Source organism: Bordetella genomosp. 5, from assembly GCF_002261475.1.
Lineage (GTDB): Bacteria > Pseudomonadota > Gammaproteobacteria > Burkholderiales > Burkholderiaceae_B > Bordetella.
In genome coordinates, this window is sequence record NZ_NEVN01000002.1 from 391,424 (window position 1) to 446,968 (window position 55,545).

The 55,545-nt window shown below is 62.6% G+C and carries 54 protein-coding genes and 3 tRNA genes (2 of these 57 only partly in view); 31 read left to right on the forward strand and 26 right to left on the reverse strand.

The genetic code is table 11. From position 1 onward, the window contains the following. Positions 1–1,267, reverse strand: partial view of an FUSC family protein gene (locus CEK29_RS05415; RefSeq protein ID WP_094799663.1) — the 5' portion only. Its footprint begins 944 nt before the window's first position; 1,267 of the gene's 2,211 nt are visible here — the first part of the coding sequence; it begins with the start codon at positions 1,265–1,267; the stop codon falls past the left edge of the window. Positions 1,268–1,719: 452 nt separating this feature from the next. On the opposite strand from CEK29_RS05415, the gene CEK29_RS05420 reads away from it, so the two are divergent. The 4 genes from CEK29_RS05420 to pssA all read left to right on the forward strand — a co-directional run bounded on the left by CEK29_RS05420 (position 1,720) and on the right by pssA (position 6,056). Next, on the forward strand, positions 1,720–3,489 hold the full coding sequence (locus tag CEK29_RS05420; RefSeq protein ID WP_255176080.1) for an acetolactate synthase 3 catalytic subunit: 1,770 nt from the start codon (positions 1,720–1,722) through the stop codon (positions 3,487–3,489). Positions 3,490–3,499: 10 nt separating this feature from the next. After that, positions 3,500–3,991 carry an acetolactate synthase small subunit gene (gene ilvN / locus CEK29_RS05425; protein ID WP_094799661.1) on the forward strand — a complete coding sequence of 164 codons (492 nt, stop codon included), beginning with the start codon at positions 3,500–3,502 and terminating at the stop codon, positions 3,989–3,991. 76 nt (positions 3,992–4,067) lie between these two features. Next, positions 4,068–5,084: a ketol-acid reductoisomerase gene (gene ilvC, locus CEK29_RS05430; protein ID WP_094799660.1), complete on the forward strand. Its 1,017-nt coding sequence runs from the start codon at positions 4,068–4,070 to the stop codon at positions 5,082–5,084. 192 nt (positions 5,085–5,276) lie between these two features. Beyond that, the gene (gene pssA / locus CEK29_RS05435) at positions 5,277–6,056 is read left to right on the forward strand and encodes a CDP-diacylglycerol--serine O-phosphatidyltransferase (RefSeq protein WP_094799659.1); all 780 of its coding nucleotides are present in this window, start codon (positions 5,277–5,279) and stop codon (positions 6,054–6,056) included. A 177-nt stretch (positions 6,057–6,233) separates the two neighbouring features. On the opposite strand, the gene CEK29_RS05440 is transcribed toward pssA, so the two are convergent. Further along, positions 6,234–6,767, reverse strand: coding sequence for a hypothetical protein (locus CEK29_RS05440; RefSeq protein WP_094799658.1), 534 nt, complete (start codon positions 6,765–6,767; stop codon positions 6,234–6,236). A gap of 335 nt (positions 6,768–7,102) precedes the next feature. On the opposite strand from CEK29_RS05440, the gene rpsO reads away from it, so the two are divergent. The 4 genes from rpsO to CEK29_RS05460 all read left to right on the forward strand — a co-directional run bounded on the left by rpsO (position 7,103) and on the right by CEK29_RS05460 (position 11,854). After that, a complete protein-coding gene (rpsO, locus tag CEK29_RS05445; protein ID WP_094799657.1) occupies positions 7,103–7,372 on the forward strand; it encodes a 30S ribosomal protein S15 in 270 nt (89 codons plus the stop codon). Positions 7,373–7,463: 91 nt separating this feature from the next. Continuing rightward, positions 7,464–9,617, forward strand: coding sequence for a polyribonucleotide nucleotidyltransferase (pnp, locus tag CEK29_RS05450; protein ID WP_094799656.1), 2,154 nt, complete (start codon positions 7,464–7,466; stop codon positions 9,615–9,617). Positions 9,618–9,885: 268 nt separating this feature from the next. Then, positions 9,886–10,623 (forward strand): hypothetical protein, encoded by a 738-nt coding sequence (locus CEK29_RS05455; protein ID WP_094799655.1) that lies wholly within the window; start codon positions 9,886–9,888, stop codon positions 10,621–10,623. Positions 10,624–10,636: 13 nt separating this feature from the next. Beyond that, positions 10,637–11,854 carry a threonine ammonia-lyase gene (locus CEK29_RS05460; protein ID WP_094857524.1) on the forward strand — a complete coding sequence of 406 codons (1,218 nt, stop codon included), beginning with the start codon at positions 10,637–10,639 and terminating at the stop codon, positions 11,852–11,854. Positions 11,855–11,969: 115 nt separating this feature from the next. Here the strand turns inward: CEK29_RS05460 and CEK29_RS05465 are convergent, their stop codons facing one another. The 3 genes from CEK29_RS05465 to CEK29_RS05475 all read right to left on the reverse strand — a co-directional run bounded on the left by CEK29_RS05465 (position 11,970) and on the right by CEK29_RS05475 (position 12,908). Beyond that, positions 11,970–12,548 carry a PIN domain-containing protein gene (locus tag CEK29_RS05465; RefSeq protein WP_440588306.1) on the reverse strand — a complete coding sequence of 193 codons (579 nt, stop codon included), beginning with the start codon at positions 12,546–12,548 and terminating at the stop codon, positions 11,970–11,972. 183 nt (positions 12,549–12,731) lie between these two features. After that, positions 12,732–12,816, reverse strand: a tRNA-Leu gene (locus CEK29_RS05470). A 2-nt stretch (positions 12,817–12,818) separates the two neighbouring features. After that, a tRNA-Ser gene (locus tag CEK29_RS05475) sits at positions 12,819–12,908 on the reverse strand. A gap of 118 nt (positions 12,909–13,026) precedes the next feature. Here CEK29_RS05475 and CEK29_RS05480 point away from each other — a divergent pair. The 10 genes from CEK29_RS05480 to CEK29_RS05525 all read left to right on the forward strand — a co-directional run bounded on the left by CEK29_RS05480 (position 13,027) and on the right by CEK29_RS05525 (position 22,312). Beyond that, complete coding sequence (locus CEK29_RS05480; RefSeq protein WP_094799653.1) at positions 13,027–14,001, forward strand: NAD(P)H-quinone oxidoreductase; 975 nt, start codon at positions 13,027–13,029, stop codon at positions 13,999–14,001. Between the two features lie 187 nt (positions 14,002–14,188). Then, positions 14,189–14,935 carry a triose-phosphate isomerase gene (tpiA, locus tag CEK29_RS05485; protein ID WP_094799652.1) on the forward strand — a complete coding sequence of 249 codons (747 nt, stop codon included), beginning with the start codon at positions 14,189–14,191 and terminating at the stop codon, positions 14,933–14,935. 20 nt (positions 14,936–14,955) lie between these two features. After that, positions 14,956–15,414, forward strand: a complete 459-nt coding sequence (secG, locus tag CEK29_RS05490; protein WP_094857525.1) for a preprotein translocase subunit SecG — start codon at positions 14,956–14,958, stop codon at positions 15,412–15,414. 306 nt (positions 15,415–15,720) lie between these two features. After that, positions 15,721–15,805 (forward strand) — tRNA-Leu (locus CEK29_RS05495). A 129-nt stretch (positions 15,806–15,934) separates the two neighbouring features. Further along, positions 15,935–17,230: a tyrosine-type recombinase/integrase gene (locus CEK29_RS05500; RefSeq protein WP_255176081.1), complete on the forward strand. Its 1,296-nt coding sequence runs from the start codon at positions 15,935–15,937 to the stop codon at positions 17,228–17,230. A 326-nt stretch (positions 17,231–17,556) separates the two neighbouring features. Further along, entirely contained in the window at positions 17,557–17,751 is a 195-nt protein-coding gene (locus CEK29_RS24180) for a helix-turn-helix transcriptional regulator (protein ID WP_094857526.1), read from the forward strand. Positions 17,752–17,918: 167 nt separating this feature from the next. Continuing rightward, positions 17,919–20,225, forward strand: coding sequence for a phage/plasmid primase, P4 family (locus CEK29_RS05510; RefSeq protein WP_094857527.1), 2,307 nt, complete (start codon positions 17,919–17,921; stop codon positions 20,223–20,225). Between the two features lie 46 nt (positions 20,226–20,271). Then, entirely contained in the window at positions 20,272–20,511 is a 240-nt protein-coding gene (locus tag CEK29_RS05515; RefSeq protein WP_094857528.1) for a hypothetical protein, read from the forward strand. Between the two features lie 301 nt (positions 20,512–20,812). Beyond that, positions 20,813–21,397, forward strand: coding sequence for a hypothetical protein (locus tag CEK29_RS05520; protein ID WP_094857529.1), 585 nt, complete (start codon positions 20,813–20,815; stop codon positions 21,395–21,397). After that, positions 21,398–22,312 (forward strand): Kiwa anti-phage protein KwaB-like domain-containing protein, encoded by a 915-nt coding sequence (locus CEK29_RS05525; protein WP_094857530.1) that lies wholly within the window; start codon positions 21,398–21,400, stop codon positions 22,310–22,312. Positions 22,313–22,349: 37 nt separating this feature from the next. Here CEK29_RS05525 and CEK29_RS05530 read toward each other — a convergent pair whose 3' ends face one another. The 4 genes from CEK29_RS05530 to CEK29_RS05545 form a co-directional block, all read right to left on the reverse strand. Further along, positions 22,350–22,634, reverse strand: a complete 285-nt coding sequence (locus CEK29_RS05530; protein WP_094857531.1) for a hypothetical protein — start codon at positions 22,632–22,634, stop codon at positions 22,350–22,352. A 316-nt stretch (positions 22,635–22,950) separates the two neighbouring features. Next, positions 22,951–24,918 (reverse strand): DUF3732 domain-containing protein, encoded by a 1,968-nt coding sequence (locus CEK29_RS05535; RefSeq protein ID WP_094857532.1) that lies wholly within the window; start codon positions 24,916–24,918, stop codon positions 22,951–22,953. Continuing rightward, positions 24,918–25,427 carry a three component ABC system middle component gene (locus tag CEK29_RS05540; RefSeq protein ID WP_255176078.1) on the reverse strand — a complete coding sequence of 170 codons (510 nt, stop codon included), beginning with the start codon at positions 25,425–25,427 and terminating at the stop codon, positions 24,918–24,920. Before CEK29_RS05540 ends, CEK29_RS05535 begins: the two co-directional genes overlap by 1 nt. Continuing rightward, the gene (locus tag CEK29_RS05545) at positions 25,424–26,482 is read right to left on the reverse strand and encodes an ABC-three component system protein (RefSeq protein WP_141218305.1); all 1,059 of its coding nucleotides are present in this window, start codon (positions 26,480–26,482) and stop codon (positions 25,424–25,426) included. The genes CEK29_RS05540 and CEK29_RS05545 overlap by 4 nt, the downstream gene beginning before the upstream one ends. Positions 26,483–27,147: 665 nt before the next feature. Between CEK29_RS05545 and CEK29_RS05550 the strand changes: the two genes are divergently transcribed. Together CEK29_RS05550 and CEK29_RS05555 are read left to right on the forward strand one after the other, a co-directional pair. After that, on the forward strand, positions 27,148–27,723 hold the full coding sequence (locus CEK29_RS05550; protein WP_094857535.1) for a ComF family protein: 576 nt from the start codon (positions 27,148–27,150) through the stop codon (positions 27,721–27,723). 4 nt (positions 27,724–27,727) lie between these two features. Continuing rightward, positions 27,728–28,294, forward strand: a complete 567-nt coding sequence (locus tag CEK29_RS05555) for a hypothetical protein (RefSeq protein WP_094857592.1) — start codon at positions 27,728–27,730, stop codon at positions 28,292–28,294. Positions 28,295–28,377: 83 nt separating this feature from the next. Here CEK29_RS05555 and CEK29_RS05560 read toward each other — a convergent pair whose 3' ends face one another. The 4 genes from CEK29_RS05560 to CEK29_RS05575 all read right to left on the reverse strand — a co-directional run bounded on the left by CEK29_RS05560 (position 28,378) and on the right by CEK29_RS05575 (position 31,086). After that, a complete protein-coding gene (locus CEK29_RS05560) occupies positions 28,378–29,343 on the reverse strand; it encodes a site-specific integrase (RefSeq protein WP_094857536.1) in 966 nt (321 codons plus the stop codon). Further along, positions 29,300–29,776: a hypothetical protein gene (locus CEK29_RS23810; protein ID WP_176456839.1), complete on the reverse strand. Its 477-nt coding sequence runs from the start codon at positions 29,774–29,776 to the stop codon at positions 29,300–29,302. The genes CEK29_RS05560 and CEK29_RS23810 overlap by 44 nt, the downstream gene beginning before the upstream one ends. Positions 29,777–30,197: 421 nt before the next feature. Next, positions 30,198–30,563, reverse strand: coding sequence for a hypothetical protein (locus CEK29_RS05570; RefSeq protein WP_094857538.1), 366 nt, complete (start codon positions 30,561–30,563; stop codon positions 30,198–30,200). Between the two features lie 43 nt (positions 30,564–30,606). Beyond that, on the reverse strand, positions 30,607–31,086 hold the full coding sequence (locus CEK29_RS05575; protein ID WP_141218306.1) for a hypothetical protein: 480 nt from the start codon (positions 31,084–31,086) through the stop codon (positions 30,607–30,609). A 114-nt stretch (positions 31,087–31,200) separates the two neighbouring features. On the opposite strand from CEK29_RS05575, the gene CEK29_RS05580 reads away from it, so the two are divergent. Further along, positions 31,201–31,428 (forward strand): helix-turn-helix domain-containing protein, encoded by a 228-nt coding sequence (locus tag CEK29_RS05580; protein WP_054506184.1) that lies wholly within the window; start codon positions 31,201–31,203, stop codon positions 31,426–31,428. A gap of 2 nt (positions 31,429–31,430) precedes the next feature. On the opposite strand, the gene CEK29_RS05585 is transcribed toward CEK29_RS05580, so the two are convergent. The 7 genes from CEK29_RS05585 to CEK29_RS05615 all read right to left on the reverse strand — a co-directional run bounded on the left by CEK29_RS05585 (position 31,431) and on the right by CEK29_RS05615 (position 38,743). After that, positions 31,431–31,940, reverse strand: coding sequence for a hypothetical protein (locus CEK29_RS05585; protein WP_094857539.1), 510 nt, complete (start codon positions 31,938–31,940; stop codon positions 31,431–31,433). A 500-nt stretch (positions 31,941–32,440) separates the two neighbouring features. Next, entirely contained in the window at positions 32,441–33,565 is a 1,125-nt protein-coding gene (locus CEK29_RS05590; RefSeq protein WP_094857540.1) for an iron-containing alcohol dehydrogenase, read from the reverse strand. Between the two features lie 20 nt (positions 33,566–33,585). Next, positions 33,586–34,539 (reverse strand): fatty acid desaturase, encoded by a 954-nt coding sequence (locus CEK29_RS05595; protein WP_094799649.1) that lies wholly within the window; start codon positions 34,537–34,539, stop codon positions 33,586–33,588. Positions 34,540–34,572: 33 nt separating this feature from the next. After that, positions 34,573–35,607, reverse strand: coding sequence for an alpha/beta fold hydrolase (locus CEK29_RS05600; protein ID WP_094857541.1), 1,035 nt, complete (start codon positions 35,605–35,607; stop codon positions 34,573–34,575). 15 nt (positions 35,608–35,622) lie between these two features. Continuing rightward, positions 35,623–36,798, reverse strand: a complete 1,176-nt coding sequence (locus CEK29_RS05605) for an NAD(P)/FAD-dependent oxidoreductase (protein ID WP_176456840.1) — start codon at positions 36,796–36,798, stop codon at positions 35,623–35,625. Positions 36,799–36,842: 44 nt separating this feature from the next. After that, entirely contained in the window at positions 36,843–37,007 is a 165-nt protein-coding gene (locus CEK29_RS05610) for a rubredoxin (RefSeq protein WP_094857543.1), read from the reverse strand. A gap of 194 nt (positions 37,008–37,201) precedes the next feature. Further along, positions 37,202–38,743, reverse strand: a complete 1,542-nt coding sequence (locus CEK29_RS05615; RefSeq protein WP_255176079.1) for an ABC transporter substrate-binding protein — start codon at positions 38,741–38,743, stop codon at positions 37,202–37,204. 205 nt (positions 38,744–38,948) lie between these two features. Here CEK29_RS05615 and CEK29_RS05620 point away from each other — a divergent pair, with 205 nt between their 5' ends. Continuing rightward, on the forward strand, positions 38,949–39,551 hold the full coding sequence (locus tag CEK29_RS05620) for a TetR/AcrR family transcriptional regulator (protein WP_094857545.1): 603 nt from the start codon (positions 38,949–38,951) through the stop codon (positions 39,549–39,551). A gap of 109 nt (positions 39,552–39,660) precedes the next feature. Here CEK29_RS05620 and CEK29_RS05625 read toward each other — a convergent pair whose 3' ends face one another. Both CEK29_RS05625 and CEK29_RS05630 read right to left on the reverse strand, forming a co-directional pair. Next, positions 39,661–41,061: a hypothetical protein gene (locus CEK29_RS05625; protein ID WP_141218307.1), complete on the reverse strand. Its 1,401-nt coding sequence runs from the start codon at positions 41,059–41,061 to the stop codon at positions 39,661–39,663. Between the two features lie 85 nt (positions 41,062–41,146). Next, on the reverse strand, positions 41,147–42,736 hold the full coding sequence (locus CEK29_RS05630) for a sensor domain-containing diguanylate cyclase (RefSeq protein ID WP_094857547.1): 1,590 nt from the start codon (positions 42,734–42,736) through the stop codon (positions 41,147–41,149). A 414-nt stretch (positions 42,737–43,150) separates the two neighbouring features. On the opposite strand from CEK29_RS05630, the gene CEK29_RS05635 reads away from it, so the two are divergent. From CEK29_RS05635 to CEK29_RS05660, 6 genes are all read left to right on the forward strand, one after another. Continuing rightward, positions 43,151–44,305: an ABC transporter substrate-binding protein gene (locus tag CEK29_RS05635; protein WP_094857548.1), complete on the forward strand. Its 1,155-nt coding sequence runs from the start codon at positions 43,151–43,153 to the stop codon at positions 44,303–44,305. 142 nt (positions 44,306–44,447) lie between these two features. Continuing rightward, positions 44,448–45,329 carry a branched-chain amino acid ABC transporter permease gene (locus CEK29_RS05640; RefSeq protein ID WP_094857549.1) on the forward strand — a complete coding sequence of 294 codons (882 nt, stop codon included), beginning with the start codon at positions 44,448–44,450 and terminating at the stop codon, positions 45,327–45,329. 2 nt (positions 45,330–45,331) lie between these two features. Continuing rightward, complete coding sequence (locus CEK29_RS05645; protein WP_094857550.1) at positions 45,332–46,192, forward strand: branched-chain amino acid ABC transporter permease; 861 nt, start codon at positions 45,332–45,334, stop codon at positions 46,190–46,192. Next, entirely contained in the window at positions 46,185–46,973 is a 789-nt protein-coding gene (locus CEK29_RS05650) for an ABC transporter ATP-binding protein (protein ID WP_094799638.1), read from the forward strand. The genes CEK29_RS05645 and CEK29_RS05650 overlap by 8 nt, the downstream gene beginning before the upstream one ends. Further along, entirely contained in the window at positions 46,970–47,677 is a 708-nt protein-coding gene (locus CEK29_RS05655; protein WP_432759234.1) for an ABC transporter ATP-binding protein, read from the forward strand. The genes CEK29_RS05650 and CEK29_RS05655 overlap by 4 nt, the downstream gene beginning before the upstream one ends. 131 nt (positions 47,678–47,808) lie before the next feature. Continuing rightward, the gene (locus tag CEK29_RS05660) at positions 47,809–48,099 is read left to right on the forward strand and encodes a SelT/SelW/SelH family protein (protein ID WP_094799636.1); all 291 of its coding nucleotides are present in this window, start codon (positions 47,809–47,811) and stop codon (positions 48,097–48,099) included. A 47-nt stretch (positions 48,100–48,146) separates the two neighbouring features. On the opposite strand, the gene CEK29_RS05665 is transcribed toward CEK29_RS05660, so the two are convergent. Genes CEK29_RS05665 through CEK29_RS05680 form a run of 4 tightly spaced genes read right to left on the reverse strand, consistent with a single transcriptional unit; the run spans position 48,147 to position 51,662 of the window. Beyond that, complete coding sequence (locus CEK29_RS05665) at positions 48,147–48,944, reverse strand: GntR family transcriptional regulator (RefSeq protein WP_094799635.1); 798 nt, start codon at positions 48,942–48,944, stop codon at positions 48,147–48,149. Between the two features lie 53 nt (positions 48,945–48,997). Next, positions 48,998–50,290 carry an amidase gene (locus CEK29_RS05670; RefSeq protein WP_094857551.1) on the reverse strand — a complete coding sequence of 431 codons (1,293 nt, stop codon included), beginning with the start codon at positions 50,288–50,290 and terminating at the stop codon, positions 48,998–49,000. Continuing rightward, positions 50,287–51,243 carry a polysaccharide deacetylase family protein gene (locus tag CEK29_RS05675; RefSeq protein WP_094857552.1) on the reverse strand — a complete coding sequence of 319 codons (957 nt, stop codon included), beginning with the start codon at positions 51,241–51,243 and terminating at the stop codon, positions 50,287–50,289. The genes CEK29_RS05670 and CEK29_RS05675 overlap by 4 nt, the downstream gene beginning before the upstream one ends. After that, on the reverse strand, positions 51,240–51,662 hold the full coding sequence (locus tag CEK29_RS05680; RefSeq protein ID WP_094857553.1) for a nuclear transport factor 2 family protein: 423 nt from the start codon (positions 51,660–51,662) through the stop codon (positions 51,240–51,242). The genes CEK29_RS05675 and CEK29_RS05680 overlap by 4 nt, the downstream gene beginning before the upstream one ends. A gap of 277 nt (positions 51,663–51,939) precedes the next feature. On the opposite strand from CEK29_RS05680, the gene CEK29_RS05685 reads away from it, so the two are divergent. The 3 genes in view from CEK29_RS05685 to CEK29_RS05695 are tightly spaced (at most 21 nt apart) and all read left to right on the forward strand, a layout consistent with a single transcriptional unit that may run on beyond the window. Continuing rightward, positions 51,940–53,124 (forward strand): ABC transporter substrate-binding protein, encoded by a 1,185-nt coding sequence (locus CEK29_RS05685; RefSeq protein WP_094857554.1) that lies wholly within the window; start codon positions 51,940–51,942, stop codon positions 53,122–53,124. 21 nt (positions 53,125–53,145) lie between these two features. Then, complete coding sequence (locus CEK29_RS05690) at positions 53,146–54,024, forward strand: branched-chain amino acid ABC transporter permease (RefSeq protein WP_094799631.1); 879 nt, start codon at positions 53,146–53,148, stop codon at positions 54,022–54,024. Continuing rightward, a protein-coding gene (locus CEK29_RS05695) for a branched-chain amino acid ABC transporter ATP-binding protein/permease (RefSeq protein WP_094857555.1) crosses the window boundary here: on the forward strand, positions 54,021–55,545 show its 5' portion. It continues 977 nt past the right edge of the window; the window shows 1,525 of its 2,502 coding nt (coding positions 1–1,525); it begins with the start codon at positions 54,021–54,023; its stop codon lies off the right edge, out of view. Before CEK29_RS05690 ends, CEK29_RS05695 begins: the two co-directional genes overlap by 4 nt.

A 55,545-nucleotide genomic window follows, 5' to 3' on the forward strand; every position in this document is an offset into this window, starting at 1 on the left:
GCCAGGTGCCGATGAGCCCCATCGCCGCGGCCGCCGCGAGGCTGACGCGTAACGCGTAGCGGAAGTGGGGCGAGTCGAAGCGCAGATTGCTCGTGATCATGCCCAGGCGCACCTCCTGGCGCGACATGAACCGGGTCAGCGATTTGTTGATGCGCAGCTCGCTGGTGGGCACCGCGTTGGCTTCCTGGGCCGTGTGGCCGGCCAGCTTGTCGACGATGCGGGCCGCGTTGCGCAGGCGGCGCAGCACCTGCACGATCAGCGCCAGCGTTTCGGGTTCGCGCTCGCCCAGGCCTTGTTGCTTGAGCTGTTCGATCTCGTACTCGATGGCGCGCAACTCGGCCTTGGCGCTGCTGCGATACTGCGTCTGGCGGCCGCGCGACACGTCGAGCGCGATCCGGCTCATCTCGAGCGACATCTTCACCAGCGCGTCGCGCATGAAGATCAAGGCGTCGCTGCCGGCCAGTGCGCGGCGCAGCGCCACGTAATCGGTGTGCGTGGCGACCAGCGTATCCAGCATCTGCAGCATGTCGACGAACATGTTCCAGAGCATGATGCGCTCGCCCTCGCGAAAGCCCTGGCCCCGCGGCAGCGCCCGCAACACCAGATCGCGCGCGGCCTGGTGGTTCTCGGTCATGAGCGATTGGCGCTGGATCAGCGTGCGATACGAGTCGTCGAGATCGGCGTTTTCGTCGTAGAAGCTGGCGCGGGCCGCCATGTAGTCGGCGGTCGCGAAGAGCGCCACCGACATGGCCTGACGCTCTTCGCGCAACCAGAACACCCGGCGGAACGTGAGCGAAAACAGCAGATAGAACAACGCGCCGCCGGCGGTCGCGAGCGAGTGGTAGAGCACCTCTTCGGGCGGCAGCGGCGAATGCATGGTCAGCGTCATGAGCAACAGTCCGGCAAAGCCGATCAGGCCGCCGCGCTTGCCGAACACCGAGAACATCGAAAACAGAAAGCACTGCGCGATCACCACCAGCCACAAAATGAGCGGGTAGGTCGAGGCCAGGCCGGTGATCGTGACGGTGGCGGTGCCCAGGAAGGCGCCGCCCAGCATTTCGTTGGTGCGATGGCGCTGCGGGCCGCCGGGCTGGTCGATGATCGCCAGGCACTGCGCGCCGAAGGTGGCGACCAGCCCCATGCTGTACTGCCCGAAGAGCCCGCCCAGCACCAGCACGGGCAGCAGCATGCCGATGCCCTGCCGCACGCCGCCGAAAAAGTAGTGGCTGTAAAGAAAGCGCCGGATGCTGGCGATGCGCAGGTCCATGGGGAAACGCGATAGAGGCCGTGAATAGCGCCAGTATAGAGAGGGTCGGGGCTTACGGGGTCAGATCGATGCATCAGAGCTTGGTATGCCCTGGCCACCCCGCCGAATCAGGCGGTGTGGCGCCGTACCGACAGACCTGATTTGCTCGGTTTGCCGCAACGCGGTAAATTCGCTCCTCTTGCGCCGGTCTGCCTATCCGAAACCGGCGCGCGGGCGAGCAAGACCCGGGCCACCTTCCGCGGTCTGCTGCGCCAGTAACACCTGCCGTTGGCCGCGCCACAAGCGTGTGATGCCGAGGCTTCCATTTCGACCTCCAGCGCTCCCTTGGGCGTTTGCACTGCGTTTCTGATGAGCGCGTGCCGGGTCGGCAAGGTGTCCGGGTGGCGTGGCTCCGTGAGCCGCTAAGCGCCGGACATGTTGTCGTAACCGGTTCGGGTTCTGATTGCTGCCGTATCCGGGCAAGTAATGATCAGTGGGGCAGGGCCGGTACTGAAAGGAATGACAACATGGAAATGAATGGCGCCGACATCGTCGTGCGCTGCCTGGCCGATGAGGGCGTGGAACACGTCTTTGGCTATCCTGGCGGCGCGGTGCTCTACATCTACGACGCGATTTTCAAGCAAGACAAATTCCAGCACATCCTGGTTCGTCACGAGCAAGCTGCCGTGCACGCTGCCGATGCGTATTCGCGCGCCTCGCAAAAGGTGGGCGTCTGCATCGTGACCAGCGGCCCGGGCGTGACCAATGCCGTCACCGGCATCGCCACCGCCTACATGGACTCCATCCCGATGGTGATCATCAGCGGGCAGGTGCCGACCGCGGCCATTGGCGAAGACGCCTTCCAGGAGTGCGATACCGTCGGCATCACGCGTCCCTGCGTCAAGCACAACTTCCTCGTGCGCGACGTCAAGGATCTGGCCGAGACCATGCGCCGCGCGTTCTACATTGCGCGCACGGGCCGTCCCGGTCCGGTGCTGGTGGATATCCCCAAAGACATCACCGTTGCCCAGTACAAGTACACCCCGCCCAAGGGTGAGATTGCACTGCGCTCCTACGCGCCCGTCACCAAGGGGCATCAAGGCCAGATCAAGAAGGCCGTGCAGATGCTGATGTCTGCCGAGCGCCCGATGATTTATTCGGGTGGCGGCGTGATCCTGTCCGATGCCTCCGACGAGCTGCGCGCTTTCGCCGAGGTGCTGGGTGCCCCTGTCACGAACACGCTGATGGGCCTGGGTGCCATGCCCGCCAGCAACGGCCAGTTCGTCGGCATGCCCGGCATGCACGGCACGTACGAGGCGAACATGGCCATGCAGCACTGTGACGTGCTGCTGGCGATCGGCGCCCGTTTCGATGACCGCGTGATCGGCAATCCCAAGCACTTCGCCCAGAATGCGCGCAAGATCATCCACATCGATATCGACCCCTCGTCGATCTCGAAGCGGGTGCGCGTCGACGTGCCGATCGTGGGCAACGTCAAAGACGTGCTGGTCGAACTGACGGCGCAATATGCCGCGGCCCGTGCCGAGAACAAGCCCGCCTCCACCGAGAAGTGGTGGCAGCAGATCGAAACGTGGCGTGGCCGCGAGTGCCTGAAGTACATCGGCTCCGACGAAGTGATCAAGCCGCAGTACGTGGTCGAGAAGCTCTGGGAAGTCACGGGCGGCGACGCCTTCGTGACCTCCGACGTGGGCCAGCACCAGATGTGGGCTGCGCAGTACTACAAGTTCGACAAGCCGCGCCGCTGGATCAACTCCGGTGGCCTGGGCACGATGGGTGTGGGCCTGCCGTACGCCATGGGCGTGCAGATGGCCAATCCGGGCACCGACATCGCCGTCATCACCGGCGAAGCGTCGATCCAGATGAACATCCAGGAACTGTCGACCTGCCAGCAATACCACCTCACGCCCAAGATCGTGTGCCTGAACAACCGCTTCCTGGGCATGGTGCGGCAGTGGCAGCAGATCGATTACGGCTCGCGCTATTCCGAGTCGTACATGGATTCGCTGCCCGACTTCGTCAAGGTCGCCGAGGCCTATGGCCACGTGGGCCTGCGCATCGAGCGTCCGGCCGACGTCGAGCCCGCGCTGCGCGAGGCATTCAAGAAGCACAAGGATCGTCTGGTCTTCCTGGACTTCATCACCGACCGCACCGAAAACGTGTGGCCGATGGTCAAGGCCGGCCGCGGCCTGACCGAGATGCTGCTCGGTTCCGAGGATCTGTAAGGAGGCCACCATGAAGCATGTGATTTCGGTTCTCATGGAGAACGAACCCGGCGCGCTGTCGCGCGTGGTGGGCCTGTTCTCCGCTCGCGGCTACAACATCGAGACGCTGACCGTGGCGCCCACCGAAGACGCGACGCTGTCGCGCCTGACCGTGGTCACGGTGGGGTCGGACGATGTGATCGAGCAGATCACCAAGCACCTCAACCGTCTGGTCGACGTGGTCAAGGTGGTGGATCTCACCGAAGGCGCGCACATCGAGCGTGAGCTGATGCTCATCAAGGTGCGCGCGGTCGGCAAAGAGCGCGAAGAAATGAAGCGGATGGCGGATATCTTCCGCGGCCGCATCATCGACGTGACGGACAAGTCGTACACGATCGAACTGACCGGCGACCAGGATAAAGTCCAGGCATTCATCGACGCCCTGGACCGCAGCGCCATCCTCGAAACCGTCCGTACCGGGGTTTCCGGCATCGGCCGCGGCGAACGGATCCTGAAGCTCTGACCGGCGTACCCGCCGGGGCATCACCCAATTTGTTTGAATTCAACGTATCTAGAAATTCCAAGATTTGGAGCACACCATGAAAGTTTTCTACGACAAAGACTGCGATCTCTCCCTGGTCAAGGGCAAAACCGTTGCCATCATCGGCTATGGCTCGCAAGGCCACGCCCACGCCCTGAACCTGCATGAGTCGGGCGTCAAGGTCGTCGTCGGCCTGCGCAAGAACGGCGCGTCGTGGAACAAGGCCGCCAACGCCGGCCTGAAAGTGGCTGAAGTGGCCGAAGCCGTGAAGTCGGCCGACGTCGTCATGATGCTGCTGCCCGACGAAAACATCGCTCAGGTGTACAACAACGAAGTGCACGCGAACATCAAGGCCGGCGCCGCGCTGGCGTTCGCCCACGGCTTCAACGTGCACTACGGCCAGGTCGTGCCGCGCGAAGACATCGACGTGATCATGATCGCCCCGAAGGCGCCCGGCCACACCGTGCGTTCGACCTACTCGCAAGGCGGCGGCGTGCCCCACCTCGTGGCCGTCTACCAGGACAAGTCCGGCTCGGCCCGTGACATCGCCCTGTCGTACGCCAGCGCCAACGGCGGTGGCCGTGCCGGCATCATCGAAACCAACTTCCGCGAAGAAACCGAAACCGATCTGTTCGGCGAACAGGCCGTGCTGTGCGGCGGCGCCGTCGAGCTGATCAAGGCCGGTTTCGACACGCTGGTCGACGCGGGCTACGCGCCCGAGATGGCCTACTTCGAGTGCCTGCACGAGCTCAAGCTGATCGTCGACCTGATCTACGAAGGCGGCATCGCCAACATGAACTACTCGATCTCGAACAACGCCGAATTTGGCGAATACGAGACCGGCCCGAAGATCGTGACCGACGAGACCCGCAAGGCGATGCGTCAGGCCCTGATCGACATCCAGACCGGCGAGTACGCCAAGAAGTTCATCCTCGAAAACGCCGCTGGTGCGCCCACGCTCACCTCGCGCCGCCGCATCAACGCCGACTCGCAGATCGAAGTCGTCGGTGCCAAGCTGCGCGCGATGATGCCCTGGATCGCCGCCAACAAGCTGGTCGACAAGTCGAAGAACTGATGTCGCTCGTGCCACGCCGGCGCAGCCGGCGTGCGCACCTGCCGGGCCCCGAGCCCGGGATAACGGCATCTCCGCGCAGCGGGGATGCCGTTTTTCATTGGGGTGGGCAGGAATACCGCTTGCTGGCTGCGCAAGCGGGGCCATATGAGTTACCCTTTCGACATACGCCGCTCGCGAACCATACCTATACCTATGCCGAATTTCTCCATGCGCGATTCCGAGAATCGCCATCGCAGCATTTACCTGCTGCCGAACGCCTTCACCACCGCGGCCCTGTTCGCCGGCTTTTACGCCGTCGTGCAGGCCATGAACGACCGTTTCGAAACGGCGGCCATCGCGATTTTCGTCGCCATGGTGCTCGACGGCATGGATGGCCGGGTGGCGCGTCTCACGAACACGCAATCGTCGTTCGGCGAGCAGTACGACTCGCTCTCCGACATGACGTCGTTCGGCGTGGCGCCGGCGTTGGTCGCCTACGAATGGATCCTGCAGGATCTGGGGCGCTGGGGCTGGCTCGCGGCCTTTGTATATGTGGCGGGCGCGGCGCTGCGTCTGGCGCGCTTCAATACCAACATCGGCGTGGTCGACAAGCGCTTCTTCCAGGGCTTGCCCAGTCCCGCGGCCGCGGCATTGGTGGCGGGCTTCGTCTGGCTTGCGATCGATAACAAGCTGCCGATACACGATAGCGTGATGGCGTGGGTCGCGTTCGTGCTCACGATGTACGCCGGCATCTCGATGGTGAGCAACGCGCCGTTCTACAGCGGCAAGAGCTTCGCACTCGGCCGCAGCGTGCCGTTCTGGGGCATTCTGGTCGTGGTCGCCGTGTTCGTGTTCGTGTCCAGCGATCCCCCGGTGGTGCTGTTCGGCCTGTTCGTGCTGTATGGCCTGTCGGGCTGGGTGCTGTGGGCGTGGCGCTGGAACCGCGCCCGCCAGTTGCAGCGCGCTCGCCGCGCCGGCGGTCAGCACGACTGACGCTCGCCGCGTTGGATGAAACAGGGGCCGCTTATGCGGCCCCTTGTTTTTGGCGCGGCCTGCGTGGCCCGGTCTGCGCGGCCCGGCCTGACGCGGCCCGGCCTGGCATGGTTTTTCTGGTCTGGTTTGGTCAGGCCCGGCCGGTCTGGCTAGCCGTGGCAGCCCCGCAGGCCCGGCCTACAGCCCGAAGAAGCGCTCGTCGTCGTACATCGGGTCCGGGCCGGGATGAAAGCGGGTGACCTGCCGGCCGTCCGCGCCCAGGTAGACGTACATCAGCGAATTCCAGGCATCTGCCTCGCGGTAGCGATAGGCCCACACCACCTGTCGGCTGCTGCCCAGGCCGGCCTCGGACACGCGGGCGGGCGGGCCAAATTCGCAGCGCACCTGCTCGGCGCTCCAGGTGCCTTGCGAGAGCAGGCGGAAATGTTCGTCGCGCAGGATGGAGATCACCGGCCCGACCCGTCCGTCGGGCGTGACATTCGTGCCCCAGGCGTACTGGCCCATGGGCTGCTGCGTCCAGATGACCCGGCGGCCGCCGTCGGGGCGGTCGCAGAAGAAGTTGGGCCGGCCCCACTGCGCCTCGACGTCGGCAAGCGGAGTGCCGGCCGGTACCTGGGTCATGTTGGTGCAGCCCGCGAGCGCGCCGGCGAGTGCCAGCGCCGCGGCCAACCGGGCGAACGCGGAGGGGAGGGTAAGGGGCGGCGCGAACATGGTCAGCTCCAGGGGTGATTATTGGTGCCGGATGCCCGGCGGGGCGAGCGAGGCATCCCGGCGACACCGGACCACGAAGGGTTTCCGGTCAGTTTACCGAATCAGCTATAATTGCTGACGCTTTGCACATAGGCCGGGTGATTGCCCGGCTTTGTTCTGCCAAGCCGATTGCTTCCAGTGTGTTGTTTTCGGGAGCAATCCGCATGCCGCCGGCCGGGTTGTCGTAATGCCCGGCGCGGGCCGGAGAACATCCCGGCGGGCCATGCCACATCACCATTTTTTTAAACCCACGTCCGGGCGCCTCGGCCCTGACGCATGTCCGTAGAGGTCATCAAATGTCTGTCGCTGACATCAAGAAATCCGAAATCGTCTCGCAGTTCCAACGCGCTCAAGGCGACACCGGCTCCCCCGAAGTTCAGGTGGCTCTGCTTACCGCCCGCATCAACGAACTGACCGGTCACTTCAAGGCTCACATGAAGGATCACCACTCGCGCCGCGGTCTGCTGCGCATGGTCAGCCGTCGTCGCAAGCTGCTCGACTACCTCAAGGGCCGCAATCCCGATTCGTACCGCGCTCTGATCGAAAAACTCGGTCTGCGCAAGTGATCGACGGGGCTGGCTCCCCATGACGCCCAACCGTGGCCGCCGCGACATTGTCGCGACGGCCACGGTTTTTCATTTGTAAGGAATCATCGTCATGTTCAATAAAGTGACCAAGACCTTCCAATACGGCCAGCATACGGTCGTGCTGGAAACCGGCGAGATCGCTCGCCAGGCCTCCGGCTCGGTTGTCGTGTCCGTCGAGGACACCGTCGTGCTGGCTACGGTGGTGGCTGCCAAGAAGCCCAAGCCCGGCCAAACGTTCTTCCCGCTGACCGTCGACTACATCGAAAAGACGTACGCCGCCGGCCGCATCCCGGGTGGCTTCTTCAAGCGTGAAGGCAAGCCCTCCGAGAAGGAAACGCTGACCTCGCGCCTGATCGATCGTCCGCTGCGTCCGCTGTTCCCCGAAGGTTTCTACAACGACGTGCAAGTGGTCATCCACACGCTGTCCGTCAACCCGGAAATCGATCCCGACATTCCCGCCATGATCGGCGCCTCGGCCGCGATGGCCATCTCGGGCATCCCGTTCAATGGCCCGATCGGCGCCGCCCGCGTGGGCTACATCGACGGCCAGTACGTGCTGAACCCCACCGCCACGCAGCTCAAAAGCTCGCAGATGGACCTGGTGGTCGCCGGCACCGAAACCGCCGTGCTGATGGTTGAATCCGAAGCCAAGCAGCTGTCCGAAGACGTGATGCTCGGTGGCGTGGTGTTCGGTCACGAACAACAGCAAGCCGCGATCAACGCCATCCACGAACTCGTCCGTGACGCCGGCAAGCCCGACTGGGACTGGACCGCGCCCGCCAAGGACGAAGCCCTGATCAACGCCGTCTCGACCGCCGCTCAGGCCGGTCTGCAGGCTGCCTACCAGGTTCGTGACAAGCAGGCTCGTACCAACCAGCTGCGCGAAGTCTATTCCGACGTGCACGCCAAGGTCGCCGAGCAAGCTGCTGCCGCTGGCAACGACAAGCCCGACAGCGTCACCGTCGACAACATCCTGTTCGACCTCGAAGCCCGCATCGTGCGCGGCCAGATCCTGAGCGGCGAGCCCCGTATCGACGGTCGCGACACCCGCACCGTGCGTCCGATCAGCGTGCGCCTGGGCGTGCTCCCGCGCGCTCACGGCAGTGCGCTGTTCACCCGCGGCGAGACGCAGGCCCTGGTGGTCGCCACCCTCGGCACCAAGCAAGACGAGCAGATCATCGACGCCCTGATGGGCGAGTACCGCGATCGCTTCATGCTGCACTACAACTTCCCCCCCTTCGCCACCGGCGAAACGGGCCGGATTGGCGTGCCCAAGCGTCGCGAAATCGGTCACGGCCGTCTGGCCAAGCGTTCGCTGGTCTCGATGCTGCCGGCCGCCGATGAGTTCCAGTACACGATCCGTCTGGTCTCCGAAATCACCGAATCCAACGGCTCCTCGTCGATGGCTTCCGTCTGCGGCGGCTCGCTCGCGCTGATGGACGCTGGCGTGCCGATCAAGGATCACGTGGCGGGTGTGGCCATGGGCCTGATCCTCGACGGCGGCAAGTTCGCCGTGCTGACCGACATCCTCGGCGACGAAGATCACCTCGGCGACATGGACTTCAAGGTTGCGGGTACCGAAAACGGCATCACCGCGCTGCAGATGGACATCAAGATCCAGGGCATCACCAAGGAAATCATGCAGGTGGCGCTGGCCCAGGCCCGCGACGGCCGTCTGCACATCCTCGGCAAGATGCGTGATGCGCTCGACGGTTCGCGCACCGAGCTGTCGGCCTTCGCGCCGCGCATGCTGACCATCAAGATCAACCCCGAGAAGATCCGCGACGTGATCGGCAAGGGCGGCGCCACCATCCGTGCGCTGACCGAAGAAACCGGCACGCAGATCGACATCTCCGACGACGGCACGATCGTGATCGCCAGCGTCGACGAATCGCAGGCCAAGGAAGCTCAGCGCCGCATCGTCGAGCTGACCGCCGACGTCGAAGTGGGTCAGGTCTACGACGGTTCCGTGCTGCGTCTGCTGGACTTCGGCGCGATCGTGCAAGTGCTGCCGGGCCGCGATGGTCTGCTGCACATCTCGGAAATCGCCAACTACCGCATCGCCAACATCAATGACGTGCTGAAGGTGGGCCAACAGGTCCGCGTGAAGGTCATCGAAGCCGACGACAAGGGCCGTCTGCGCCTGTCGATCAAGGCGATCGGCGGTATCGAGCAGCAGACCGAGGGCCAGGCCCCGGCCGCCGAACAGCCCCAGGCTGAATAAGGCGAAACGAACGTGGCGCGCGAGCGCCGCGTTCGTGCAGGATCAAGACGCCGCGGCCTCGTGCCGCGGCGTTTTTCATTGGCGCGGGCGTACCCGTTCGAGCCCGTGTGCGGCCGGGCCGGTAGCCAGGACGCACACGCGGGACGCGCACAGCGTCACCCAGTTAGGGTAAATTCGTCCTACATCAAGGCGGCGACACGCCGCCGCGACCGATCACAGATGCCGGCGTCAGACGCGACCGGGTCACAGCAAGAGGGGAAGCGAACGCATGACGGGCAAGTTGCGCGCGTGCATAGCCGGGTGCCTGGCTTCGATCTGGTTGAGCGGTTGTATCGTGCCGCAGGCCACCCCATCGACCGCCCGGGCGACCGGGCCGAAAGGCGAGTCGATGTCGGCGGATCAGTTTGCCCAGACGGACTTCAATCGCACCGTCACGATCGAAATCCGCGACAACCTCAACAGCCTGTATTCGCTGCTCGACAAGCTCTACCGGCGCAACCCGCGCGAATGGCGCAAGACCGGCGTCACGAGCCAGGAAGACGCCGTCGCGCGCGTGAAGCGCCTGATCGAAACGCGGCGTTCGCCCCCGGGCCTGGCGGGTCTGCGCGATATCCAGATTCTCGCTGTTTCTCTTGACCCCAATTATCAGGGCGACCGCGTGGCCGCCTTCATCTACGGTCTGGCCGATACGCTGATCGCGGCGCACAACGACAAGACCCGCATCTACGTGTCCGATGTCCTGGACGGCCAGCGTCTCTACAATGCCGCGCGCAACGTCGAGGCAGCCGCCTGGCTGCTGTCGTCGCGGCGCAATGCGCAAGGCGAGCCGCTATTGCTCGCCAATGAAATGTCCGCCACTGCCATCAATCTGAGTTTCGAGCGCGAGTTCGGCGCTATCATCGGCCGGCTGGACCTGATCGCCAATCTGCTCGGCGAAAACTCCCGCCGCATCGGCATCAATTATGCGCAGGGCCTGCTTTTCTTCAATTTCCTGCCAGTACGTTAGACCGGACTTCAACGTGATCGACCTCTCCGCCATCCAGACCGCCCGCGAGAATCTGCGCGGACAAGTGCAGAAAACCCCGTTCACGCTGTCGCGCACGCTCTCCGACATCCTGGGCGCGCAGATCTGGCTCAAATTCGAAAACCTGCAGTTCACCGCCTCGTTCAAAGAGCGTGGCGCGCTCAACCGCATGCTGACGCTCTCCGACGCCGAGCGCAGGCAGGGCGTCATCGCCGTCTCGGCCGGCAATCACGCGCAGGGCGTGGCGTACCACGCGCAGCGCATGGGCATCCCCGCCGTGATCGTGATGCCGCGCTTCACGCCCACGGTCAAGGTCGCCAACACCCGCCGCTTCGGCGCCGAGGTCGTGCTGGCCGGCGACACCTTCGATGATGCGAAGTCGCACGGACTCACGCTCGCGCACGAACGCGGCCTCGTCATGATTCACCCCTACGACGACGAAGACGTCATCGCGGGGCAGGGCACGGTCGGGCTCGAAATGCTCGAAGACCAGCCCGATCTCGACGCCGTCATCATTGCGATCGGCGGCGGCGGTCTCATCTCGGGCATCGCCACGGCGGTCAAGACGCTCAAGCCGGACATCGAAGTGATCGGCGTGCAGACCGAACGCTTTCCGTCCATGTACGCAGCGCTCAACGGCCAGGAGCTCAACGCCGGCCACTACACGATCGCCGAAGGCATCGCGGTCAAGACGCCGGGCACCATCACGCAAGAGATCTGCAGCCGTTTGGTCGATCGCATCGAGCTCGTGAGCGAGGCCGATATCGAGCACGCCATCGTGGTGCTGCTCGAGATCGAAAAAACCGTGGTCGAAGGCGCCGGCGCGGCCGGTCTGGCGGCGCTGCTGCTGGAGCAGCAACGTGGCGCGTCCCGCTTCGCCGGCAAGCGCGTGGGCCTGGTGCTCACGGGCGGCAACATCGATCCGCTCATGCTGGGCGAGCTCATCGAGCGCGGCATGGTCCGCGCCGGGCGTCTCGCGCGCATCCGCGTCGACCTGCGAGACCTGCCGGGCGCGCTCGCGCAGGCCACCAAGCTGATCGCCGACGCGCACGCCAACATCACCGAGGTGCATCACCAGCGCGCGTTCACGACGCTGCCGGTGCGCAATGTCGAAGTCGATTTCGTGCTGCAGACGCGCGGCCCCGAGCACATTCTGGAAGTGATCGACGTGCTCAACCGGGCGGGTTTTGCCGCCAGCAATCACGATCATTGAGCTTGTGCCGGGCCCCGCGTGAACCGCCTCGGATCCGCGCCCGGCCCGCACGCCTTGCGTCTGGCCAGCATTTGGCCAGCACTCGGCCAGCATTTCGCCCGCTCGTCGTCCGCGCTCAGTCCGTCGCCTGTCCGGCGCCCGAAGCCTGCGCGGCGTACCGCTCCGCCAGCTTGCGCACGCGATACAGCCGCTCGCGCTGCAAGGTGGCTCCCAGCGGCTCGGGCTCGCGGCCCAGGGCCAGCCAGTCGGCGCTCACGCCGTTCACCGCCGCCATCAGCGCCTCCGGCTGCGTCTCGAACCAGCGCGCCAGCAGGTGATCCGGATTGAACACATCGAGGCCCTGGCGCCGCAGTTCGGAGCGATTGAAGTCCTTCAGGTTCCAGGTCATCACCTGCACGACGGGTAGCCGCTGCGCGCCGCAGCGCGCCCGCCGCGCCAGGCCGGCGGCGATCACATGGAAGTCCTTCGGGTCGCTGTAGCGCAGCCCGGCCTCGTACACGCCCACGTCGGCCTCGAGCGCGCCGGGGCAGCGTGCGTTCATCTCGGCCCATTGCTCGCTCATCACCTCGGGCGGAATCGCCCACAGTCGCGACGCATTGCGCCGCCATTCCTCGCCGATACGCTCGGTCCATACCGGCTGATACACGCCGGCCTCGGCCAGGCGCAACATCAGGCGGCGCACGATGCCGGACATCAGGACGCAGGCGTCCAGCACGATGAAGGGGGGAGGGGTTGCGGACGACAAGATGGGGAACGGCGAGGCGATGGGACGGCGCAAGAATAACCGGTTTTGCCGGGCGCGGCCCGGGCGAAAAGGTGTGCGACGCCGCGCGTCAGGGGGCGGGCGCGTTCACGGCCAAGTGCTTGATATTCCAGGTGGTGCACCCACCCGGGGTCGAACCGGGACGCCTTGCGGCGAGGGATTTTAAGTCCCTTGCGTCTACCAATTTCGCCATGGGTGCAATGGCGGAAGCGGTGGGATTCGAACCCACGAAGGGTATAAGCCCTTGCCGGTTTTCAAGACCGGTGCCTTCAACCGCTCGGCCACACTTCCGCGTGCGCACGGCGAGCGCCGCGCTCGGGTAACCCTGCGACCGTTACCGGCAAGTGCATGGATTCCCGTAAAGGGCAGCATAATAATCCATTTACCAGAATCACGACGGAGGCGTTTCATGAAAGCAGTCGAAATCACTCAGCCCGGCGGGCCGGAAGTCCTGGTGGCCAGCGAGCAGCCGATGCCTGTGCCCGCCGCGGGCGAAGTGCTGATCAAGGTCAGCGCGGCCGGCATCAACCGCCCCGACGTGTTTCAACGCAAGGGCAACTACGCGCCGCCTCCGGGCGCCTCCGAGCTGCCCGGCCTCGAAGTGGCCGGCGAGATCGTGGGCGGCGACGCCGCGCTGGCGGGCTTCAAGGTGGGCGACAAGGTCTGCGCGCTGGTCGCGGGCGGTGGCTATGCCGAGTACTGTGTCGCGCCCGCGCTGCAGTGCCTGCCCATCCCCAAGGGGCTGAGCGACATCGAGGCTGCCGGCCTGCCCGAGACGTACTTCACGGTGTGGAGCAATGTGTTCGACCGCGGCGCACTGGCCGACGGCGAGGCGCTGCTGGTGCACGGCGGCGCGAGCGGCATCGGCACCACGGCGATCCAGATCGCGCGCGCGATGGGTCACACGGTCTATGCCACGGTCGGCAGCGACGAGCGCGTGGCCGCCGTCGAAAAGCTCGGTGCCATCGGCATCAACTACAAGACGCAGGACTACGTCGAAGAGATCAAGCGCCATACCGGTGGCAAGGGCGTGAACGTGATCCTCGACATGGTGGCGGGCGACTACATCAACCGCGATCTGAAGTGCCTGGCCGACGACGGCCGCATCGTCATCATTGCGCTGCTCGGGGGCCCCAAGGCCACGATCGACTGCAACGAGCTGATGCGTCGCCGCCTGACCGTGACGGGTTCGACCCTGCGTCCGCGCTCGGTCGAGTTCAAGGGCGAGATCGCGCGTGCGCTGCGCGAACGCGTCTGGCCGCTGCTCGAAGCGGGCAAGATCAAGCCGATCATTCACGCCACGCTGCCGCTCGATCAGGCTGCCGCGGGCCACGCCATGATGGAAGCCGGTGAACAGGTCGGCAAAATCATCCTGACGGTCTGACGATCTGCCTCGGCGCAATTCGCGCCGACACGCTACAATCATGGGTTTGGCTCGGGAAGCTTTTCGGGCCGATCGCCCCCTGTCCGGCCCCGAGGGTCCTGTGGGATGGTTACCGTGAGCGCGCCAGCGCGCGCACCGGGCCTCTCTCAGGGCGCTTCCAGGGCCTCTTTATCGCCCACTATTGCGCATGACCCAAACCGCGAATCGCGCCCGCCTCGTGCTGGGCAACTGGAAAATGCACGGCAGCCTGGCCGACAACGCCGCGCTGCTGGACGCACTGCGTGCGGCCGATGCCGCCAGCCACTGTCAGATCGGCGTGTGCGTGCCTTTCCCGTACCTCGCCCAGACGGCTCAGGCCTTGGCCGGCAGCGCCATCACCTGGGGCGCGCAAGACGTGAGCGCCCAGGCCAAGGGCGCCTTTACCGGTGAAGTGTCGGCGTCGATGCTCAAGGAATTCGGCTGCCGCTGGGCGCTGGCCGGTCACTCCGAGCGCCGCACGCTGCACGGCGAGAGCGACCAGCTCGTGGCCGACAAGGCCCGCGCCGCGCTCGAGCAAGGTCTCACGCCGGTGGTCTGCGTGGGCGAATCCCTCGAACAACGCGAAAGCGGCGACACCCTCGCCGTGATCGAACGCCAGCTCGCGCCGGTACTGGCGCTGGGCCGCGAGGCCGTGGCCGCCATGGTGCTGGCCTATGAGCCCGTGTGGGCCATCGGCACCGGCCGTACCGCCACGCCCGAGCAGGCGCAAGAAGTCCACGCCGCGATCCGCGCCGCGCTGACCAAGCTGGGCGCGCCGCAGGTGCAGGTGCTGTACGGCGGCAGCGTCAAGGCTGCCAACGCGGCCACCCTGTTCGCCATGGCCGACATCGACGGCGCCCTCGTGGGCGGCGCGTCGCTCGTGGCCGAAGAATTCCTGCGCATCGCCGCAAACTAAGTTTCCGTACGGAGTCTGTAATGTCTATGATCCTTCCCACCTTGATGATCGTGCAGGTCGTGTCCGCGCTGGCGATCATCGTGCTGGTGCTGTTGCAACAGGGCAAGGGAGCCGATATGGGCTCGTCCTTCGGCAGCGGTTCGGCCGGCAGCCTGTTCGGTGCCTCGGGCGCCGCCAACTTCCTGTCGCGCAGCACCAAGTGGGCCGCCGTGGTGTTCTTCGCCACGACCGCCGGCCTGGCCTATGTCACGCACAGCAACAACGGCGTCGGTGTCGACAGCGGCATCATGCAAAACTACCAAGACCGCTCGGTGCCCCAGGCGCCCGGCGCCGGCCCCTCGGCTCCCGGCACGCCCGCGCCGAACTCGGTGCCGTCCGTGCCCGCGCCCGCCGCGCCGGCCCAGCCCGACGCCTCCGTGCCCAGCGTGCCTGCCACGCCGGCCCCGGCACCGGCCGAAGCGCCCAAGCCCGCGCAGTAAGGCATCAACAGTCAAGCGCGGGGTGAGTGGTCGGCACCCCGCGAGCTCAGGTCTTTCGTGGCAAGACCGCGGCGCACCGGGATGCACGCGTTGGCTTCCTCCCGGCGCCGCAAGCAAAAAAGCCTCGCGATTTTGCACAATCGAAAAACAGTGCTAGAATGCACGGCTTTCCAGGACAGCGCCAAACAAGCACTGTCAGCCAGGCGAAAATCCTTCGGGATCTACGCCACGGATGAAGAAGACCGAGGGCACGCCGCAAGGCAAACCCGAGCTTCGTTTCCCAGGCACTGGAAAAATCTGGTGAATGCCGACGTGGTGAAATTGGTAGACACGCTATCTTGAGGGGGTAGTGGCGAAAGCTGTGCGAGTTCGAGTCTCGCCGTCGGCACCAAGAATTTGTCCAAGGTCGTCCCTGGACGTGTAAAGAACCCGCATCTCTCCTATGAGGATGCGGGTTTTTTGTTGCCTGGCGTCCCCGTTTGTCCATCAGCATCCATTGCGTTTGAGTAGGGCTTTGAGTATGTTTTTGGCTACATACTTAAAACGGGCCCTATTTATGCCTAGTCTGGCAAAAGGATTGACCGATCTGGCGGTCAAAAATGCGAAACGCAAAAACAAGCGCTACACCCTAGCAGACGGGGGAGGCCTACATCTCGAGGTGCTTCCGACGGGCAGAAAATCCTGGTTTTCGCGGTACAGACTGCCAGATGGCAAGCAGCGCACTGTCGTCCTGGGTTTATATCCAGTCATGAGTCTCGCTGAAGCTCGTCTGAAGACGGAAGAAGTTCATTACGCTAGCAGGACGGGCGGGTCAATTGTCGGGGCGAGAGCCGAGGCAAAGATGCATGTTCAAGCTCTGACTATGGAGCAGGACCGGATTCAGCAGGCGGCCGAGGAGTCTAAGCGCTATTCGTTCGCCCGACTGTCCGAGGCTTGGCTAGCATTCCGTAAGAACAGTTGGGCTCCTGAGAGCTATCGAAAGGCCCAATACGTAGTTCGGAAATTGCTTCAGCCCGCCATCGGCGAGCGAGACATGCGCACGCTGCGTAGTCCTGATGTGACCGACACGCTGCGAAGCATTGCGGCGAATACTCCAAGCTTGGCCAAGAAAGCCCAGCAGTACCTAAACGGCGTCATTGAGTATTGCATCCACGAGGGTGTCCGCGGGGATGATCAGGTGCTCAGGCTGAAAGGCATTCTACCTAGTCACCGGGGTGGGCATGTGCCGGCCGTGACTCGACAGCAGGAAGTTGGCCAACTGATGCGGACGATCCAAGCCTACGAAGGTATTGTTGTCCGTTCAGCGTTGCTGCTCGCGGCCTGGACCGCCTTACGTCCCGGCGTTGTCGCGAGCGCCAAATGGTCAGAAATAAATCTGCAAACAGCGGAGTGGCATATTTCGGGCATGAACGCCGATGGATCTCGGCGTATGAAGACGGGGAATGACCACCTCGTCAGTCTGCCGACGCAGGCCATCGCAATGCTGACGGACATGCAGCGGTTCTCAGGTGGGGATATGTACGTTTTTCCTGCCGTGGGTAAGCTTAAGAATCCACATTTGCACCGGGATGCGCTTTCCCGCGCGCTGCGCTTGATGGGGTTTGCAGGTGAGCACAGTCCCCATGGGTTTCGCGCAATGCTCCGCACCATAGCGCGCGAGCGGCTTAAGATCGATTTCGATGTGCTGGAAGCGCAGCTTGCGCACGCCAAACGGGACCAAATCCAGGCGGCCTATGACCGAACAGGGTTTGTGGATGAGCGTCGTGAGGCAATGCAGAAGTGGGCGGATTACTTGGATGTGCAGGCTGCCGGGTAATGATCAAGAAGCTGCGTTCGGCCACCGCTATGGATGCTGTTGTGTGAGGAATGTGAGCCGATTTCGATATGAAGACCGCTTGAAGTGCTCGCCGCCCTATGTTAGATTTTCATCCACAGCACCCTCGCTGTAAGGTGTGATGGTCTACCAAGTATCAAACGACCGTCATTCCTTCTGCCCTCTTGCCGCTCTGGCTGAGGCATAGAAGATGCGCCTAATGGTAATAGGCTCCTCCAGTTCCGTATAAGTCGCTCCAATGTGCCTGGTAAGCGCCTCGTAACCCATCTTCGTCCGACCGGGCGTTTTACAGATGGGAGAATTTCAGCGTGTTGTCTGACAAGCTTATTGGCCTTCATGAGGTCTGCGGGATCGTGGGCCTCAAAAAGTCGACGATCTATGCGCTCATTGCTGCGCAGCGTTTCCCCCGTATCGTTAAGTGCGGTCGAAAGACCCTGTTCTCTGCAAGCCAAGTAGATTCTTGGGTACAAGATCGAATTAGAGAAAGCGAGCTGGCGACCTAGGCAAGTAACAAGTCCTCCACTCCAGATAGAGAAATGGCGTGCCCTTTCTCCCTGCAAAAAAAGTGAGTGATGTGAGCGTACTTGTTTACTTATTTTTATGCCTTTTCATAATCGAAAAGGGGTAATAGGTTGGCCGCTAACTTCGCTCACACTCAAGGAAATTTCCAATGAGTAGTGAGATCAATATCCGACGGCATCCCGACTTTCACGAGGCGCGGGAAGTGTGCCAAGCGTTGTTCGAAGATTCGTACGAATTCACGATCAAACTGATCAGATTGGAGTCACAAGGGTCTGTGGGTCAGGTGACGTATTCGCACGGAAGGCTGGCGGATCAAGTCAGGCAGTTCCCGAAGTGGAGGGCAGAGCAGTTGCAACCCTTCATGATGGTGGGGACGAGTGATGGCCAAGGTGTGGGATCCAGTAATGTGCTGGAAACGTGGGCAATCGCCGTCGACTTGGATCGCGACGTCGATATGTCCCAATGGGAGCAGGCGGCCTTTCGCCCTACGATCGCGATCAACACGTCTGACAACCGGCAGCACATGCTGTGGGTCCTCAAAGACTCGATCGACCGCGATACTCACCGGCAAGCCGCCCGTGCTCTGGCCTATCGACTCGACGGCGATATGTGCTTCGCTCACCAAGCCCAAGCAATACGGCTGCCTGGTTTCGTAAACGCGAAGCATGGGAACGAGGTCAGACTTTCAATGCTGAATTCGGGTCGCACATACGACTACGCCAGACTGGCTGCTGCTTTTGATTTTGATCTGGTCAGGGCCACCGTACAGGCAACTGTTCCGTTCATAAGCAACACGCTCGCGATCAAGGTTAGGTCCAGCGACGAAACGAAAAAAAGGCTGGAGGACTTAAAGGACTCGCTGCGCCACATTTCATCGGATAGCTACGACGTGTGGTTCAAAGTCTTGGCGGCATTGCGACGAGCCGGCCCCGATGGGGAGAGCGTTGCGCGCGAGTGGTCGAAGAGTTCAAAGAAGTTCGATGAAAGTGCGTTCAGCAGGAAATGGAATGACGTTGAGAAGGTAACTGGGATTAGCCCAGGCTCCATCTTCTTAATGGCCGCGCGTAATGGATGGCGCAATCCCGGGCATGACTCTCCCACGATCAACATGCGACAACCAATCACCGAGCGAACTCTCGGCCGAATGCTGGCTCCTGTTATGGATAAGGAGTTCGCAGTGGCACGCTTGGGGCGAGGAGATAAGCAAACGTTGCAAGCGCTGAAGTGGGACGGACACAAATACGCTGAGGTCGACCAGTTCGCATTCCGTCAGTGCGTGGAAGACTATTGCAAGCGACTATCCGTTGGAGATGATGAGGATGCTAGGCGAGCTCTTTCGGCTGCGATCGCGAAGCATACCGGTGACGTCCGGGCGTTAGATTCTTTGGGACGAAGCACGCTCGAATTCCTGCTTTCAAGGAGTGACTCTCTGCATGCCACGAAGTATCCCTACTTTCCTGTCGCCAATGGGATTTTGAACCTCCTGAGTGGTCAGCTTCTTCCTTCCCATTTGCGAGCAGTATCTCTGCGCCATAGTGCGGTAGTGTTCGATCCAAGTGCTGGAGCCCCTCGCTTTATACGCTTTCTTGAGGAGATATTTGAAGGTGATCACGAGATCATCAGATTTCTATTGCGGCTCGTGGGCTGCATGCTTTTGGGGAAGCCAGTAGACCATGCATTCGTGATCTTTCATGGTCCACAAGGGAGAAATGGAAAATCGGTACTTGTAGAGGTGCTTGCCGCGATATTCGGTGACTTCGCAAGCAACGTCGGCGTAGCAACGATCATGGTCAAGAGCACCCTGACTGATGGTCCCACGTCGGCTCTGGCTCGACTGGAAGGCCGAAGGTTGGTGATCATCAATGAACCGAATGGGAAACACCAGTTAGACGCGGGCCTAGTCAAACAATTGACGGGAGGTGATCGTATTACGGCTAGGCCTCTTTACGGCGCAGAGGTGGAGTTTCTGCCGGAGTTCGTTCCTATCATGGTAACCAACTTCATTCCCAAGATTCATGCTGCGGATGAAGCACTCTGGGCACGGATCAAGATCATCCGATTCATGCGGACCTTCTCGCCAGATGAGATTGATCTTGGGCTGAAGGACAAGTTGCTGTCTGAACTCCCCGGCATTTTGAACATGTTCTTGGCTGGTGCGGCGGACTATCTTGAAGGAGGGTTGCGGCCTCCCTGCAAGGTTAGTTCGGCAGGCCAGGAGCAACGCAAGCTGGCGGATGGATTTGAGGCTTGGTTGGACGAACGTGCAATGCGTGGAGATTATGAGTGCCAGTTCAAGCCGCTTTATGACGATTACGTCACATGGGCGAAGTTGAATTCCGACTTTGATCGCTTAAGTCAGAAGGAGTTTAAGGCCAAATTGGAGGGGCAATTCCGTTCTCGGAAGCACCGCAACCACAAAATTATCTCTGGGATCACGTTGAACGACGCCGTTTAGGTCGGAGTGCTGACACCTTTTCATTGCTAACGAGAGAATACAGATTATGAATATCGATCAAATCGTGGCGCAGCTGCGAGGCCTAGACTTTTTCATCCACCAAGTAAAAGTTATCCCTCATGGAGCGCAGATCGATCTTGGGTGTGGTGTGAAAATTTCCGTGTATAGGAACGGGACCGTAATGGCGCAAGGAAAGTTCGTTGATAGGCTGTCGCGTGTCGAGGGCATGCCGCTCCTTAGAAAAATTCTGCCGGCATCGACGGTGTGGGGAATCGGCGTGAAGTAAATTTGCATTCAATAACGACGGAAAATGGTTTCGGTCGGGGCTCCGTCCACAGGAGGGCGTCTTCCCCGGCCGGATCTACCAGGCTACGCTGGCCGCTTGCGCTTGCCATGATCGGGGAGTGTGTATTACTCTACTTCCTAAAGTAACGATAGGACACATTCAGTCCCGGCCACTCTTTCAGCAACGTTCCAAACTGTTGCGAACTGGTGATATCCGTCGATCATCTCTCGTGGTGCTATGGACGCTGAAGCTGGGCATCCTAGATTCATAGGGAAAACCATACTTACGATAGCGTCCTGGCATGCAATTCCATCTTCTCCCCGGATTATTGGTCTTTCTTGGCTCATACTTGCCACTCGCGATTATTCTCGCGATGCAAGATATTCCGGCTGAATGGTGGTCGCGCCCTCTTTGTTCGTTGGAAAATCTTAGCGCAGGCAAGTGCGACTTCATTCCATTTGAGAATCCCGTTCTATCCCTGGCATTCCTCACAATTGCTGCGGTGGCCACAATTCTGGCCAAAGTGTCCCTCCAGAAGATTAAATACCCGTTCGTGGTCGAGGTAAAGCGCCTTAAGGCGACGCCAAACGAGATCATCAACTACACCTTTCCGTATGTGGTCTCCTTCATGGGCATTGCATATGGTGATCCCCAAAAACTGATCGGCTTTGGTGTCTTTCTACTTTGGATGTTTGCAATATCGCTAAAGTCAGGGCAGATTCTTATGAATCCGCTCTTGTTAATCTTTGGCTGGAAGTTGTATGAGGCAACGATCGTTATCAATAATGTGGAAAGAGATGTCCGCGTCTTGAAACACGGCGCTCTCGGTCTCGGAACCCACATGGCGCAGACCGTGCAGGATTTCTACATACTCAGGGAAAAGTAGATGCAGCAGAATTTCGCTTCTCTTCGAGATTTTGACTTCGCTAATAGCGAAATTCATCTTTGGGTCTTCAAGCGAAGCACGACCCTGCAGCGTTTCTCTGCCTTCTATGTACAAACCGACGAAGAGCTTGATTCCATACTGCTCGGCGTGGTGCAGGGCGAGGTGGACCGTATCACCGAATGGGCGAATTACACATATCTTTCGGAGACAAACGAGAATAGCTGTCTCGCTGCTCCTATTGCTGGCAGTGATTTTGAGTTTCTGAAGGAGCGGGTGGATCGCCCCGAGCCCGAATGCCGAGTGCGTTCAATAAAGGACCTGAAAAATGCGGACGGATACGTCGTCAAATTTGTGCGCAATAATCAGACGGTATACGCGGTAAAGAAAACGGCAAAAAACTGGAAGGCCTCTTATCTAAAAACTCACATCAATATTATTTTTCGGGATGGTGAGTTGTCGGCTGCTGAGGATAACGGCTTTGCAATCGAGAAATACTTCGACTTCTATGCCTTTGATCAGACGCTTTTCATCGCCAGAAAACGTGCATTTGAATCTGCCATGGAGCATCGTGCTTCCTACGCGCAGGCCTTTGTCGATCTTCGACAAAACGCCGGCTTCTCGGCACTATTTACCGACATGCAACCGATCGTTGACTACGTGGGGACAAACTCGATCCAGTTGAGACGCATGGCAAGGGTTGAAGAGCGTTCCTTGTTTAATAGGCAAGGATTTCTTGCCGCCGTCCAGACAGTAAGCGCTAGGCGGGGATGGGGGCTCAACTTCCATCCCGTGACAAATCAGCTTATCCCGTGTGATCAAACGATCAAGGCGATCATACAAGTTCTCTTGGATCATCGGCTACTGAGCGAGGTGACCGATCTGATCTATGACGTCCCGGACGCAACGCAACTGTGATGCCGGCCCGTCTAAGGGGGCCTCGTTTCAGCTGTCGCTACACTGCCTGTCCGGAGAACCGCGTGTCGATAAAGCCTTTCACATTTATTGAAACGTAGAAGCGTTCTTTGAAAACGCTTACGTCCACTTTTTCATGCGTGCTGATACAGTGATCCAACGCCGCATTAAGCTTTTCCTCAATATCCAGAACGGTGGGGTAAAGCTGGTCGGGAGTAAGCTGGAATCTGTATGGTTTTTGGAGTTCGGTCTCGATTACAACGCCAACCCACTCGCCGGAAGGGGCAATTTCAACCTTGTAAGACTTTACTTGATGCTTCGCCATTTTAATGTTTATCCTATTGGCCCCATCCGGGCTCCATTGACTTGAATTATGGGTTGAGGGGTTTTAAAGAGCAAGAGAGATCGTCTCGTTTTTTGGGGTGCTATTTAAACAACCTTCGCTCTAGCGGCGCCGTTTGTCGAAATGACCGCTTTGTGGTGTGTGGGCAGCTGTTTGAAAGCAATAATCGGGTTTGGTTTTTGAGTAGCGATAATGGTGTGTTTTCGCTAGTTGATAACGGTTTGTGAGCCCGGCCCCGTGAATGGTTTTGCTTTGGATTTCGTCTGAAGTGGCGCGAAATCCAGTACGACTGCGATATCTAGGAGCGTGCCTTGACCCATGTCTCCGGCACAAGACCTTTGCCACGCCACTCTTCGACAAGGTGAACGTTGTTAAGCCCTCCCCAAACTTCCTCGTTCGCATGATCTAGCACGATGATTTGGAGGCGCCCCGTTGTCTTCTTAATGATGCCGTCAAATAGCGCGAACACCTTTCTGACAGCGACAATATCTTCGTTTTGCCAAGTTGGATCGAGTTCCTCTTCGGTATTTTTTCGGGCGCTGCGCGCCGGAAAGTAAACTTGACTCGGCTGGTCATAGATTAGCAATGCGGGAACTGGGTGCTGAGGCGAGCGCAAGAAGTACCCTTGCAACGCAAGACTGAGGGCAATGTGATATGCCAACCAGTTCGCGCCGCTGCCAATTTCCCAGAGGAAGTCGTCTCGCGTTTCTCGGATGACTCTCACGGTCAGATCTTGGATAACAAGTCGGATTGGTGCGTCGGGCCACTCACCGTCAAGCTGCGGAATTAGCCTGCCGGAGATGGCCTGGATGGTATCGAGCGCGTTCTCCAGCTTCCGGCCGATTTCATGCTCGGACACCAGCTTGGCCAGCCTTTCGATCTCGGTCTTCAGCGTCGAAATTTCTTGGTTCAACTCTGAGGAAGTGTCAGCCATGTCGTAGAGTCTGAGAGCCTCTTGCAACCGGCCCAGGAACCGGGAAATCTCCTCGCTGCGGCTGGCGACCTTCCTCGCGTCAGCAGACTGCCCCTCCAAGGTATGAATCTCCGCCCGCACGGCAGCTAGGTCGCTAAGCACGGTGTCGACCAATTCGCGCTGGCGCAGCGTCTCCCTTCCGAGCGATTCCGCAACTTCTGGATATGACCGCAGCCGCAACTCAATGCCATCCAGCGTTTGGCACAACTGATCGATTCGCGCACGACCGGCTTCACTTGGTTCAAGCACCGCAGAGGGATGCTCTGACGCAAGGTCTCTAATCCATGTAGACAAGTTCAAACGGTCGCGCTGAATGTGCAGACCATCACGATACTCATCACTGCTTTCGTCAAGACGGCGCAGTTCATGAAGACGCTGACGGGACTGACTAAGGGTCATCGTGAGTTTCGTCTCCACGGCGCGCAGCTCGGTGACTCTGCTCATAATGACGTCCATCGCCGCTAACGACGTCGTTGCGGCTTGAACGTCTCCGCTCAGAGCTTGTCGGAGTAGATCGACAGTCGTAGGCCAATCATCAGGCACCATTGTATGTGCCGGCAAAAGTCCATACTCAATTGCCAGGCGGGCCCAAGCAAACCCTTCCCGCTGCCACGCGGCGCCCGTGTCCTGCCGTGCTTTCAATTCCCCCTCCTTGCGGCGGAGAACCCGAGACAGCCGATCGAGTTCATGTCGCGCGTGTAGAAGTTCGGGGCTTATCGCGCCGAGAACATACGGGAATATCGTCTTTAGCTTCTCACGATGTTCCGTAGTGTCCGCCTTGAAGAACAGCACATCGGGATTTGCAACGATGTTTTGAGGTTGGAACAGGAAGGCCATTAAGTCGCGGAAGCTCACGCGCGACTTGAATCGCTCATCAGTCCCAGGATCAAACTGCAGGCTAGACAAGCCCGCGAGCCTGTTCAAGACAGCCTTCACATAGTCGACGTTCTGATTCTTCTCCGTGATGACGGAAGGGATCTCAACGGCAGGGCCCTCTAGGAGCAGCATTTCGCCAGATGCCTTGTGGCCACCCGGCTCCCGTCGAGCGAGCAGCTTTTGCCCTTCAAGGGTATCGACCACCACGCCAAACCAGGAACACGTCTCTCTGATAACGCCTACGGGAATGGCACACTTATCTGATCCCAGGCAATAGTCAATAATCGGAATGACCGACGATTTCCCAGTCTTCGATGCGCCGCTAATGACATTGACCTTGCCAGTTTTGAATTCGACTACCCTCGGTTCACCGCCGACACGCGGCCAAAGGATGACTTTTAAAAGTTGGAAGTGCATTAGAAGTCTACTCTTAACGTGTGGGCCACCTGTTGATCCGTCAGGCCGGCGAACCAGTAGCCGATCTTTTCGCAGGCGGGTGCGATTCGCCGGATTCGTTCAGGAAGCGTCGGAGGCTGCACGTGATGGTGCGGGCTGAATGCCCGGACCGTCGCGGTAATTGGCTCGATCCGAACGAGGAGCGACTGTTCGGCAACGATGAGCGATCCAAGCGTCAATTTTCGAAGAGCGATGGTGCGCCCGTGAACCGCCAACAAGTTCTCTCGCTGCTCGCCAAGCTTGCCGGCCAAGAGATGCAAACCAGAAGCTTTTTGCGTGCTCAACACCATGGCGAGGGTTGGCGCGTGAAGGATCATTGGTAAGAGCAGGAACACCAGAGGGAAGGTCACGGATTGTTCATTACGTTCCTGAAAACCTAGGCAGAATCGCCAGATAGCGTATGCGCCGAGAGCTTCGTTTTGGACGATCGCTGCTTCGCTGAGGCGTACCGCATGGGCGCGGTTCATCATTTCTCGTCCCCCTCATTTAGAAGATTCAGGTGATCCGGATGCCACCCCAGTCTTCGTCTATCGGCCAAGTCGTTAAAGCTACCATGGGTGAAATGACCGGGCACTGCGCGGCCGTCCAGCGGGAGGTCCATAGCAGCACAGCGGCTGTAGACGACCCGACCTTGTGCGTCCTCGGGTTTCTCTGCGTAAGTCTCTTGCACCTCGCTCAGCGTGGCGTCGTGCTTGCGTAGCAAAGTGTCTTCCCAGTCTTCAAAGGTGCCGTCGAAGACGAGGCCTTGGTCCGCCCATTTCACCTTGTCTCCGGACGTGCGCATCAGGTCACTGGCCGCTCGAAGCTGCTGCTCTTCGGACGCCGCTATCAACTGCAGTTGTCGCGCGAAGACAGGGCGATTTGTTAGTAGCGCCTTCGTGACATCTTTAGATGGTGCCGGTGTAAAGGTTGGCAGATAGCCTGACATGTTGTTTTGTTGGACAAAGGCGTGGAAGTTCCTACGGAACTCCGCAACATTCACCACTGCCGGGGACTTTCTGCGAATGCACTTGTCGGCTGCCTCCTTGGCTTGGCCGATCGCCGAGGCGCAAATAACGTCTAGCGAAATCTCTGGGACCGTAGGTCTCAATAGGGTGCGAAGAGGCTCCAATGGGTCGGCATCAGTCGCATAGATAGTGGTTTTTCCCACTACTGATAAACGCAGTGTGTCCGACGCGTCGAGGAACTTCTGAATGTGCGCTATGCACTTAGGTGGGATGGGCCGTTTATTAAGCTTGTCCTTGACTTGCTTGACCAGTGCTGCGATAGCTTTGGCGTCAAGCGCAGCATGCATTGACGCGCTCAGCTTGCCGAGCTTTGCCGGCGTCACATAGAGCTGGAAAGAGGTTTTCGGTCCAGACACTTTTTGTGTTTCGACCGCATCTAACCAATTGGCAACTGTCTTCCACAAATCATCGGACCAGTCGGAAATCGGGTTGTGCGCTAGGGCGCTCTTGCACTGTTCCAACAGTAGCGTGCCGTCTGCGTAGTGGACGGCAACATCATCGAGGTACTCAAGTGACACGCTCGAGTCATGCGGGCTGCTCAGGAGGTGATAACACATCCTGACGGGCTGCAATGCAAAGCCGAGGTAAGGACCGGCGGCGGCGTGCTTTATTACAAGGGGCGCCGTTTGAGTCATTGGACCGGCCTAGTGATCGATCTCGATGACGAGCATAGGCTGTGAATAGCGTATTTCATGCCCTCTCCCTCTGCTTGGTGTGGCTAACTAAGAGGTAGCCGATTCACATCTAGTTACTATGTTAGCTGAGTTTGGAGACGATAGGTGTGAGGCGTCCTGGGCGATTCAACTAAGAATTTTTGGATTCCGTGGTGAGCTTCTATGGCCATTCACGGGAAAACCTGCGAATTTCGCGTGCATGAAACCAGTCTTTGTGTGGCTCGAGACCGAGTGCGAGGCGGAGCTACGACTTTTGCTGGCTGCCACTCGACCGAATATATGCGTTGCAACGTTTCTTTCTGTACGGCGGGTAGCGACGTCATCAGCTCGCAACGCTAGACCGCGAATGAGCCGTTTGAGGGAGCTCAAGTTGCTCTGCTTTGTCCGCTTTCCTGTGTGGCCATACGGGCCTTAACTTGTCGTAGAGCGCAATTCGAGTGGTAATGTATTATCTATGACTTGGTGTTGCTGTTGGAAATTAAATATATCAAACTTGCTGAGGAGACGCTGTGAACGTGACCTTGAAAGAAATCTACGGTCCCTGGGAGTCAGGCTGGGCACTGGATAAACATGTGCTATCCAGCACCTATCTTGGAGATAACGAGTGGGGACATCCTCAGTTCGATACGCAGCGTTCGCAAGTAGGGGAGGCTTCTTTCCAATTGAAGTATCGTTCAGACTGGAGCCAAGTCGCGCCGCTGGCCCAAGCGTTGGCCACACATCTTTTCCCGAAACTTGGCAATGTTGGTTTCATCGTTCCGATGCCTGCCTCGAAGGCCCGGCCGCGTCAGCCGGTAACAGAAGTTGCGCGCGTGCTGGGAGAGTTGGTACAAAGACCTGTGTTCGAATCACTCGTTAAGGCCCCTGGTGGCCCAGCACTGAAGGATCTGCCGACAAGGGAGGCGAAGCTCGAAGCACTCGCCGAACGCATCAGTGTGGTGGATGTCATTGCTGACGGGCGGTGGAACGTGCTTCTAGTGGACGACTTATACGACTCGGGCGCTTCGATGGAAGCGGCCTGCAATGCGCTACGTGGGTACAGAAAAGTCAATAAAATATATGCTGCCGCCTTGACTTGGAAATAGATTGATGACAACCAAAGTTTTTATCGCGGGTTCGATGGGTATTAAAAACCTCGATCCCGAGGTGCGAAAACGCATTGACAACATTATCGAGCAAGACTTCGAGGTCATCGTTGGCGATGCTGATGGCGCGGACACCTCCGTGCAATACTATTTGCTTGATCATGGAGGTGACCGCGCGACCGTTTTCTGTAGCGGGCAGACACCTCGCAACAACGTAGGGGGGTGGCCCGTGGAACAGGTCATGACTAAACATGCCGAAGGTTCTCGGGCATTCTTTACTGCTAAAGACCTGCGCATGGCTGAAGTGGCAGACTACGGTCTAATGATTTGGGACGCGAAGAGCACGGGTACTCTCAGCAATGTCATCGAATTGCTGTTTCGGAATAAGAAGGCGGTGGTATTCGTGAACAAAGCAAGGACTTTTTGCAATGTGGGTACAGTCGAGCAGTTGGAAGATCTGTTAAGTTTCATGTCCGAGCACGCCAAGAAGAAAGCTGACCAGAAAATTGGCCTTTTGAATCGGATTGAGTCGCTGAAGAGCGAAAAGGCTCAAACACGAATGTTCGCGTAGGCGCCTGATCAGTCAAGCAAAGTCCTGTTGGTTAGCATCAGACTATCGAGCACGATAAGACGCTTAGCCAAAGGACTCGTCTTTTACAGCAGAGAGGGCACTTTGCGCTCCGGCCGAATGTATCGCGCCAAGGTGGCCATCGAACGATGGCCTGTCTGTTGCTGAATTTGAAAGGACGGTAAGCCAGCCATTGCAGCCACGGTTACGTACCCTGCTCGCAGGCTGTGGCCGGCCACGAGACTTGCATTGCCACCAGCGCGTCGGTATGCCGCTTTGAGAATTAGCGCGACAGATTGTCCGGTAAGTGGTCGACTTCCCACGGTGTCGTGGCGAGTCACCCTTCGGAATACGTAACCGGAGTCTGTGTGGCTCGCTGCTTTCCACTGATCTATTGCGGCAACGGGGCACCTGGGCCCTTTGGCGCGAGGGATAAAGACGGTTCGTCCTACCCCTTCCTGGTCTGTCTTGGAACGACGTAGCAAAATCTCGATGCCTTCGTCTACTGCCGTGATGTCTTCATACCGAATGGCCACAAGTTCCGCGCGTCGGAACGCCCCCGCGAAGCCAATCAGTAGAAGTGCTCGGTCACGTGCGGCTCTCATCGGCTTCTGTTGGTCGACCAGGGCAAGCATTTCCAATAAATCATCTTTGACGATCGCCCGCACACGACGTTGGGTGATGTCCAAGGTTCTACGAATGCCTTGCATGGTCTGCCGCACGCTGACATGGACGGCGGGAGACGTCAGGTTTTGATCTTGATGGGCACGGTGGATGCCGATCAGTCTTCGCTCTATCGTCGCTACGGCCAAAGTTGCCGCGAGATTGGCCAGGTATGCGCAAAGTTGTTGTGGCGTCGCCGGCAGCTTTCCACCGTTCGCCAAAAAATGAGCGAGATCAGCCGCATATGCTTTCTTCGTCGCGGCCGATCGGGCAGCATCAATGTAATGCTCAGCCGTCATTGATGCGGCAGTACTCGCGGGAGCGTTTCGAGAAGGCTTGGACGCATTAGTCTTTGATGCCGTGGCGGCATTTCTGCTGGTGCTTTTCATGGTCGGAATGGAGTCCTCGTGGAAACTGCACGATTGACGTCGGGAAGCAGGGCGAAAGGGAGCCAGGCCATGGGGCGTAATCAGCCAGATGGGATCGACAAGCGATAGAGAGCTCGTGGATGTACAGGAGTACCTGCCCTAAATCGGCAAGCAGCGAGCCAACACTTGCGATGGACTGTCGTGACGAGGCAGTTTTGCCTGAATCATCCAGTGGGACGCAGGCAAGGAGAGCGCCAAGCCCCGCGATGCCTTTATGCAGGCAATCGAGCGTGAGGTCTAGTTGGGAGGCCAATGCCAGCAGGAGTTCAGGATCTGCCTCTGCGAAGTCGATACGACGATCTGCAGTCTTTGGCAGCAAGCAGAGCATCGCGCAAAGGTCACGCAATGGGGCTCCGTGCGTGGCTGATTTACCAGAATTTTGGTTCGAGCCCATGTTCAATATTCCTCTGGTAGTAGGAGCGTCGTAGCGGACCTGTCGGCCTCGGTGATGATCCATAGCCGCTGACCCGCTACTTCATACGAGGATATGACGCGGTTGCCATGTATAGCCGCTGCCTCGTTAGCCAGGGCATCCTCCGTTGGCACATCGCCCCAATCGCCTGACCGGTGACGCGATAGCATCTGGAATGGGTTCAGGTTCGCGCGCTGCAATAGGTTCAATGCGCCCGGAGTTGTCACGACTTGACCAAGTTGAATGGGTAGGCCGCGGCGCTGCGTAGTTGAGGAAGTGTCACAGTGAGGTGCTTGCATGGGCTTTCGCTCTGGATTGGCAAGAAAAAGTTGAGTACCAGAAATGCAAAAGAGCCAAGGTGTGTGGCCTTGGCTCCCGCAGAGGATGCTGCTAGTCGAGAGGGTTACTTCTGGCTGTACTTGCCTGCCATAGAACCGGCAGCGTTCATGCCGCAGTAGCTGTCGCATCCCTTCGTGGTCACTTGAACGGCGCGATTGGAGAAGTTCAACAGCACGACGCACTGGTCTGCCGGGTCTTCCGACGTCCAGGCAGCTCGGGTCCCGTCAATGGGACGAGCAAACAACGGCTCGTCTTCTCCCAGGCTGCATGCATGGGCGCCCACATTGGTGTTAAAGGTGAACTGGACGCCTTGCTGGGATTCTTTGACGATTAGCTCGCCGCCTTGTTTGATGTATTTGCCCGCGACTCCTGCCAGGGCGGCGGGACTGGTGAGAGCTAAAAGTACTGCCAACGCGTACGAACGCATCATGAATTCCTTAAAGAGTAGGACTGAAAACAGAACGGGCGTTTAGCTAGCGGCCGGGCATGACGAATTCTTCCTCGGGCCCTCTGAGTAGTCGCCAGCCCTGTTCGGACTGGATCAGCAGTACTGCGCCTCGCAGGACCGTTTGTCGCGTTTGCGGGTTCACAGCGCCTGCCATGCCTGCAACGACATTTCCCATCTCACCCATGCAAGGCTTGTTGCGAGGGTCATCGACGAATCCGCGAACGCTGGCGTAAGTACTGCGGGCGAAGTCTTCTCGGATCGTCAGGGTGGCTTCGTAATCGAGTTGGTACTTGTCGCCCCGCTGGACGCTGTCGATCTTCCTGGCGTTCGAAATGGTCCACAAAGGGCAGCCAGAGAATCGACCTTCAAGGAAGTTCTTGGCTTCCGCATTGCCTGGTGCCGCCGCACCGCAGCCTGCCGTGAGAAGGGCTGCAAGTATTCCTGCGAGCGCGAGGGTCGCATTGCGTGCGCGGTGTCTGCTGAAAGTTTGTCGTTGGGTCTGCATATCGGGGGGTTAAGAGTTTCGAAATAACACTTTGAGTTTGGTTGCAGGGCTAAATGTACCAAAACCAAACTCAAAGTGTGTGGAGTGGGGGGAAGGGATAAGAAAAACTGCGGCATGTCTAACCCAACGCAAAAGTGTGATGCGCAGGCATTGTTTGCCGCGAATATGCGCCGCATCCGCAAAGAAAAGCAGCTAACTCAGGAGCAGGTGGCTGAAAGGGCGGGCCTGCATCCGAACTACGTGTCTTCTGTGGAGCGCGGGGAACGCAATCTATCGATCGCCAACATCGAACGCATCGCGGCCGCACTCGATGTCACGATGGCGGAGCTGGTCACCCCCTAGCTCTACCTGCCGGCGGCGCTTTTCGTGGCCATGGGATGCACGCCGATGTACCAGGCCGCGCCAAGCGGCTTGAGGTCAGTTCGGACATGCGCGGACGTCTCGACCCAGTATGCAGGGTCAATCACGTAGGCAATGGTGGTCTTTGGCGAGTGGCTCGCCGACGCACGGTGGAACAGTACGTGGCGGCCGATTTCCTTGTCGGGGTCGTAGTCCACCATCAGGAGGGCCAGATCCGGGAAATCCGCCAGCTTGCTTACCTCTTTGTAGACCGTTGCAACCCAGCCGTAGTGCGCCAAAAGCCCGGCAATCAGATCTTCGGTGATCCAGTAGGGACCATGCGCGGGATGCTTGAACCGGTTCACTGCGAGCTCGCGGATCTCTGCAAGCGGCTTCCCTGTGATGCTCGCGATGCACGCGAAGGCACAATCGAAGTCGCCGTTCTGCGCGACGCGAGCGAAGGCGGGCTGGAAGCCCTCTGCGGTCGAGGTTACGGTGCTGGGTATGTTGGGCATGACATATTCCTTCGTTTCAGGTGCGCGCAACGAAGCCGCCCAGGGACATCAGGGGCACTCAATGGACAAACGGGTAGAGGCGGAAAGTGCAGATCGCCGTTGAGGCAGTCGTCTTTCTGGCAGCGTTGCGGCGCAGGTTGAGGGGCGCGCCGAGGGCTAAGCTCTGGCGTGCTAAAACCAGCTTAGGGGTGACTGCCGTGTCGGATCAACAACAAAATAACTTTGGCAGTTGGCAAGTAGAGGGCGGGGTTGTCTTGAAGAAGCCGGCCCTGTAACGGGTTGCTCTGGCAACGAAGAAGCGGCCAGACCACCAAATTTGAGTATGTTTTTGAGTAGGTTTTGCCGATAAGCGGAGAAATTTACCTATGTAGTTCGAGTTTCGCCGTCGCACCAAGAATTCGATGGTTCCTCCCATCAAACAAAAAACCCGCATCTCGCAAGAGTGCGGGTTTTTTGTCGTCTGCGGCCGGCCCGTGCGCGACGCCACCGCGCCTCGTGATTTACGCCACGGTGTCGAGCAGCGCGCGCAGCGACGCCCTATCGAGCGGGCGCGGGTTGGTCGGCAGGGAGTGGTCGGCGAGGGCGCCGTCCACGATGTGCTCGAACATGTCTGGCGTCACGCCCAGCGAGGAGAGTGTCGACGGGACGCCGAGCCGGTTGTTCAGATCGCGCACCGCGTCGGCAAGCGAGGCAGACGGGGCCAGGTCACAGGCTCGGCGGATGCGGTCGAACTTCTCTTCGCAGGCGGGCGCGTTGAATTCGAGCACGCTGGGCAAGAGGACGGCATTCAGTGTGCCGTGATGCAGGTTGAGCGCCTGCAGTGCCCCGAGGGGATGGGACAGCGCATGAACGGCGCCGAGCCCTTTCTGAAAGGCCAGGCCGCCCTGGATGCCGGCCATCATCATCTCCGAGCGCGCTTCGATATCGGCGCCCGTGTTGGAGGCGCGCTCGATCCAGCGCCACGCGCGGGCCAGTCCATCGAGCGCAATCGCATCGGCCGGCGGATTGAATTTGGGCGAGAGGAAGGTCTCGATGCAGTGGGTGAGGGCATCCATCCCGGTACCGACTGTCAACGCGCGCGGGAGCCCGAGGGTGAGCTCGGGGTCGCACACGGCAAGCCGGGGCAGGAGGTGTTCGCTCGCCAACAGCAGCTTGCGCCCGTCGCGCAGGATGATGAGCGCGCCGCGTCCCACTTCGCTGCCGGTACCCGCTGTCGTGGGCACCGCCACGATCGGAACGGTCGGGCCGATCTTTTTCGACGCGCCCATGCCCGCGTACTGAGCGAGGTCGCCTGAATGCGACAGCGCCACGGCGACGCCCTTCGCCAGGTCCAGCGGCGAGCCGCCGCCCAGCGCGAGGATGCCGTCGCAGTTGCCCTTTCTGTACGCCGCCACCGCCTCGTGCACCGCCTGCTCGGTGGGGTTGGGCGGGGTATCGCAGAAGCAGGCGAGCGCCGCCTGGGAGCTCAGGCCGCCAACGACGCGTTCGTGGATTCCCGCTGCGACGATCCCTGCGTCCGTCACGAGCAGGGGGCGCGTGATGCCGATCTGGTCCAGATGGGGCTGGAGCGCTTTGGAGGAGCCGCGTTCGAAAAGAATGCGGGTCATGTAGAGAATGTCTGCCATGGGTCGGGCTCTCGTGAGGGTTATGCCGTGGTGCCGACGCCGTGTTCGGCGCGCGAGCCTTCGCGCAGGCTGCGCACGACGACGCCCGTCGTTTTGATGTAGCCGTGTCCGATGTGCTTGATGTGCTCTTTGGTATGCGTGTGAAGCTGGGGCAGTGCGTGGAACGGAACGGCCGGATACGCGTGATGCTCGGCGTGATAGGGCATGTTCCAGGCGAAGAAATGAACGAACGTGTTGGTGAACGTGGTGCGGGTGTTGTGCAGCATGTTGGACGTGTTGTCGCAGCCCGTGTGCTCCGCCAATTGGTAAGGACGCAGGAACCATTGGCCGATGATCACCGGCAGCACCCACAGCCACAGCAGCAGGGTCGAGGCGGCGGCCACCGACGCGGCGATGAGCGCCGCATAGGCGAGCAGATACAGGCGCGCCTCGCGCACGATGAGGGGTTTCTTGTCCTCGGGGACCCACGGTGCGGTGACGTCGCCGAGCAGGCCGTGGCGCAGCAGAAGCTTGACCCGGTTGATCCAGATCGGCAGACCGCTCCAGAACAGGATGACGCTGACGCGCCCGCTCGGCACGGCCAGCTGCAGCTCCGGATCCCGCTCTTTGTCCTGCGTGTACCGGTGGTGGTCCCAATGGAACGCCCGGTAGTACTCGTAGGGCAGCAGAATGACCAGGCCGGAGAGGTGCCCGACCAGGTAGTTCAGAGGCCGCGAGCGGAAGGCGGTGTGGTGCGCGGTCTCGTGCTCCGCGTTGAACAGAAACGCGAGCAGGTAGCCTTGCAGGACGACGAGAGGGATCGCCCACAGCGTGTCGCGCAGATTCCATAGCAGGGCCCCGGTGATCGCGATGGCGCCGAAGTGGCCGATCGCGCGCCGGATGCCCGCGCCATTGGTGCGTACCGACAGGGCTTTCAGTACATCCGCTCTCAATCGTGGGCTCGGGCGTGCGGTGTCGCTGGTGGTTGTGCTCATGGGTGTCTCTGATAGTGGGGATAAGGCTCGTGATCAGCTGGCCAGCAGCGCCATGACCTTCTCATTGATGAATGCCCGGGCCTCGGGGACGCCGATCGGATTGCCGGCGCGATGCCCCCAGATGGATCGGATCGGATCGAGTTGCCCCTGCTTGAGGTGCGCGAGTTCGAGGCGGTTGTCTTCGACACGGAAGTAGAGATCGTGGTCGCAGGGCATCAGCAGGACCTTGGCCTCGATCGCGCGCAGCGCGGCCGGCAGGTCGCCCTTGAAGGTTTCGCCCGCGCTGATGTCGCCGTGCTCCCAGGTCCAGAACTGCGCGAGCAGATCTTCCGGCGCCCGGCGCGAGAACGCTTGTTCCCAATAGCGGACCATGAAATCTTCGAGCGAGGAGAAGCCGAGCTGGCGCCACAGCGCCTCGCGGTAGAAGTCCTGGGACAAGGCCCAGCCGGCGTACACCCTGCCCATGGCGCGGAAGCCGCGCGTCGGGAACGCGGAGAACTCGCCATCCGCATAGGCGGGATCGGCCATCAGGGCGTGGCGGGCGCCGTCGATGAAAACGCGGTTGTGCGGGGCGCAGCGCGCCGACCCGCAGACCACGGCAATGCGTTCCACGGCGGCGGGAAAGTGCGCGGCCCAGTGATAGGCCTGCATGGCGCCCATCGACCAGCCATACACGAGCGCGACGGTCTCGATGCCCCAGATGTCCCGCAGCATGCGCCGCTGCACGCGCACGGCATCCAGAAACGTCACGTTCGGGTACCGGCTGCCTTTCAACGGCCAGGGCACGGACGACGGCGAGCTGGACAGGCCGTTGCCAAACAGATTCGGGATGATGATGAAGTACTTCTCCGGGTCGAGCGCCTCGCCCGGTCGCACCATGTGATCGATATCCTGCTGCTGCGCGCTGTACGAGGTCGGATACAGAATGACGTTGTCTTTCGCCGCGTTCAGCGTGCCGAACCATCGATAGGCGAGCCGCATGTCCGGGAAGATTCTGCCGGACTGCAGTTCGACGTCGCCGGCGTTGTAGACGCCGTCTTGATAGTTGAGTGCGGTAGCTGTGTTCATGAACCTTCGCTCCCTTCAAGCGTGTCGCTCGGCCATCGATGTGCCGAGCTGTTTGATCAGCGACGCCGTGTTGGCACTGGCCGCGCCCAGCGCGGCAAAGCCCCGCACGATGCCGACGTCGTCCACGAAGCGCAGCTGCATGCCGCTCTCGATGCCGTCGGCGATCCATTGCCCCGTCGTCACGGGCGCGGGCGCAACCACTCGCACCGGACACGAGCCGCTCTTCACCGCGATGGGTGTCGTTTGATAACGCACCGAGGTCCGTTCGCCCGCGAGCGTCTTGGCCAGCGCCCGTGCCTGTTGTAGCAGCGGCGCGACAAACATCTGGACTTGCCCCTGGACCGCCGCGCAGTCGCCGATTGCGTAAACGCGCTCGTTCGAGGTCTGCAGGAACTCGTCGGTGATGATCCCGCGGTCGACCGCGAGCCCGGCGCTTGTCGCCAGGTCGATTCGGGGCGACAGGCCGGTGGCGATCACGATGAGGTCGGCGGCCAGCGTGGCACCCTGCGTCAGCAGGACGTTGGCGCAGCCGTCGCTCGTCTCGGTGATGCGCGCGACGGTGGTGCCGCCATGGAACTGGATGCCGTTGCCGGTCAGGCAATCCCGCAGATAGGTCTGCGCCGCGGCGGGCAGCAGCCGGGCGAGGGGCATCGGATCGACGCTGATCAGATGCGTGGCCAGCCCGTGCTTTGCCATGTCGTCGGCCAGCTCGACGCCGATCAGCCCCGCGCCGACTACGACCGCGGCACGCGCGGTCCGCGCCCGCTCATGGAGCGCCCGGAAGTCCTCCAGGTGATTCACGCTGCGGATCCAGGGACTGCCGTCGATCTCCACCGCGAGTGCATTCGGGCGCGCGCCCGTCGCGAAGACGAGATCCGCGTAGCCGATCGAGAATGGGCCCGCCTCTGCCTCGCAGTGCACCTCCCGGCTCGCGACGTCGACACGCGTGACGTGCGTCGACGGGTGAATGGTGATGCCGATTTGCTCGGCCAAGGCACTGGCCTGCTGGCTGATCAATTGTTCGGCGCTCTTGCCCGACGAGAGGGCATTCGACAGCTGAGGCTTGAGGTAGGCGGCGCCTGCGTCGTTGCAGACGACGACGACGGGCCGGTCAGACCCCGACCGGCGCAGTTCGCGGGCCAGGTTGTAGCCGGCCATTCCGCTGCCGATGATCACGACGGTGTTCGTCATTTCGCGTTCCGTAAAAATGGTCGGTCGATGAGCGGGGCCGGTGTTCAGACCTCGACCATCTCGAAATCCGCCTTGCCCGCGCCGCACTCCGGACAGAGCCATGCGGCGGGGACATCCGCCCAGGCGGTGCCGGCGGGGAGGCCGTGGCTCGGCGCGCCTTCCGCCTCGTCATAGATCCACCCACAGATCACGCACATCCACGTTTTCATGCTTGCTTCCCTGGTGCCGCGGCACACGCTGGGGCCGCGTCACAACAATACTGTACTACTAGTACAATAAATGGTCGATCGAAATACACGCCGTGGTTTTCGCGGGATTCGCGGCCGCGGCATGCGATACGGCGGCTCGCCGCCCCGCGATGACGGGGCGGCGTAGCGACACTGGCCTGGCTGGGAGAAGCGGCTTACTTCTCGATGTAGACGTCGTCGAAGGTCTCGTTCAAACCGATCGCGGTCTTGACCAGATTCTTGACCTTGCTGCGGTAGAGAGTGGGGTACTCCATGTCGACGAGAAAGCCGTTGGCCACGTCGTTGACGAGTGTCTTCTGCAGCGTGCTGTACATGGCCTCGCGTTTCGCCGGATCGACTTCGGAGGCGGCCTGCACCCAGAGCTTGTCGGCCTCGGGGTTGTTGTAGCCCTGAACGTTCGCGAAAGGCGATCCCTTCACCATGTTCGAGGCCACGTAGAGGCGTTGCACGCCCAGCGCGGGATCGCCGTACTGGTAGGTGAAGCTGGTCGTGATGTCGAAGTCCCAGTTGCCGGTGCGCGCGGCCCAGCCGCCCGCGTCCGTCGATTCGCTGTTCACCTTGAAGCCGAGCTGTTCCAGCACCTGCTTCGTGTACTCGTCCAGACGCTCCCACGTCGATCCATACGGCAGCCCGAGCTGACGGATCGTGTAGTCACCGGGGTTGATGCCGGATTCCTTGATCAGGGCGCGCGCCTTCTTCATGTCGAACGGGATGGGCGCGATCGACTTGTCGAAGAACATCTCGCTGGCCACGAACGGACTGGTCGAGACTTTGCCCTGGCCGAAAAAGATGGCGTTGACCACCAGTTGGCGATTCATCGCGTGCATGACGGCCTGGCGCACCTTCACATTGTCGAAGGGCGGCTTGCGCATGTTGAACACGAGGTAGGCTTGGGGCGAGAAGAGTTCCCAGCCCTTGGTGGTGTATTCGGTCCCGGCAACGGAGCGCAGCCGCTTGACGTCGACGTTGTCGATGTCGCCGCCGCGCAGCACATCGACGCTGCCGCGTTCGTAGGCGACGGCGCGCGACGCGGAGTCGGGGATGACGTTGAAGATCAGCTCGTCCAGATAGGGCAGGCCCGGCTTCCAGTAGGCGTCGTTGCGCTTGAGCTTGATGTGCTGGCCGCGTTTCCATTCATCGAACTTGAACGGCCCGGTGCCGATCGGCTTCTGGTTGGCCGGGTTCGTGGCGACGTCGGTGCCCGCGTACAGGTGCTTGGGCATGATCGGCACCGTGCCCGGATCGAACATCAGGATGAACGCGGGGAAGGGCGCGCTGAGCTTGATCACGACGGTGTGATCGTCGGTCTTCTCGATGCTCTGCAGGAACTTGCCCAGCACCACCTTGGTCCGGGCGTGCGTCTTCGGCAGAATCTCGGAGATGGTGTAGACCACGTCGTCGGCCGTGAAGTCCTTGCCGTCGTGCCACTTCACGCCCTCGCGCAGATGGAAGGTGTAGGTGAGCCCGTCGTCCGAAATCTCCCACGACTTCGCCAGCCCGGGCTGGGGTTTCAGGTCGAACGAATAGGTCAGCAGGCTTTCGTAGATCTTGCCCGCGACGAACTGCGTCGGACTTTGCTGATTCAGCGCGGTGACCAGCGTGGGCGGCTCCGGCTGAACGATCATGCTGAGCGAGCCGCCTTTCGTCTGGGCGCTTGCACCGAAACAGGCAGCCAGCAGGCCGGCGGCCAATGCCATTTTGTACGTCGTTTTATTCGTGATGCCGAGCATTCGTTTTCCCCTTGCTGTAGCGTCACCCGTGCTTGGTCAGGTGTCGTGATGGCTGTTTTTGTCTTCGTCTTGCTCCGCGGCACGGAGCACCTCGTAGGACAGCGTTACTGTACTGGACGTACACTAATTGAGAATAGGGGTTTTCCTAGCAGCGTGGGATGGAGACACTCGCATGACACAGACAGCGGCTGGTGATCGGAAAGTGCGCCAGACGAGAAGTCCGGGCAGGCCGCGTTCCATCGAGGCCACGGAGGCCGTGCTCGACGCCGCGTATCGGCTGAGCGCGGCGCACGGACTGCGCGGCGCGACGATCCAGGCGATCGCCGACGACACCGGCGTGTCCAAGATGACGATCTACAAGTGGTGGGAAAATCGCCTGCATCTGTTGATCGACGCGTTTCTGCGCAAAGCCAATCAGGCGCTTCCGCTCGGTCCGAACGGCACGGCCAAGGAAATCATCTGTGCCCATGCCGAGCTCTACGTGACAGAGCTGCAGGGGGATCTGGGGCGGGTGCAGCTGGCCGTGCTGGCCGAGTGCATGGCCGAAACCGGCAGCACCGAGCTGTTCGTGAGCCGGTATCTGAGCATCCGGCGCGAGCGCGGCGTCGAGGTGATCCGCCGCGGTCAGAAGTCAGGTGAGATCAAGTCCAGGCGGCCGCCCGAAGACGTATACGACCAGATCTACGGCACGATTTTCTACCGCTCTCAGTTCGGTCTCGCCGGGCTGGACAGCGCCTTCGTCAAGTCCTTGATCGAGGCCAGCACCGGCGAATGACGCCAACGTCGGCCTGTGCGCCGAACGGCGGCGCGACGCCTCCCGGTGCCCGCATCGCGGCGGGCCCGGGCGACGGCATGTCGTCAACGAAGGCGCGGCAGGACGAGCTTCAGGCGCGCTGATCCATGAACCGGCCCAGGTCGTGCGGCGGCGCGCCGTCGCGCGGATCGAGCTGCACGTCCGGCGGCGTCTGCGGCGTGATCGGCCACTGCCAGATCTCACCCAGCGTGGTGCGGCCCACGTCCATCGGCGCGATCACGCTGCCCTTGAGTTCGCTGATGTAAGCCGGGATGTCGTCGCCCTTGGGCAGGTCCTGGGCATGCGTGTGATCGGCGATGCCCGCGCCGATCGCGCCGAGCAACTGGTCGATCTCGTTGCGCACCGCATTGAGCGAGTAGACCATCATGGTGTCGTGGGCCGCGCCGAAGTCGCTCGCGATGAGCTCGCTCAGGTTTTGATATTGCTGCGTCGCGAGCTTGTTCTCGAGGCGCGCGCCGCGCAGCTCCATATTGCTTGCCGTGCGGTCCGAAAGCTCGAGCGTCTCGGTCCGGCCGGCGGCCTCGAAGCGCGCCTGGAACACCGCGGGCTGGTCGGGATTGCGCGTCACGCCCTTGAAGTTGGCGCTGCTGAAGAACGGGTCGTCGAGCCTGTCGGTGATCGCCTGGCGGTCGGTGGCGCTGTCGGCCATGTCCTGCACGCTCTCGCGCGTGGCCTGCGCCGTGTCGCGCGAGGCCAGCAGCTGGTTGGCGAGACTCAGGCCTTCGCGCGCCTTGGTCGCCATCACGTCGGTGAGGGTGGCACGATCCTGGATGGCCACGGTGCCGAGTTCGAGCCCCTCGACCGAGAGCGTCGCCGCGGAAAACGCATCGTTGATGGACACCTGCGGGAAGAGATTGCGATCGGCGCCGCCGAGCCCTGGCAACGAGTGCAGGATGACGCCGAATTTTTCGAGCGCGACGCCGGGGTGATCGAAGCCGGCGCCGTTCGCATGGACCGCGTTCATCTCGCGGAATTGCTCGTGCAACTGTCGCATCGTGGCGCTGGCATCGATGCCTTGCCGCTCGTGCAGATGGTGCCCCAGGTTCGACAGCATCGTGAAGTCCTTGAACACGGCCAGCGTGTAGCCGGTGCCGATCGGCAGGTCCTGCGCCGCGGCCAGCGGCTTGTCGTTCACGCTGATGCTGTATGACCAGGTGCGGGTCGCCGGATTCTCCGCGACATCCAGGCGGGCCAGGGCGGTGTGCGCAGGCTCGAGCGCCTGTTGCAGGTTGCTCAGGTGCACCAGCAGATTCTCATGCGCGGCGAGATCGCCCGCGGCGCCCTGTGACGGGGTATGCAGTGCGTCGAAGGCCTGCTTGATGGCTTCTTTCTTGGCGCCGCCCCGGAAGAAGTCCTTGATGCTGTCGAACACGCCCATGCGTTGGGCCTCGCCCAGCGTTTCGGCCTGCGCAATGTGGTCCATGCGCGACTGGCTGAGATTCACGCCGTTGTAACTTACGCTCGTAGTCATACCGAATCCTCTCGCGGGCGGGTCCCGGAACGTGGGTACCCGAATGCCCGTGAGTAACGGCGCGGCGCGGATCGTTCCGTTGCGGCTATGTGGACGCCGCCGGCCCGCCGATGGGCGAGGCGGGATGCGCGCGGCCGCGGCCCGCGGCCTTGGCGGCGTAGAGCGCGCGATCGGCGAGCTCCAGCAGGCTGTCCAGATCCGCCGCATCCTGCGGGAACATCGCGATGCCGGCCGAGGCGCCCACCTGCTGCAGGACCGCCGGGTAGGGCGCCGAGAGCGCGCGGATCAGCTCCTCGGCCAGGCGCATCGCCTGGTCCCGATCGGTGTCTTCGAGCAGCACCACGAACTCGTCGCCACCGAAGCGCGCGACGATGTCGGCGCTGCGCAGGGTGTTGCGCATGCGGTCGGCGGCGATGCGCAGGACCAGGTCGCCGAGGCCGTGCCCGTTCCTGTCGTTGACCTCCTTGAAGTTGTCGAGGTCGAGCGCGAGCAGCGCCACCGGCCGGCCGGTGCGCTGAGCCGCCGCGAGCGCGTGCAGGGCGAGTTCGCGGAACAGCAGTCGGTTGCTGAGCGCCGTGAGCGGGTCGTGATACGCCAGCTCCTGGGTCTTGATGAGCATCTGCGAGGCATGCGTCAGCGCGTCTCCCAGCGCCGCGGTTTCGCGGAAGCGGGTGGCCGGCACCTCGATCTCACCGCCGTTGCCCAGCGCCACGGCGGGCTCGATCAGCGCCGCGACGGACGCCTCGATCATGCGGCCCAGGCGATACGCCAGCAGCATGCCGCTCAGGATGATGGCTCCGCCGGTCAGCATCACCAGCAGCATCGAGCGCCGCAGCCCCGCTGCCAGCTCGGCAATCGGCGCGCCCACCGCCACGGCCCATTGCGCATCGGTGCTGTGGGTGAAGGCGGTCAGGACGGGAATGCCTTCCTTGGTTTCGCTCTGGAGCGTGCCCTCGCGTTGAGATTTGATCGACTCGGCCAGGCTGCCCACGGCCGACTGGCCGATGTAGCGGGCATCATCGCGGCTGCGGCCCACGATGACCGCGTTGCTGTCGAGCGCCGCCGCCACCCAGCCGGTATCGAGCTGGTGGCGCTGCAGGATCTGGCTGATGCGAATGGGGCGGATGCCGGCGCTGAGCGTATACGGCACGGTTGCCCCGATCTCCACGGGCACGCTCACGGCCAGCGTCAGCTCGCCGCCGATCGCCGTATGAAACAGGCCCGACACCGTGGTCTTGCGCTCGTCGATGGCCTGGCTCAGCGTGCCGGCCGGAATGGCGCTGCGCACCGGCACGGCGGGGTAGTGCCGATCCGTGTTGAGGACTTGCATGCCTTGCGGATCGATCAGCAGGTAGCCGTCGACGTTCTGCAGCCGCAGGGCGTCTTCGATGCGCCGGTAGAACGATTCCATGTCGCCGCGGGCCAGGTCTTCGGCCGTGGCCAGCACGCGCAGGCCGGCTTCGATGCCGTGCAGCTCGCGCTCGACCTCGGCCACCAGGTTGCGTGCCGTGGATATCGCCGACTCGAACACGCGCTCCTTGCGCAGCAGGTAGTCCTGATAGACGGCACCCGCGGCGACCAGCGCGGCGGGCACGGTACAGACCAGGACCAGCGCCACCAGAGCCGCCCGCAGAGTGGGGCGGCGCCGGACGGGGCGGGCGGGGGCGTGATCCATGACGCAGCGATGCCTTTGTTATGGGACGGTCGGCGTGTCTCGTGGGCGGTGAGGCGGCAGCGCCGTTTGCTTAGGGTAGTCGGTTTGCGGAAAAAAGGGTCAAGTGGCGTGAGGGTGTTGCAGGAATGCGAAGCGGTGTGACGGTTAGCCGGAAATTTGCGAGCGCCCGGTCCTTCAAAGCGCGGGATGTCGGGCTGAATCGGGAGGCCGCCGGAGCATGGCGCAAGCCTGTTGCGTAAACCCCGATATCGAACCTTATTTATTGCGTATTTTCACCGCTACGCCGCGTGTTCAAAGGTGTAATATCAGCGCTCGCCAAGGCCTGTGCCCATCTGTAACGACGCACTTATTCGCGCCGTGGAGCTCGCCGGCACACAACATCACATCGAGACAAACGGATTGAGGGGTAGTGACATGCAACGCATCAACAAACTTGGCTTGGCCCTGCTGACCGCCTTCGGCACGCTGGGGACCGCGCACGCCGCCGACATCAAGCTCGGCGTTGCCGAAGCGCTGTCCGGCGGTGCCGCCCAATACGGCGTGTCGATCCGCAATGGCTTCCAGCTGGCCGCCGAAGAGATCAACGCCGCCGGGGGCGTCAATGGCAACAAGCTCACGCTGGTCATCGAAGACGAGCAGGGCAAGAAAGAAGAAGCCATCAACGTCTTCAAGAAGCTGATCTTCCAGGACAAGGTCCTGATGGTCTTCGGCCCCACGCTGTCGAACTCGGCGCAGGCCGCCGACCCGGTCGCGCAAGCCGCCAAGACGGTCGCTTTCGGCACCTCGAACACGGCTGACGGCATCACCTCCATCGGCAACTACGTGTTCCGTAACTCGGTCACCGAAGCCGATGTGCTGCCCGCCACCATCGAGACCGTGCGCCGCAAGACCGGCATGAAGAACGTGGCCGTGCTCTACGGCAACGACGACGTCTTCACCAAGAGCGGCTACGACAACTTCAAGAAGGCGCTCGACGACCAGAAGGTGCCGGTGACCACCACCGAAACCTTCGCCAAGGGCGATGTCGACTTCAAGGCGCAGCTCACCAAGATCAAGGGCACCAATCCTGACGCCATCGTGCTGTCGGCCCTGCTGGCCGAAGGCGGCCCGATCATGGTGCAGGCGCGTCAGCTCGGCCTGAACGTGCCCGTGATCGGTGGCAACGGCATGAACTCGGTCAAGATTTTCGACCTGGCCCCCGGCGGCGCGTCGAACAATCTCTGGATCGGCAGCCCCTGGTCCATCGAAAACCAGACGCCCGAAAACACCAAGTTCATCGCGGCCTACAAGGCCAAGTTCGGCTCGGCCCCGGATCAGTTCTCGGCCCAGTCGTACGACGCGCTGTACATCGTGGCGCAAGGCCTGAAAAACGTGAAGCTCACCGGCGACCTCGCCAAGGACCGCACGGCGCTGCGCGACGCGCTGCCCGAAGTGAAGTGGAGCGGCGCGACCGGCCCGTTCCAGTTCCGCCAGGCCAAGGACCGTGCCGGCAAACCCGCCGGCTACGACGCGCAGCAGGCGCCGATCGTCAGCGTCACCAAGGACGGCAAGTACGTCATTGAAAAGTGATGCGCGGTCATTGAACCGCGGCGCGGGCGCCTGAGCGCCCGTGGTCGTCATCGGCCGGTACGCGGCGCCGCAGGGCGCGGCCCCGGCTGCTTGAGGGCGGCGTCGGCGCCGCCCTCAAGGCATTTTTGAACCGGACAACGCCATGTTGGAACAACAATTCGTCAATGCCCTCTCGCTGGGCTGCGTCTATGCGCTCTTCGCGCTGGGCTTCACGCTGGTCTTCGGCGTGCTCGGCGTGATCAACCTCGCGCACGGCGCGGTGTTCATGACCGGCGCCTACGCGGCGCTCGTGGTCGTGTCGTACCTGCAACTGCCGCTGTGGGCCGCGCTGATCGCCGCGTTCGTGGTGTCGGGCGCGATCGGCGCGCTCATCGATGTGCTGGTGCTCAAGCCGCTGCGCAAGCGCAATGCGCCCCACCTGATCCCGATGATCGCCACGATCGGCGTGGGCATCGTGCTCAACAACGCCGCGCAAGGCATCTTCGGCGCCGCCAATCTGCGCTTCCCGCACGGCACCGTGCCCGAGGATGTGATCGAAGTGGCCGGCCTGCACGTGACCGTGATCGAGCTGGGCATCATCTTCCTGTCGTTCGCGCTGATGGCCGTGCTGATGGTCGTCATGCACCGCACCCAGTTCGGCCGTGCGCTGCGCGCCATCGCCGAGTCGCCCAAGGCGGCCTGGCTGCTGGGCGTCAACGTCGAGCGCCTGTTCCTGACCACCTCGTTCGCCGCCGCCGCGCTCGGTGGCGTGGCCGGCGTGCTGATCGGCCTGTACTCCAACGCGCTGTTCCCGCTGATGGGACAGCCGATGCTGCACAAGGGCATCGCCGTCATCATTCTGGGCGGCATGGGCGACATCCGTGGCGCCATGCTCGGCGGCCTGTTCCTCGGGTTTGCCGAAGTGCTGTCGGTGGCCTACGTGGGCTCGACCATGCGCGACGCCGTCGCGTTCGGGCTGCTCTTCCTGATCCTGCTGGTGCGTCCGCAAGGGCTGTTCGGCAAAGTCGTGCAACGCAAGGCCTGAGCATGAGTGGATTCGAAAACTTCTGGGCCATTTATGGCAACCTGGTGCTCACGCTGGGCACCAACGCGCTGCTGGCGCTCTCGATCTGGCTGACGCTGGCCTGCGGCATGCTTGCCATGGCCAACGCGGCGTTCATGGGCATCGGCGCCTACGCGGCGGCGCTGCTCACGATGAATTACGACATGCCCTTCTCGGTGGCGCTCGCGGGCGGCATGGTCGCGCCGGCGATCGTGGCGCTGCTGATCGGCTTGCCCACGCTCCGGCTTTCGGGGGTGTATCTGGCCATGGCCACGCTGGGCTTCGGCGAGGTCGTGCGCGTCACGATCCTCAATACCGAATCGCTCACGGGTGGCGCGCTCGGCCTGAATGGCATTCCGCAGCTGACGCAGTGGTGGCATGTGCTGCTGTCGCTGCTCATCGTGCTGTTCGTGCTGTGGCGCGTCCGGGCCTCGAAGGTGGGACGCGCGTTCGACGCCATCCGGGGCGACGAAACCGCGGCCGGCCTGATGGGCATCGACGTGCGGGCGAACAAGATGCTGGCCTTCGTGGCCGGCGCCATGATCGCGGGCCTGGCCGGTGCGCTCAATGCCCACCTGACCTTCTTCATCGGCCCCAACGAGTACGGCTTCGATCGTGGCGTGGAGATCCTCACCATGACCATTCTCGGCGGCATCGGCAGCCTGATCGGACCGCTCGTGGGCAGTTTCATCATCACCCTGTTGCCCGAGATGCTGCGCGGATTCTCCGACTTCCGCCTCGTCGTCAACGGCCTCATCCTGGTGCTTATCGTGTTGTTCCTGCCGCAAGGTATCTGGGATCCCGTGCGCTTCAAGCGCTGGTTCAAGGGAGGCAAGCATGCTTGAGCTGACCTCCGTCTCCAAGAGTTTCGGCGGCCTGCACGTGCTGCATGACGTCAATCTGAGCGTGCCGCAAGGCGCGATCTTCGGCCTGATCGGCCCCAACGGCGCGGGCAAGACCACGGTGTTCAATCTGATCACCGGCCTGCTGGATCCCTCCAGCGGCAGCATCCGCTACGAAGGCCAGGACCTGCTGCGCAAGAAGCCGTATCAGATCACGCGCATGGGCATTGCCCGCACGTTCCAGAACATCCGACTGTTCAAGGAGATGACGCTGCTCGAGAACGTCGTCGTGGGCGCCTATCGCCACATGGACTACGGTTTCGCGAGCCTGCTGGCGGGCCTGCCCGACTACCGCCGTCACGAAGCGCGGGCGCGCGAGCGTGCCCGCGAGCTGTTGTCGTGGATGCGCCTCGAGCACAAGGCCGACGATCTGGCCGACAACCTGTCGTATGGCGAACAGCGCCGCCTCGAGCTGGCGCGTGCGTTGGCGACCGAGCCCAAGCTGTTGCTGCTCGACGAGCCGGTGGCCGGCATGAATACCGGCGAGCGCGCCGAGCTCATGCGCGAGATCACCGCCATCCGCGATCGCGGCTACACCATCCTCATGATCGAGCACGACATGCGTTTCGTGATGGGCCTGTGCGAGCGCATCGCGGTGCTGAATTTCGGCAAGATCATCGCCTGCGGTGGTCCCGAAGAGATCCGCAACAACGAGCAGGTGATCGAGGCCTATCTGGGCCGCGAAGAAGACGATGAGCCCACGCATGCGGAGGTGCAGTCATGAGCATGCTCGAAGTCACCGGGCTGGAAGTCAATTACGGCCATATCGAGGCGGTGCGCAACATCGACTTCGCGCTCGAGGCGGGGCAGGTCACGGCGCTGGTCGGCGCCAACGGCGCGGGCAAGTCCACCACGCTGCTGGCGCTGTCGGGTCTGTTGCCCAAGGCCAGGGGCGCGGTCCGCTTCGAAGGCGAGGACATCACCCGTCTCGCGCCGCATGAGATCGTGGCGCGCGGCATCGTCCAGGTGCCGGAGGGTCGGGCCATCCTGACCACCATGACGGTGCGCGAAAACCTCGAGCTCGGCGCCTATCGCCGCGGCCTGAAGGATGCGGCGAGCGAGCTGGAATACGTGTTCCATCTGTTTCCGCGCCTGAAGGAGCGCATCGACGGCATGGCCGGCAATCTGTCCGGCGGTGAGCAGCAGATGCTGGCCATCGGCCGGGCGCTGATGGCCAAGCCGCGCCTGCTGCTGCTCGACGAGCCGTCGATGGGGCTGGCGCCCATCGTGGTGCAGGAGATCTTCCGCTCGCTGCGCGCGGTCAACGGCGACGGGCTCACGCTGCTGCTGGTGGAGCAGAACGTGCGTCAGGCGCTGCGCATCGCGCAACGGGGCTACGTGCTCGAGAACGGGGCGCTGGCGCTGTCGGGAACCGGCCGCGAGCTGCTCGGGCATCCGCGCGTGCTCGAGGCCTACCTCGGCGCCTGAGTGCCGGGTGCCAGGTTCAGGGCACCGGGCGCGAGACCAGGACCCTGCCGTTCGCGCGGCAGGGTCTTTTGCATATTGCGCGAACACCAGCGCTACATTGGTGCCCTGATCCGCCATCGCAGGAGCGACGCATGCCCCATCCCTTGCCGAGAATCACCATTCAGTACTGCACGCAATGCCAATGGCTGCTGCGGGCGGCGTGGATGGCGCAGGAGTTGCTGTCGACGTTTTCCACCGATCTGGGCGAGGTGGCACTGGTGCCCGGAACGGGCGGCGTGTTCATCGTGACGGTGAATGGCACGGTGATCTGGGACCGCCGCAGCGACGGCGGATTTCCCGACGCCAAGGCGCTCAAGCAGCGCGTGCGCGACCAGCTCGATCCGGGCCGGGATCTCGGCCATATCGATCGCCACGGCGCCTGAGCACGGAGCGGCGGCGCGGCCACGCCGCGCGCGTGGCGGCCGAACGCTCAGCCGAGCCCGAGCATGTCGGCCAGGCTCAGCCCGGTGGGCGCTTCCACGAGCTGAATGTGCGATTCGAGTTGGCGCAGATGTTGATCCATCTCGGCGATCGCCTCATCGACGCGGCCCTGTTCGAGATGGTCGACCACACGCGCGTGCTCGTCGTGCTCGCAGGTGGCGTTGCCGGGCGGCTGAAAAATCGCCACCACGAGCGAGCAGCGCGAGATCAGTTCGGCCAGATAGCGCGCGAGAATCGGATTGCGCGACAGCTCGCCCAGGCGCACATGAAAGGCGCTGGCGAGCCGCGCCCATTCCGTTTGCGGCAGGGTGTGCATGGCGCGGTGTTCGTCGCGCAGTTGCCGACGCAGCGAGGCGTAGTCGGCGCGCGTGGCGGCCTGCGCGACCAGCGGCAGGATGGCGGCCTCGAGCGCGCGGCGTGCCTCGAACAGCATGCCGACCTCTTCGCGGGTCGGCATGGCCACCATCGCGCCGCGATTGGGGCGCAGCTCAACCACGTGGTCGTGCGCCAGCCGTTGCAACACCTTTTGCACCGTGCTGCGGCCCACGCCGAAGAGTTCGCACAGCGCGGCCTCGGGCAGCTTGGTGCCGGGGCGCAGGCGCTGGCTCATCACACCGCTGACCACGGCCTGGTAAATGCGGGTTTCGGTGTCCTCGGTGCCGTCCGCCGCCGCCGGGACGAGCGTGCTGGGCCGGACCTTGGGACGACCGCGCGTGACCGTCCGCGCGGTGGCGGGCTCGGGAGCCGCCGCCGGCCGTGCGCGGGAGGGAGATGCTGCTTTCTTCATGGAGCGATGTCGAGTGGCGCGGGGCGGCGAGGCGCCCCGCGCTGTGGGGCAGCCTATTTTGCCACCGGGTTCAGGGCCTGCGCAGCCGGGCCTGTGGCGGCGTCGGTTCCGGGCAACGTCCCCACGCCCAGCGCGCCCGTCCGCCGGCCGACGGCGATGGCCAGACGGATCAATGCCAGGTCGCTTCCCGCCGGGCCGAGCAACGATACCCCCGCCGGCAGGCCGTCCGCGCCGATGAACGGGATATTGACCTGCGGCAGACCGGCCAGGCCCGCGATCGAGGTGATGCGGAAGGTGTTGGCGCGGATCTGATCCACCGCGGCGGCGTCCGCGGTGCGCGAGATCGCCGCGCTCGAGGCGGAGGGCAGCACGGCCACCGTGTCGGTACCCAGCAGCGCGCGAATCTGCTCGCGCAGGCGCGCCTGCTCGGCCGTGGCGCGCGCCGCGGTGTCGGCGTCCACGCCGGCGGCCATCTTCCAGCGGCCCGCGACCGCCGCGCCGAAGCCCGGCTGCACGCGCGTGATCCAGTCACGGTGCGTCTGCCACGCGTCGTAGGCCGACACGGTCACGTAGGTCTGGCGCCAATGCTCGAGATCGGTGTCGGAGGTGGGCGCCTCCGACGGCGCCACGCCGAGCTCCTCGCTCAGCGCCTGGCGCACGGCGTCCAGCAGGGGGCCGAACGCGGGCTCCGCCTGGGCGCAGGCGTCGCCGAGCACGACGGCCGCGCGCCAGGGCGACGGCGCGTCATCCGCGAGCAGCACGCTGCCCACGCGTTCGAAAACGGCCGCGTCCCGCGCCAGCCAGGTCACGGTATCGAACAGCGGCGAGAGCGGCACGAGGTGTTCCGCGCTCACCTTTCCGTGCGTGGTGCGCAGGCCCCACAGGCCGCAGTAACTCGCCGGCACCCGGGTGGATCCGCCCGTGTCGGTGCCGAGCGCGAAGTCGACCAGGCCGGCGGCGACCGCGGACGCCGATCCGCTTGACGAGCCGCCCGGCACCCGATCGGGCGCGCGGGTGTTCAGCGGCGTGCCGTAATGCGCGTTCTCACCCTGGATGCTGTAGGCCAGCTCGTCGGTGATGGTCTTGCCGTCCAGCCGCGCACCGGCCGCGAGCAGACGCGCGACCACGGGGCTGGTGGCGCTGGCCGGTTCGTGGGTCGCGAGCCAGTCCGGGTTGCCGGCGCCGGTGGGATGGCCGGCTACGTCGAAGAGGTCCTTGGCCGCGAAGCGCAGGCCATCGAGCGGGCCCGAGCCTGTCGGCGGCAGCGTGAAGAGGCCGTGCGGCACCCACGCGCCGGCGGTGTCGGCATAGGGCAGGGGCGAGGCGGCCGGTTGCGAAGTGGTCATGCGGAAAGCTCCTGGTCGGCGGTAAGGGTATCGACGTGCTGGCTGATGGCGCCCGGCGTGGTGACCCACACCTCGCCCTGATCGCGGCGCGCGGCGATGTGAGCGAGCGCGCGGCGCAGATGGCGCAGGCGGTACGGCTGACCCACGAGGTAGGGATGCAGGGCAATGCCCATCACGAGCGGCTGCTGGCGGGATTGCTCGAGCATCTCGTCGAAGTTGTCGATGATGAGCTGGGCGAAGTCTTTGCCGTCCATCTGGCGCGCCACGATCATCGGGATGTCGTTCACTTCCTGCGGATAGGGCACGGACCAGAGCGGCCGATTGCTGCGGGTCCGCAGTGTGGTCGGTTGATCGTCGTGACACCAGTTCAGGGTGTAGCGATAGCCGGTTTCGACGAGCAGGTCGCAGGTGAGCGGCGACTCGGCGATCCACGGCGAGAGCCAGCCGGCGGGCGCGGCGCCGGTGCGCTCGGCGAAGCGCCGGGCGCAATGCTCGAGCAGCGCGCGCTCCGTGGCCTCGTCGAAGCCGCCCTGATGTTCTGCATTGGTGTGGCCGTGCGCGATGAGCTCGTCGCCGCGCGCGAGGCAGGCATCGATCAGCTCGGGGCAATGATCGAGGATCGCGGTGTTGGCGATGACGCCCGCCGGCAAGCGCAGCGCGTCGAACAGCTCGAGGCAGCGCCAGGCGCCGACCCGGTTGCCGTACTCGCGCCAGGCGTAGTTCAGGACGTCGGGCTCGCCGAAGCTGGCGCCGAGCCGGGCGCCCAGGCCGGAGCCGTAGGCGAAGTGCTCGATATTGAAGCCCAGATACACGGCCAGGCGAGCGCCGCCAGGCCAGCTGTAATCGGCGCGCCGATGGATGGGCGCGTAATCGAAGCGGTCGTGGGTGGGCAGCGGGCCGTAACGCGCGGGGCTGGTCGCCGGTGCCGGTGCGGAAGGGGAGGGGGCGCTCATTTCGCTGCCAGGCCCGCGCGCACCAGCAGCCATTCGGCGCTGTCGTTCCAGACGTCCATCTCGGTGATGAGGCCGTCGCGGACCACGTAGCGGTCGACATAACGATTGCCTTCGAACGGCGTGCCGTCGAGCCATTCGCCGTACAGGGTGCCCCGGTTATAGACCACGGCCTGTTGCGGCGTGGCGCCGGCCACCACGTCGGTGGACTCGAAGCGCTTCTTCACCCAGGCATAGCGCGACGCATTGAACGCGGTGCACTCCGACGGGTCGCGCATCTCGCGGCCGCCGGTGAATCGGATGCGCAGGTCGGGGCTGACGTAGCGGCGCGCGCCTTCGGGATCCGGCTTCATCAACGTCGTCAGATAACTGTCGACGATGGCGCCCGCGTCGGCGGCGTTCCAGTTTGGTGCGGTCTGCATCATTTGCTCCCATGAATTGCACTGTTCTTGTGCGTACGAGGTGTCTCGAGACAGACGGGCGAAATGGCCAGCCCCAGGGGGCGAGCCTTTCTTTCCGTCAATGAATCCATTAATTGTCGTCAATAAATACCTATGGATTGACGGCAAAAATACCCTGGTACACAAGCAAACCCTGTGCCAGGATTGAGCGCAGGAAAGCAAAACTGGCATGGGTTTTGCTTGAGAGGGGCAGAGGCGTCGTTGGCGCCGATCACCACAACCCCTTCGGGAGAATTCCATGTCTCGTCTTTCTCGCCGCACCTTCGTCTGCACCGCTTTCGCCCTCGTGGGCACGGCTTTCGGCCCGCAGGTCCTGGCCGCCGACCCCGTGAAGATCGGCCTGATCACCGCCTTGTCGGGCCAATCGGCGCTCGCCGGCGAATCGATCTCGCGCGGGGTGCAGGTCGCCATCGACGAGATCAACGCCAAGGGCGGCGTGCTGGGCGGACGCAAGCTCGAGCTGGTGCGGCGCGACGACGAAGCCAATCCGGCCAAGGGTGTGGTTGCCGCGCGCGAGCTGATCTACAAGGAGAAGGTCGCCGTGATCATCGGCGGCCTGGATACGCCGGTGTCGATGGCCATCGTGCCGCTCGTCAATCAGGCCAAGGTGCCGTTCATGGGACCGTGGGCCGCCGGCACGCCGATCACGAAGAACGGCGCCAATCCCAACTACGTGTTCCGTGTCTCGGCGGTGGACGAGGTCGTCGACGTCGGCATGGTCGACTACGCGCAGAAGACCTTCAACACGTCGAAGTTCGGCCTCATCATGGTCAACAACCCCTGGGGCGAGTCCAACGAAAAGGGCCTGGTCGCCGCGCTGTCGGCCAAAGGCATGAAGCCGGTCGGCAGCGAGAAGTTCGAGGGCCACGATGTGGATGTGGTGCCGCAGCTCACGCGCCTGAAGGCCGCGGGCGCGGATACGCTTTTCATGGTGGGCAACGTCGGTCCGTCGGCGCAGGTGGTGAAGTCGCTCGACCGCATGGGCTGGAAGGTGCCGGTGGTCTCGCACTGGGGCCCGGCGGGCGGCCGTTTCACGGAGCTGGCCGGCCCGAACGCGAAGAACGTGCACTTCGTCCAGACCTACAGCTTCTTCGGCAAGCAGTCGCCGGTCGGCGAAAAGGTGATCGCCGCCCTCAAGGCCAAGTACCCGGATGTGAAGGGCCCCGAGAACATCACGCCCGCCGTGGGCGTGGCCAATGCCTACGACGCGATGCAGCTCACCGCGCTGGCGATCGAGCGCGCGGGCTCCACCGATGGCGACGCCATCCGTCAGGGTTACTACAAGATCGATAGCTACGACGGCCTGATCAAGCAATACAAGCAACCCTTCACGCCCTCGGTGCATGACGCACTGAGCGAGAAGGACTATGTCTGGGCTCAGTTCATCGATAACCGCATCCTGCCCGTCGGGCTGGCGCAATAACGGCAGCGGGCGGAGAACACCATGCAGTTGCTGGCGGCGCTGATCAGCGGCCTGGGCCTGGGCAGTATGTACGGCCTCATGGCGCTGGGATTCCACATCACCTATTCGGTCTCCGGGACCGTCAACTTCGCGCAGGGCAGCTCGATGATGCTGGGTGCGGTGCTGTGCTTCACCTTCGCCCAGACCCTGGGCTGGGGCATGGCGCCGGCCATCCTGCTGGCGCTGATCTGCTGCGCGCTCTATGGCTTGATTGTCGAGTTCGTCGCGGTGCGGCCGTTCGCATCGCGAGGCTCCAATGCCTGGCTGATGTCCACCGTGGCCCTGGGCATCGTGCTCGACAACGTGGTGATGCACACCTTCGGCAAGGAGCCGCGCAGTCTGCCTTCGCCGCTGGCGGTGTCGCCGATCGAAGTCGCCGGGCTCGGGCTGGGGGTGTACCCGCTGCAATTGCTGATCCCGCTGCTGGGTCTGGCGTTCGCGGCCGCGCTGCATCTGGTGGCGCGCCGCACCCGCTGGGGCATCGCGCTGCTGGCCGTGGTGCAGAACCGAGACGCGGCGCGCCTGATGGGCATTCCGATCAAGCGCGCCGTCGCCGCGGCCTTTGCCGTCTCGACGCTGTTCGCCGGCATCGCCGGCATCCTGATCGCGCCGCTGTTTCACGTGACCGCCGACATGGGCACGCTGTTCGGCCTGAAGGCCTTCGCGGTCGCCATCCTCGGCGGCATCAGCAGCGCCTGGGGCGTCATGCTCGCGGGCCTGATCTTCGGCCTGGCCGAAGCGCTCGTCACCGTCACCCTCGGCTCGGGCTACACGCAGATCATCACATTCGCCCTGGTCATCGCGGTGTTGGCCGCAAGGCCCAACGGCCTGTTCGGACGGGCGGAGGTCAAGAAAGTATGAACGCCAAATCCTTTGCGGCGGGTGCCGCGCTCGTGTCGCTGGCGATCGTGCTGGCGCTCACGCTCAACAGTTACTACGTCTTCGTGCTCGCCAACATCGCGCTCATCGCGATTGTCGGCATCGGCCTGAACGTGCTGCTCGGCCTGACCGGCCAGGTCTCGTTCGGGCACATCGGTTTTTATGCGATCGGCGCCTATACCGTGGCGATCCTCACGACCAAGGCAGGCTGGAGCTTCTGGCCGGCCTGGGCCGCCGGGACGCTGCTCGCCGCCGCGCTGGGCGCCTTGCTCGCATTGCCGGCGCTGCGGGTGAAGGGGCCCTACCTGGCAATGATCACGATCGCCTTCGCCTTCATCGTGCAGCACGCCGCGGTCGAGATGCGCGATCTCACCGGCGGGCAGAGCGGCATCATGGGTATCCTGCCGCCGCAGCTGTGGGCCGGCCTGGGACCGGAGCAGACCGTCGCGATCATTGCGATCATCACGGCGACGCTGGTGCTGGTGGGCTACGCGCTGCTGGCGCGCGGCAGTTGGGGCGCCGCGATGCGCGCCGTGAACGACAGCGAGACGGCCGCACACTCCATCGGTCTGAACCCGCTCGTCATCAAGACGGTGGCCTTCACGCTGTCGGCCGCCGCGGCAGGGCTGGCGGGCGGCCTGTTCGCCCCGCTCTCGAGCTTCGTCACGGCCGAGACCTTCGGCTTCATGCAGTCCATTCTGTTCGTGCTGGTGGTGATCGTGGGCGGCGCGGGCACCGTCGCGGGCCCGATCATCGGCGCGCTCATCGTCGGCGTGCTGCCCGAGTTGCTGGCTTCGCTCGAAGCCTATCGCCTGCTGTTCTTCGGTGCCTTGCTGCTGCTGGTCCTGTGGGTCGCGCCGGATGGCGCGGTCGGGCTGTGGCGCCAGATCGTGCGCCGGGCCGGTCTGGGCGCCGCCGCGGCGGCACCGGGGGCCGCCGCCGCCGCCGCCGCCGCCACCGAGGCCGTGTCGTTGCCGCGCCGTCCGCGCGCCGTGCTGTCGGCGCAGGGGCTGGGCATCACCTTCGGTGGCGTGCGAGCCGTGAGCGATCTGTCGATGAGCGTGCCGGAAGCCGCCGTGACGAGCCTGATCGGCCCCAACGGTGCCGGCAAGACGACCGCACTCAATATGATGAGCGGCTTCTACCGGCCGTCCGCCGGCGGATTCACGCTGGGTTCGCAGGCCCTGGCCGGGCTGCCCGCCTTCCGCATATCGCGCGCCGGTATCGCCCGCACCTACCAGACCTCGCAACTGTTCGGCACCCTCAGCGTCGAAGACAACGTGGTGCTCGCCATGGGACGAGGGCGCCTGGGCGGTCTGTTTTCCGCGGGCCGATTCCATGGCGACGCCGCCCGCGCCCAGGCGCGCGCACTGCTGGCGTTCTGCGGCTACACCGGCTCGCCGGTGCTGCCGGCCGCCGGTCTGGCGCACGTCGACCGCCGGCTGGTCGAGATCGCGCGGGCCCTCGCCACCGATCCCGACGTGCTGCTGCTCGACGAGCCGG

What these genes read in the sequence shown, in the direction of transcription:
- CEK29_RS05595 (WP_094799649.1), bottom strand. Translation starts at nt 34,539, where the DNA reads ATGAGCACAACCACCAGCGACACCGCACGCCCGAGCCCACGATTGAGA.
- pnp (WP_094799656.1), top strand. Translation starts at nt 7,464, where the DNA reads ATGTTCAATAAAGTGACCAAGACCTTCCAATACGGCCAGCATACGGTC.
- CEK29_RS05630 (WP_094857547.1), bottom strand. Translation starts at nt 42,736, where the DNA reads ATGGATCACGCCCCCGCCCGCCCCGTCCGGCGCCGCCCCACTCTGCGG.
- rpsO (WP_094799657.1), top strand. Translation starts at nt 7,103, where the DNA reads ATGTCTGTCGCTGACATCAAGAAATCCGAAATCGTCTCGCAGTTCCAA.
- CEK29_RS05535 (WP_094857532.1), bottom strand. Translation starts at nt 24,918, where the DNA reads ATGCACTTCCAACTTTTAAAAGTCATCCTTTGGCCGCGTGTCGGCGGT.
- ilvN (WP_094799661.1), top strand. Translation starts at nt 3,500, where the DNA reads ATGAAGCATGTGATTTCGGTTCTCATGGAGAACGAACCCGGCGCGCTG.
- CEK29_RS05635 (WP_094857548.1), top strand. Translation starts at nt 43,151, where the DNA reads ATGCAACGCATCAACAAACTTGGCTTGGCCCTGCTGACCGCCTTCGGC.
- CEK29_RS05480 (WP_094799653.1), top strand. Translation starts at nt 13,027, where the DNA reads ATGAAAGCAGTCGAAATCACTCAGCCCGGCGGGCCGGAAGTCCTGGTG.
- CEK29_RS05610 (WP_094857543.1), bottom strand. Translation starts at nt 37,007, where the DNA reads ATGAAAACGTGGATGTGCGTGATCTGTGGGTGGATCTATGACGAGGCG.
- CEK29_RS05670 (WP_094857551.1), bottom strand. Translation starts at nt 50,290, where the DNA reads ATGACCACTTCGCAACCGGCCGCCTCGCCCCTGCCCTATGCCGACACC.
- CEK29_RS05685 (WP_094857554.1), top strand. Translation starts at nt 51,940, where the DNA reads ATGTCTCGTCTTTCTCGCCGCACCTTCGTCTGCACCGCTTTCGCCCTC.
- CEK29_RS05580 (WP_054506184.1), top strand. Translation starts at nt 31,201, where the DNA reads ATGTCTAACCCAACGCAAAAGTGTGATGCGCAGGCATTGTTTGCCGCG.
- CEK29_RS05465 (WP_440588306.1), bottom strand. Translation starts at nt 12,548, where the DNA reads ATGTCCGGCATCGTGCGCCGCCTGATGTTGCGCCTGGCCGAGGCCGGC.
- CEK29_RS05665 (WP_094799635.1), bottom strand. Translation starts at nt 48,944, where the DNA reads ATGAAGAAAGCAGCATCTCCCTCCCGCGCACGGCCGGCGGCGGCTCCC.
- CEK29_RS05600 (WP_094857541.1), bottom strand. Translation starts at nt 35,607, where the DNA reads ATGAACACAGCTACCGCACTCAACTATCAAGACGGCGTCTACAACGCC.
- CEK29_RS05590 (WP_094857540.1), bottom strand. Translation starts at nt 33,565, where the DNA reads ATGGCAGACATTCTCTACATGACCCGCATTCTTTTCGAACGCGGCTCC.
- CEK29_RS05520 (WP_094857529.1), top strand. Translation starts at nt 20,813, where the DNA reads ATGCAATTCCATCTTCTCCCCGGATTATTGGTCTTTCTTGGCTCATAC.
- CEK29_RS05655 (WP_432759234.1), top strand. Translation starts at nt 46,970, where the DNA reads ATGAGCATGCTCGAAGTCACCGGGCTGGAAGTCAATTACGGCCATATC.
- CEK29_RS05605 (WP_176456840.1), bottom strand. Translation starts at nt 36,798, where the DNA reads ATGACGAACACCGTCGTGATCATCGGCAGCGGAATGGCCGGCTACAAC.
- pssA (WP_094799659.1), top strand. Translation starts at nt 5,277, where the DNA reads ATGCCGAATTTCTCCATGCGCGATTCCGAGAATCGCCATCGCAGCATT.
- CEK29_RS05540 (WP_255176078.1), bottom strand. Translation starts at nt 25,427, where the DNA reads ATGATGAACCGCGCCCATGCGGTACGCCTCAGCGAAGCAGCGATCGTC.
- CEK29_RS05560 (WP_094857536.1), bottom strand. Translation starts at nt 29,343, where the DNA reads ATGAAAAGCACCAGCAGAAATGCCGCCACGGCATCAAAGACTAATGCG.
- CEK29_RS05525 (WP_094857530.1), top strand. Translation starts at nt 21,398, where the DNA reads ATGCAGCAGAATTTCGCTTCTCTTCGAGATTTTGACTTCGCTAATAGC.
- CEK29_RS05675 (WP_094857552.1), bottom strand. Translation starts at nt 51,243, where the DNA reads ATGAGCGCCCCCTCCCCTTCCGCACCGGCACCGGCGACCAGCCCCGCG.
- CEK29_RS05530 (WP_094857531.1), bottom strand. Translation starts at nt 22,634, where the DNA reads ATGGCGAAGCATCAAGTAAAGTCTTACAAGGTTGAAATTGCCCCTTCC.
- CEK29_RS05660 (WP_094799636.1), top strand. Translation starts at nt 47,809, where the DNA reads ATGCCCCATCCCTTGCCGAGAATCACCATTCAGTACTGCACGCAATGC.
- CEK29_RS05510 (WP_094857527.1), top strand. Translation starts at nt 17,919, where the DNA reads ATGAGTAGTGAGATCAATATCCGACGGCATCCCGACTTTCACGAGGCG.
- CEK29_RS05690 (WP_094799631.1), top strand. Translation starts at nt 53,146, where the DNA reads ATGCAGTTGCTGGCGGCGCTGATCAGCGGCCTGGGCCTGGGCAGTATG.
- CEK29_RS05680 (WP_094857553.1), bottom strand. Translation starts at nt 51,662, where the DNA reads ATGCAGACCGCACCAAACTGGAACGCCGCCGACGCGGGCGCCATCGTC.
- CEK29_RS05455 (WP_094799655.1), top strand. Translation starts at nt 9,886, where the DNA reads ATGACGGGCAAGTTGCGCGCGTGCATAGCCGGGTGCCTGGCTTCGATC.
- CEK29_RS05645 (WP_094857550.1), top strand. Translation starts at nt 45,332, where the DNA reads ATGAGTGGATTCGAAAACTTCTGGGCCATTTATGGCAACCTGGTGCTC.
- CEK29_RS05615 (WP_255176079.1), bottom strand. Translation starts at nt 38,743, where the DNA reads ATGGCATTGGCCGCCGGCCTGCTGGCTGCCTGTTTCGGTGCAAGCGCC.
- CEK29_RS05500 (WP_255176081.1), top strand. Translation starts at nt 15,935, where the DNA reads ATGTTTTTGGCTACATACTTAAAACGGGCCCTATTTATGCCTAGTCTG.
- CEK29_RS05570 (WP_094857538.1), bottom strand. Translation starts at nt 30,563, where the DNA reads ATGATGCGTTCGTACGCGTTGGCAGTACTTTTAGCTCTCACCAGTCCC.
- tpiA (WP_094799652.1), top strand. Translation starts at nt 14,189, where the DNA reads ATGACCCAAACCGCGAATCGCGCCCGCCTCGTGCTGGGCAACTGGAAA.
- CEK29_RS05620 (WP_094857545.1), top strand. Translation starts at nt 38,949, where the DNA reads ATGACACAGACAGCGGCTGGTGATCGGAAAGTGCGCCAGACGAGAAGT.
- CEK29_RS05440 (WP_094799658.1), bottom strand. Translation starts at nt 6,767, where the DNA reads ATGTTCGCGCCGCCCCTTACCCTCCCCTCCGCGTTCGCCCGGTTGGCC.
- CEK29_RS05575 (WP_141218306.1), bottom strand. Translation starts at nt 31,086, where the DNA reads ATGCAGACCCAACGACAAACTTTCAGCAGACACCGCGCACGCAATGCG.
- CEK29_RS05515 (WP_094857528.1), top strand. Translation starts at nt 20,272, where the DNA reads ATGAATATCGATCAAATCGTGGCGCAGCTGCGAGGCCTAGACTTTTTC.
- CEK29_RS05555 (WP_094857592.1), top strand. Translation starts at nt 27,728, where the DNA reads ATGACAACCAAAGTTTTTATCGCGGGTTCGATGGGTATTAAAAACCTC.
- CEK29_RS05640 (WP_094857549.1), top strand. Translation starts at nt 44,448, where the DNA reads ATGTTGGAACAACAATTCGTCAATGCCCTCTCGCTGGGCTGCGTCTAT.
- CEK29_RS23810 (WP_176456839.1), bottom strand. Translation starts at nt 29,776, where the DNA reads ATGGGCTCGAACCAAAATTCTGGTAAATCAGCCACGCACGGAGCCCCA.
- ilvC (WP_094799660.1), top strand. Translation starts at nt 4,068, where the DNA reads ATGAAAGTTTTCTACGACAAAGACTGCGATCTCTCCCTGGTCAAGGGC.
- secG (WP_094857525.1), top strand. Translation starts at nt 14,956, where the DNA reads ATGTCTATGATCCTTCCCACCTTGATGATCGTGCAGGTCGTGTCCGCG.
- CEK29_RS05650 (WP_094799638.1), top strand. Translation starts at nt 46,185, where the DNA reads ATGCTTGAGCTGACCTCCGTCTCCAAGAGTTTCGGCGGCCTGCACGTG.
- CEK29_RS05585 (WP_094857539.1), bottom strand. Translation starts at nt 31,940, where the DNA reads ATGCCCAACATACCCAGCACCGTAACCTCGACCGCAGAGGGCTTCCAG.
- CEK29_RS05625 (WP_141218307.1), bottom strand. Translation starts at nt 41,061, where the DNA reads ATGACTACGAGCGTAAGTTACAACGGCGTGAATCTCAGCCAGTCGCGC.